Source organism: Poseidonocella sedimentorum, from assembly GCF_900116005.1.
Classification (GTDB): Bacteria; Pseudomonadota; Alphaproteobacteria; order Rhodobacterales; family Rhodobacteraceae; genus Poseidonocella; species Poseidonocella sedimentorum.
The window spans coordinates 1-53548 of record NZ_FOYI01000001.1 but is presented as its reverse complement, the minus strand read 5'-3'; the positions used below and the strand labels follow the sequence as shown (position 1 = coordinate 53548).

The window sequence follows — 53548 nt, the reverse complement described above, 5'->3', positions numbered from 1 at the left end:
ATCGCGCCCATCGGGCAGGAAGCATTTCGCCACCGTCCGGCCATAATCATCAATCTCCGACACTTCCGCCCGGATCGTCTGGCCTTTACAAAGCTTGTGCAGCGCCCATTTCGCCTTTTTCCCGTAGGGATGGTTCAACTCGGGAGCGTCGATCCCGAAGAGCCGAATTTGGGTTTTGTCGATCGTGACCGTATCCCCGTCAGTGATCCAGGCTCGCCCCTTCAACACCTTCACCGGTTCGACGTGGGTTGCGCTTTTCTCGTCGAAAGCTCCCTGCCTTTTCGCAGAGTGTGCTACGATTTGGCGATCTATGTCCTTTGGTGTTTCAGGCTTTGGCGACGCTGTGTAATGCCCGCTGTCTCCCGCCCGGCCGATGCGTATTGCAATGGCAACGATCACGGCGAGACCAAGAATCCCCAATATGGTGTCCATGAACCTCTCCAAAAAAGAATCGATCTATTCGAAGAAGTATATCCGCCTGTCGACCTCTGAAAAGCGGCCAATATCCCAGAGGCTAATTCCGGTTAATTTCCGGGGATTGAAAACCGCGCAGGCTACCGAATTTCCAGTTCAGACCACCACCTCCTGCGCCTCCTGCGCACCCACCTCAAACACCCGTTTGTAGCGCGCGACTTCTTCAGCCGGGCCCATCGCTTTCTTGGGGTTGTCGCTGAGCTTGACCGTCGGGCGGCCGTTGGCGGCGATGGCCTTGCAGACAAGCGAAAACGGCGCGAGGCGGTTGTCGGGGGTCAGCCCCCGGAAGTCGTTGGTCAGCAGTGTGCCCCAGCCGAAGGAGGTCTTGACCCGGCCGTGGAATTGCTGGTGGAGCGCGGCGATCCTGCCCACGTCGAGCCCGTCTGAAAAAATAACGAGCTTGTCGCGCGGGTCCTCGCCGCGGGCGCGCCACCAGTCGATGGCAATCTCCGCCCCCGTCGCGGGATCGCCGCTGTCGATGCGGATCCCGGTCCAGCCGGCGAGCCAGTCGGGCGCGCGGTCGAGGAAGCCTTTGGTGCCGTAGGTGTCGGGCAGGATGATGCGCAGGTTGCCCGAATGCTCCTCGTGCCAGTCGGCCAGCACATCGTAGGGCGCGCGCGCCAGCGCCGCGTCATCGCCCGCCAGCGCCGAGTAAACCATGGGCAGCTCATGGGCATTGGTCCCCACCGCCTCAAGATCCCGTTTCATCGCGATGAGGCAGTTCGACGTGCCCGCGAACTTGTCGCCCAGACCCTCGATCATCGCCTGCACGCACCAGTCCTGCCAGAGGTAGGAGTGCCGCCGCCGCGTGCCGAAATCGGCGATGCGCAGCCCCTCCAGCGGGCGCATCTGTTCGATCTTTTCCCAAAGTTTGGTCATGGCGCGCGCATAAAGGACCTTCAGCTCGAACCGCCCCATCGAGTTCAGCACCGCGCGCGAGCGCAGTTCCATCAGCACCGAAAGCGCCGGGATTTCCCACAGCATGACCTCGGGCCATTTGCCCTCGAAGGTGAGCTCATACTGATCGCCCCGGCGTTCGAGGTGATAGGCGGGCAGCGACAGGTTCTCGAACCATTCCATGAAATCCGAGCGAAACATCTGGCGCTTGCCGTAGAAGGTGTTGCCGCGCATCCACGTGCTCTCGCCGCGGGTGAGCGAGAGCGAGCGCACATGGTCGAGCTGCTCGCGCAATTCGCCCTCGTCGATCATCTCCGCCAGCGGCACATCTTGCGATCGGTTGATGAGCGAGAAGGTCACCGTGGTGTCAGCTTTGTTGCGAAACACCGACTGGCACATCAGCAACTTGTAAAAATCGGTGTCGATCAGCGAGCGGACGATCGGATCGATCTTCCATTTGTGATTGTAGACGCGGGTTGCGATGTCGACCATGGGGTCCTCCGTCCGGGCCGCGCCTTTGTGCCAAGCGCACCGGTCGGGGGCAAGGGGGGCGTTTTCGCGGCGCCATATGCCCGGCTCGTGCCGGGGATTGACCGTATGCCGCACCATCACCCTGACGGAACATGTTGGTGGGCGCGGCCCGATCCCGGTGGACCGCTTCGCCATCGGCGATACCGTCGAGACCGCAGACATCGGGCCCCAGCCGACCCGCCACATCCTGCGCCGCGCGCTGGTCATCTCGTCGCGACTCCGCCTTCTTATGCAGGCGGAATGCGGGCGCTCGGTGCTTGTGCCCACCTAGGGCCTCACCGGCCGGCGCGGCATCCGCGTGATGGAGGGCAAGCGCCAGTTGGACGACGTCCACCTCATCTTCGACCGCCACGATCGTCTTCCCCAGCGGCATGCAGAGGCCGGAGCCCGCCCCGGCCTGCACGCGCTCTTCCCGACCTGCGCCAGAACAAACGCCCGCCGATCCCGTGGACGCGCCCGCCACGGGCCACCCGGACCGAAGGGCCGCGTCCGGGCGGGAAGGGCTCGATGCCCTGCCCGCCCGGCCCGCGCTGAAGCTGCTGACAGGGTTGCGGCAGGCAGAGATGCTCAGCGCCGCTGAGCGCTAGGCCCCGCCCAGCGCCACGCCCGCGTCGCGCATCTGGGCTGTCGCCGCCGCGAGCGAGCCATCGAGGTCAATCGCTCGGCAGAGGTCCGCGCGCACGTCGACGGCAAAGCCGAGTTTGGCCGCATCGATGGCCGAATAGGCGACGCAGAAATCCGTGGCGAGCCCGACGAGGGTGAGCTTGGCGATATCGCGTCTGCGCAGGTATCCTTCGAGCCCCGTTGGCGTCTTGTGGTCATTCTCGAAAAACGCCGAATAGCTGTCGATCCCGGGGTTGAACCCCTTGCGCACGATGCATTGCGCCGGCGCCAGATCCAGCCCGGGGTGAAACGCCGCGCCCTCGCTGCCCTGAATGCAATGATCGGGCCAGAGCACCTGCGTGCCGTAAGGGGCCTCGTAGGTCTCGAACGGGGCCTTGCCGGAGTGCGCGCTCGCAAAAGACGAATGCCCCGCCGGGTGCCAGTCCTGCGTGAGCACCACGCAGCCAAACTCCCCCATCAGCGCGTTGATCCCCGGCACGATCTCATCGCCCCCCGCCACGGCCAGCGCGCCGCCGGGGCAGAAATCATTCTGCACGTCGATAATCAGAAGGGCGTGGTCGGAAGCTGTCATGGCCGGGTCTCCTTGTCTCGGCCCCAGACCTGCGGCATTGCCCGCCTTGGGTCAACCGTCATGACCCGCCGCGCCCCGGTGGGGATTGCCTGGCCCCCGCCCCTCTCCTATATGCGCGCCATGTTCACCGTCGCCGCCCTCTATCATTTCGCCCCCGTCGCGGATCCGGCCGCCCTGCGGCCCGGCCTGCTGTCGCTCTGCGAGGCTGAGGGCATCACCGGCACGCTCCTGCTCGCGCGCGAGGGCATCAACGGCACGGTCGCGGGGTCTGCTGCCGGCATCGACCGGCTGCTGGCCCATATCCGCGCCCTGCCCGGCTTTGCCGATCTGGAGTGGAAGCTCTCGACGGCGGAGGCCCAGCCCTTCGCCCGGCTCAAGGTCCGGCTCAAGAAAGAGATCGTGACGATGGGCCAGCCCGACGTGGACCCGCGCGCCGCGGTCGGCCACTACGTCGCGCCCAAGGACTGGAACGCGCTCATCCGCAGCCCCGACGTGGCCGTGATCGACACGCGCAACGACTACGAGGTCGCCATCGGCACGTTCGAAGGCGCGATCGACCCGCAAACCGAGAGCTTCCGCGATTTCCCCGCCTGGTGGGAGGCCAACAAGCACCGCTTCCACAACAAGCGCATCGCGATGTTCTGCACCGGGGGCATCCGCTGCGAGAAATCGACGAACTACCTGCTTGGCCAGGGCGTCGAGGATGTGTTTCACCTCAAGGGCGGGATCCTGAAATACCTCGAAGAGGTGCCCGAGGGTGACAGCACTTGGGAGGGGGACTGCTTCGTCTTCGACGGGCGCGTCTCGGTGGGCCACGGGCTGCGCGAGGGGCCGCACGAGCTCTGCCACGCCTGCCGCCGGCCGATCCTGCCCGACGACCGCGCGCGGCCCGAGTTCGAAGACGGCGTCTCCTGCCACCACTGCGTCAACGAGACGAGCGCCGAGGACAAGGCCCGGTTCCGCGAGCGGCAGAGGCAGATCGCGCTGGCCCGCGCCCGCGGCGAGCGCCACCTCGGCGGGGCCTCCTGAGCCGCGCGGCGATCGCGCGCCTAATTCGCAAGCACAGCGCACAATATTTGCGCAGAGCCCGCCCGAGGCAGCGGAGGAACTCTTGCGCAGCCCTGCGGATAATAGTCAGATGCCGCCAACGGGCCCGGTGGCCCCGGGGGACGATGAGGCATGGGGCTCGATGTGACGGGCGATCTGGCGAAACCGGCGGCGGGGTCTCGACCCGCAGCCGCGCCGCGCGTCCCCGCCCAGCCGCGCGCGGTGGGCTCGATCCGGCTTTCGGCCAAGCGGCACGGCGCGCGCAGCGTGCTCGACGGGCTCCGCCCGCAAGGCTGCCTCAAGGCGCTGTTCCCCCGCCATCCCGACCCCGCGCGCGGGCTGGAGGCGGTGCTGATCAATTCCGCGGGCGGCATCACCGGCGGCGACCGCCTCGCCATCACCGCCCATGCCGGTCCCGGCGCGCGGCTCTCGATCACCACCCAGGCCGCCGAGCGGATCTATGCGGCCCAGCCGGGCGAGACCGGCACGCTGCGGACCACGCTCAGCGCCGCGCCGGGCGCCACGCTCAACTGGCTGCCGCAGGAGACGATCCTGTTCAACCGTGCGGGGCTCTCGCGCGCCCTGTCGGCGGACCTCGCGGGCGACGCGCGGTTCCTCATGGTCGAGTCCCTGCTCTTTGGCCGCCGCGCCATGGGCGAGCGGGTAACGGACCTGCGCTTGCATGACCGGGTGGAGATCCTGCGCGATGGGCAGCCGCTCTATCTCGATGCCGCGCGGATCGATGGCGATGCCGAGGCGCTGCTGGATCGGCCCGCCACCGGCGGCGGCGCCCGGGCCATGGCCGCGCTGGTCTATACCGCCCCCGGCGCCGAGGCGCTGCTGCCCGTCTTGCGCGCGGGCCTGCCCCGCACCGCCGGGGCCAGCTGCATCGCCCCGGACACGCTCGCCCTGCGCCTGCTCGCGCCCGATGGCGCGGCCCTGCGCCGGTTGCTCCTGCCGCTCCTTGCGCGGCTGGCGGACGGCCCGATCCCCCGAAGTTGGATGACCTGAGCTGGAACACAGCCCCCGCCCCGCACGTTCGAGACAACACGATACCTGAGCTGGATGACCTGAATGCAACTGACCCCGAGAGAAAAAGACAAGCTGCTGATCGCGATGGCCGCCGAGGTCGCCCGTAAACGGCTGGCGCGCGGCGTGAAACTCAACCACCCCGAAGCCATCGCGCTCATCACCGATGCGGTGGTCGAAGGCGCGCGCGACGGGCGCTCGGTGGCCGACATGATGGAAGCGGGGGCCGAGGTCGTCACCCGCGCGCAATGCATGGACGGCGTCCCCGAGATGATCCACGAGGTGCAGGTCGAGGCGACCTTCCCCGATGGCACCAAGCTCGTGACCGTACACGACCCGATCCGCTGATCCAACCCCGCAGGAGAGCCCCATGACCCGCACCCCCCCGATGACAGGACCAGCCGCATGATCCCCGGAGAGCTGCTGCCCGCCGAAGGCACCCTTGAGCTCAACGCCGGGCGCCCGGCGATCACGCTCACCGTCGCCAACACCGGCGACCGCCCGGTGCAGGTCGGCAGCCACTATCACTTCGCCGAGACCAACCCCGCGCTCGATTTCGACCGCAAAGCCGCCCATGGCCAACGGCTCGACATCGCCGCGGGCACGGCCGTGCGCTTCGAGCCGGGCCAGACCCGCGAGGTGCAACTCATCCCCTACGGCGGCGCACGGCGCGTCTTCGGCTTCAACACGTCCGTAATGGGCGATCTCTGACACGAGGCACACGCTCGATGAACATCTGCAAACCCACCCTGCCCTCCAGCGCCCAGCCGCTGGCCTGGGCCTCCGCCGCCCAGCAATACTGGCTCATGCTCGCCGAGGCCCAGATGGTCATGGGCATGCGCATGGCCGGCATGGCGATGATGTGGTCGATCCCGCGATCGGAGTACCGCCGGATGGTGGTCGAGAAACAGGAAGGCTACTCCGCCGCGGCCCATGCCGCGACCCGCGCGATCCTCTCCGGCCAGCCGCCCGAGAAGGTCGCCAAAGCCGCCGTCCGCCCGATCCGCGCCCGCACCCGCTCCAACTACCGCCGACTGGCGAAACGGGGGCCAGCGTGAGAAGTCATTCGGTGGACATGAAGACTGGGGGCGATCCGTCGCTTGCCGGTCGTCAGACCACAAAACTGATTGGTCACGACAACACCGGCTTTCCACCCGTCCGACTTCAGATCAAAGGGCAGCGCCCGACCCGTCGGGGTGGGCGAGAAGCGCCCGCCCCGGTGGGGGCGGGTCGGGCGCTACCCGGCGTGCCGCCGGGTGGTTCAAATTCAATTGGAGCGAGATAGCGATGGCATTGATCAAAAAACTTGAAGAACGTAGTTTCGAACGTCCAAACCTTCATTCCGAAGTCGTATGTACCTATGCGATCTTCGAGAAAGACGGGCAAAAGCTCCTTCAAATTGATACCTACGGTCGAGCCGACCGAGAGTTTCCAGGCAAAGTAAGTCAGTCCATCCAGTTTGATGCGGAAAGTGCCGCACAACTTCTTGACATACTTCACAAAGAATTCGGCGAATAAGGAGACCCTCCATGCCCAAGCCCATCGCCCGCTCCGACTACGCCGCCATGTTCGGCCCCACCACTGGAGACCGGCTGCGCCTTGCCGATACGGATCTCATCATCGAGGTGGAGCGCGATCTTGCCGCTGAGGCGGTCGGGCGCGCGGGCGGGGCCAAGGGCGCGATCTATGGGGAAGAGGTCAAGTTCGGCGGCGGCAAGGTGATCCGCGACGGGATGGGCCAGAGCCAGGCGACGCGGGCCGAAGGGGCCGTTGACACGGTCATCACCAACGCGCTCATCGTCGACTATACCGGCATCTACAAAGCCGACGTGGGCCTCAAAGGCGGGCGCATCCACAAGATCGGCAAGGCGGGCAACCCCGACACCCAGCCGGGCGTGGACATCATCGTCGGCCCCGGCACGGAGGTCATCGCGGGCGAGGGGCGCATCCTCACGGCGGGCGGGTTTGACAGCCACATCCACTACATCTGCCCCCAGCAGATCGAGGACGCGCTGCACTCCGGCCTCACCACCATGCTCGGCGGCGGCACCGGCCCCGCGCACGGCACGCTCGCCACCACCTGCACCCCCGGGCCATGGCACATCGGGCGGATGCTGCAAGCGGCCGACGCCTTCCCGATGAACCTCGCGTTTGCGGGCAAGGGCAACGCCTCGCTCCCCGCCGCGCTGGAGGAACAGGTGCTCGCGGGCGCGTGCGCGCTCAAACTGCACGAGGACTGGGGCACGACCCCGGCCACCATCGATTGCTGCCTCGGGGTGGCCGATGCGATGGACGTGCAGGTCATGATCCACACCGACACGCTCAACGAGAGCGGCTTCGTCGAGCACACGGTCAAGGCCATGAAGGGCCGCACGATCCACGCCTTCCACACCGAGGGCGCGGGCGGCGGGCACGCGCCGGACATCATCAAGATCTGCGGCGAGGAGTTCGTCCTGCCCTCCTCGACCAACCCGACCCGGCCCTTCACGGTCAACACGCTCGAAGAGCATCTCGACATGCTCATGGTCTGCCACCACCTCGACAAGTCGATCCCCGAGGATATCGCCTTCGCCGAGAGCCGCATCCGGCGCGAGACCATCGCCGCCGAGGATATCCTGCATGACATGGGCGCGTTCTCGATCATCGCGTCCGACAGTCAGGCCATGGGGCGCGTCGGCGAGGTCATCATCCGCACGTGGCAGACCGCCGACAAGATGAAGAAACAGCGCGGGCGGCTCTCCGAGGAAACGGGCGAGAACGACAATTGCCGCGTGCGCCGCTACGTGGCGAAATACACCATCAACCCCGCGATCGCGCACGGGATTTCCCATGAGATCGGCAGCATCGAAGAGGGCAAGCGGGCGGATCTCGTGCTCTGGAGCCCGGCGTTTTTCGGGGTAAAACCCGAGATGGTGCTCATGGGCGGCTCCATCGTCTGCGCCCAGATGGGCGATCCCAACGCCTCGATCCCGACGCCGCAGCCGGTCTATACCCGGCCGATGTTCGGCGCCTATGGCCGCGCGCTGGAGCATTCCGCCGTAACCTTCGTCTCCGAGGCCGCGCAGGCGGCGGGCATCCGCGAGAGCCTTGGCCTTGCCAAGCAGACCGTTCCCGTCAAAGGCACGCGCGGCATCGGCAAATCCGACCTCAAGCTCAACACCGCGACGCCGCATATGGAGGTCAACCCCGAGACCTATGAGGTCCGGGCCGATGGCGAGCTGCTGACCTGCGAGCCGGCCACCGAGCTTCCCATGGCGCAGCGCTATTTCCTCTACTGAGCTGCCCCCGACAGGAGGGATCGTTTCCGTGACCACGACCGCGTTTTCACCACCGCGCGCGCCGCATATCCCTTCCAGAGGCGCCAGCCGCCACGCCGCAGCCTTGCGGCCCGCGCATGGCGGGGTTGCCGCGCTGGCAGTGGTAGACGGGGCCCCGCGCCCCTATCTCACTCCCGCAGGCGCCTGTTGCGCCACCAAAACCACAGTGAAACGTAACCTCAAGTTCGAGAAAACTCATGAAACCGTTCCTCACCACCTCCCTGCTCAGCAGCCTCACCCGTGCGTTCGACGGCGTGATGCGCGGCCTGGCGCGCCAAAGCGTCGCCGGAGAGCAGTTCCGGCAGGTGGAAGACCTTCGCAAACTGTCCGACACCCAGCTCGCCGCGCGCGGCCTCAAGCGCAACGGCATTGCCCAGCGGGTCTTCGTCGAGCACCGTCTGGCCTTCTGAGTCCCTGCCCGTCGCGCACGCGCCTGTTGGCGCTGCGCCCGGGCAGGCCATACCCCTTCACCGCGCCAAATCGCATCGCTCCCGGTGCCGCCTTGCGTCTGGCGAAACCCGGGGTTGCGCGAACGCGCATGGTCCCGCCCGCAATCCCGGCCTACACTGGGCGACAGGGAGGGGACCCTGACCATTACCCAGAGGTTTCCAATGGCGACTATCGCACAAAAATCCACGTCTCCGGTCACGTCGCTCGTGATGGGCGTCCAACGCTGCGCCGCCGCGGTGGGCAATTTTCTCGTCCTGATCGGCGAAGCCAACCGCAACGTCCGCGAAGTTCAGGCGCTCGAAGCGATGACCGACAGCGAGTTGGCCAAGCTCGGCATGACCCGCGAGGAGATCCCGCATCGCGTGCTCGGCACCTCCTACTACATCTGACCCCGCCATCCCCGCGCCCGGCCTGTCCGGGCCCGGCTGAGGCGAAGGTCCGCCCTATGAGCGCGTGCGGCGAGATCGCCGCGCCGCTCGGGCGCCGCAGGGGTTCCCCCTTGTCCCCGACGCATCAAAGCGAGGGGCAGAGATGACCCAAGACCTGATTGCCCGCGGCTATCACGGCCACCCCCACGACACGGCCCCGCAAGGAACGGTGGCGCTCGACTACGAAGGGCGCTTTTTGCGCCGCCGCGTGCTGCCGCTCGACGACGGGCGGCGCCTGCTCGTGGATCTTCCCAAGACCACCTCCCTCGACCACGGCGGCGTTCTCCTGCTCGAAGGCGGCGGCGAGATCGCCATCCTCGCCCGGCCCGAGCCGCTTCTTGCGGTGACCGGCGCCGACCTGCCGCGCATCGCCTGGCACATCGGCAACCGCCACACCCCGTGCCAGATCGAGCCCGCCCGCCTTCTGATCCGCCGCGACCACGTGATCCGCGACATGCTTGAGCGCATCGGCGCCGAGGTGACCGAGATCACCGCCCCCTTCACGCCCGAGGGCGGCGCCTATGGCCACGGCCGCACCCACGGACATGATCACGGCCACACGCATGATCACGGCCACGCCCACGGCCACGACACCGAGGCGGCCCCCGAATGAGCCCGGCCCCGATGCCCCCAGAGCGCGCGGCGCTGCTCCTCGCGCAATGGCTCTCCCCCGCTTTCCCGGTCGGGGCCTTCGCCTATTCGCATGGGCTGGAACGCGCCATCGCCGACGGGGCCATCGCCTCCGCCGATGATCTCCAAGCCTGGCTCGAAGACCTCCTCACCCACGGCAGCGCATGGTCCGACGCGATCTTCCTCGCGGGCGCCTACCGCGCAGAAAACGACGCCGCGCGGCACGACATCTCCGAGCGCGCCCGCGCCTTCGCCGCCTCCGCCGAACGCCGTTTCGAAGCCGATCAGCAGGGTGAGGCCTTCGCCCGGACGACCGCCGCCGTCTGGGACCACCCGAAGGCGGCGCAGCCCTACCCCGTCGCCCTCGGCACCGCCGCCGCACGCGAAGGCTTGCCGCTGCGGCTGACCCTGCGCATGGCGCTCCAGGCCTTCGCCGCCAACCTCACCTCCGCCGCACTTCGTCTGGTGCCGCTCGGCCAGACTGACGGGCAACGCGTGCTCACCGCCCTAGTGCCGCTGATCGAAACCCAGGCCGACGCCGCCGAATGCGCACAGGACGACGCCCTCTCCAGCACCACGTGGCTGGCCGATATCGCCGCCATGCGCCACGAAACCCAAGCCACGAGGCTCTTTCGCACATGACACAAATGAACGGCCCCCTGCGGATCGGTATCGGCGGCCCCGTCGGCGCCGGCAAGACCACACTGACCGCCGAGCTCGCCCGCGCGCTGCACCCAGTCCTCTCGATCGGGGTCATCACCAACGACATCTACACCCAGGAAGACGCCGAGGCCCTGATGCGGATGCAGATCCTGCCCAAGAGCCGGGTGATCGGCGTGGAAACCGGCGGCTGCCCACACACGGCGATCCGCGAAGACGCCTCGATCAACCTCGCGGCGGTGGCCGAAATGGAACGGCGCCACCCGGACCTCGACGCAGTGCTGATCGAGAGCGGCGGCGACAATCTCTCGGCCACCTTCAGCCCTGAACTCGCGGACCTGACGATCTACGTCATCGACGTGGCCGCAGGCGAGGAGATCCCCCGCAAGGGCGGACCTGCCATCACCCGCTCCGACATCCTCGTGATCAACAAGACCGACCTCGCCCCCCACGTGGGCGCTTCGCTCGAAGTGATGGACCGGGACGCCACCCGCATGCGCGACGGCCGCCCCTTCGTCTTCGCCGCCCTGCGTCACGGAACCGGCACCCCTACGATCCTCTCCCTCCTGCATCAGATCGGAGGACTAGAACTGCCCGCACCCACGGCCGCCGTTTTCTGATCGATCAGAAAACGAGACGGAAAATGATCGATCATTTTCCGCGCCACCGCCCCGCGGGCTGTGCCCTTGTCAAAGGGCGCAGGAACCCCAATCTTCTAAGAAGGAGGATTGAACATGGCTGGTGGCTGGACCCGCGATGAGGCGGTGAACGATCAAATTGATGCGTCCCTGCAAGATGAACTGCGGCGGCTGCAATCGCGGCGTGGTCCCTCGGGCGAGAGCTTGACGCACTGCGCCGAGTGCGAAGAGCCGATCCCAGAACCGCGCCGAGCCGCGATCCCCGGCGTCAAGCTCTGCATTGATTGCCAGTCCGAGCGCGATGCGCGCCCCGACCGCCGCGGCGGGATCAACCGGCGCGGCTCCAAGGACAGCCAGTTGAAGTAGCCTCCGCGGCGCTGTCTGCCGGGGTCACACGCTCAGCCGCGGTCGTGGAAAAAGTCGTAGACCTTCTGCGCGAGCCCTTCCGAGACCCCTTCGACCGCCTTGAGATCGGCAAGCCCCGCCCGGCTCACCGCTTTGGCCGAGCCGAAATGCGACAGGAGCGCGCGTTTGCGCGCCGCGCCCACGCCGGGGATATCGTCCAGCGGTGTCGCACTGACCGCCTTGGCCCGTTTGGCGCGGTGCGTGCCGATGGCAAAGCGGTGCGCCTCGTCGCGCAATCGCTGGATGAAGTAGAGCACCGGATCGTTGTGGCGCAGCGCGAAAGGCCGCGCGCCGGGGCGGTGAAACTCCTCTTTCCCCGCGTCCCGGTCCACCCCCTTGGCCACGCCGACCATCGGTATTTCCTCGACCCCGTGCTCGGCCATGATCTCCGCCACCGCCGAGACCTGTCCCGCGCCGCCATCGATCAGCAGAAGGTCGGGCCAGAGCCCCTTCTCCCGGTCCGGATCCTCCTTCAGGAGCCGTTTGAATCGCCGCCCGAGCACCTCCTTCATCATCCCGAAATCGTCCCCCGGGGTGAGCTCCTCGCCCTTGATGTTGAACTTGCGATACTGGCTCTTGAGGAAGCCCTCCGGCCCCGCCACGATCATCGCGCCGACCGCATGCGCGCCCTGAATATGCGAGTTGTCATAGACCTCCACACGCTCCGGCGCTGACTCGAGCCCGAAGGCCTCGGCGAGCCCGGTCAGCAGCTTCGCCTGGGTGGCGCTTTCGGACATCTTCCGCGCGAGGCTCTCGCGGGCATTGCGCGCAGCTCCCGCCATGATCTCGGCCTTCTCGCCCCGCTGGGGGATCAGGATCTCGACCTTGCGGCCCCGTTTCTGGGCCAGCGCGTCTTCCATAAGGTCCATGTTATCAATGGGATGCGACAGGAGTATCTGGCGTGGCGGCTCCTTGCTGTCATAGAACTGACCCAGGAAGGCCTCGAGCACCTCTGCCGCCTCGCCGCCCTCGCCCGTGCGCGGATAGAAATCGCGGTTGCCCCAGTTCTGGTTCGCGCGGATAAAGAACACCTGAACGCAGGCCTGCCCGTTCTCAAGATGCAGCGCGATCACGTCAGCCTCCGAGATGCCGCGCGGATTGATGCCTTGCGTCGTCTGGACCTGGGTCATCGCGCGGATCCGATCGCGCAGGGCGGCCGCGCGCTCAAACTCCATCGCCTCGGAGGCCGCCGTCATCTCTTCGGCGAGCTTTTCCTGAATCGCCGTCGATTTGCCTGCGAGGAACCGCTCCGCATCCCGTACCGCATCGGCATAGTCCGCCTCGCTGATCTTGCCGACACAGGGCGCGCTGCAGCGTTTGATCTGATGGAGCAGACAGGGGCGCGTGCGGCTTTCGAACATCGAATCGGAACAGTTTCGCAGCAGGAACGCCTTTTGCAGCTGGTTGAGCGAACGATTGACCGCGCCGGCGCTGGCGAAGGGCCCGTAGTATGCGCCTTTCTCGCGCTTGGCCCCGCGATGTTTCTTGATCATCGGATAGGGGTGCGAGGTGGTCACGAGGATGTTCGGAAAGCTTTTGTCATCGCGCAGGAGCACGTTGAAGCGCGGCTTCAGCTGCTTGATCAGGTTCTGTTCGAGCAGCAGCGCCTCGGTCTCTGTGCGCGTCGTGAGGAACATCATCGAGGCGGTCTGGCCGATCATCCGCGCGATGCGCGCGCTGTGGCCGGTGGGGCGCGCATAACTGGAGACCCGCGCGCGCAGGTTGCGCGCCTTGCCGACATAGAGCACGCGCGCCTGGGCATCGAGCATCCGGTAGACGCCCGGAGAGCCGTCGAGAGACTTCAGATACCCCGCGATCACCTCGTGGCCCGTGGCCGGCGCGGCCCGCTGTTCCGATCCTTGCTCAGGCACCGAGCCCATTCCCTCTTCACTCGCCATTCCGACAGCCTCGCGATTCCCCACGGCGCTGCAACCTTAACGCGCCGGAGACAAGAGAAAACATGTCCACGGTTTCTGTGGATAACCCTGAGGGCAAGTTTCCGGCGAAGGTGATTTCCCTAGCTATTCGGCACATTTCCGTTAACTGCACAGTTTTTAAGCACATCCATAGTGGCTTGTTTTCGATGTAAAATCTTCGGACACATGCTGCAAAACCCTGATTTTATTAAGGTTTTGTAACGTTCTGGTAAGGAGTGTTTATCGGGTGGACAACATTCCCCGGGCCGGCCTATTCGACCCCCCGGATGTCTGGCGTCTGCCAGCCCAGATGCTGGCCGCCATCGGTGCAGATCAGCTGCCCCGTCACCCCGGGCGCGCCGAGAAAATACAGCAAAGCAGCGGTGATATCCTCGGGGTTGGAGCCGCGGTTGAGCACGGTGTTCTCGCGCTGTTTGGCGAAATGCTCTTCCGATTGTCGCGCCCCGCGCAGGGTCGGGCCCGGACCGATCGCGTTGACGCGCACACGCGGCGCCAGTGCCTGCGCCGCGGTCTGGGTGAACGCCCAGAGCCCCATCTTGGCGATGGTGTAGCTCATGAACTCCGGCGTGAGCTTGCGGACGCGCTGGTCGAGCATGTTGACCACGAGCCCCCTTGCCAGCGGCTCGCCGTGCGCATCCGCCAGCGGATCGGGCACCTGGCCCGCGAAAGCCTGTGTCAGCACGAATGGCGCGCGCAGGTTGGATTCCAGATGCCGGTCCCAGCTCTCGCGCGTCGCGGTCTCGATGTTGTCATATTCGAAGACCGAGGCATTGTTCACAAGGCAGGTCAGCGGCCCGCCGAGCGCGTCCGCCGCCTTGCCCACCAGCGGGCTGACCTGCGCTTCGTCCAGCAGATCGGCCTGAAGCGTGACGGCTTTGCGCCCCTTGGCGCGGATCTCGCCGGCGGTCTCCTCGGCGGCATCGCCGGAGGACGCGAAATGCACCGCCACGTCATGGCCCGCATCGGCCAGAGCCAGCGCCATCGCCCGGCCAAGCCGCCGCCCCGCGCCCGTTACCAATGCTGCGCTCATCGCCCTCTCCTCACATCAGCAGACGCGCGATGTAGGCGCCGTAGAGCAGCACGAAGATGCAGCCCCAGAGCCGGCCGATATTGCGCCCCATGAACACGAACGGGATCAGCAGAAGCGACGAGGCGAGCATTACCCAGATGTCGAAATCGAAGAACTCGTGATGCACCGGGATCGGGCCCACGAACGTAGCGACGCCGATGATCGCCAGCAGATTGAACATGTTCGAACCGATGACGTTGCCGATTGCAACATCCGCCTGTTTGCGCAGCGCGGCCATCACGGTCGTGGCGAGTTCGGGCAAGGATGTGCCCACGGCGACGAGCGTCAGCCCGATGATCTCATCGGGGACATGAAAGCGGCGGGCGATGACGATCGAGCTATCGACCAGCAGGCTGGCGCCGAGCGGCAAGCCGATGAGGCCGATCACCAGAAAGAAGATCACCGCCGCCATGGACATGTCCGGGTCGAGCCCTTCGAGATCCTCGTCCACCTCTTCGGGGGCGTGGTTGCGCGCGCTCAGCGCAGCGCGCCACAGCACGAACCCAAGGGCCGCGAGCATGACAAGACCATGCCACCAGAGCAGCGTCCCGGTCGCGGCGAAGCCCATGAAGAGCAGGGTGCCGACGATCATGTAGATGAAATTGCTGCGGGTGTTGCACTCGCTGGTGTGCATCACCGTGAGCAGCGCGGGGATCCCGAGAACCAGCAGAACATTGGCGATGTTGGAGCCGACCACGTTGCCGAGCGCGATCCCCGGCGCATCATCGAGGATGGCCTGAATTGCGATCAAAAGCTCCGGCGCGGAGGTCCCGAAGGCCACCACCGTGAGGCTCACGATCAACGCCGGCACCCCAAGTCGCAGCGAGAGGTTGACCGCGCCGCGCACCAACGCATCGCCCGCCAGCAGCAGGATCACCAGCCCAAGCCCGGCGTAAACCCATTCCATTCGGTTATCCCTTGTCTTTCGCGCCGCAGGAGCAGGGCCCCTTGCCGATACGCAATTTTCCGCAGGCGCCGCAGCGCCTGGCCTTGAGCATCCGCTGTCCGGGGAAGCGCAGTCGGCCGAACATGGCGAGCACCGCCATGCCGATGAGAAAGAGTGAGACGATCTTGATGATCAAGGGACTAGAGCCCCAACCGCGCGAAGGCCGCGCGTTCCTCGATCTGTGCCAACCCGTCTTCGACCACGTTTGCCCCGAGCCGCGCGAGCAGCGGACGGCGGATGCCGTAGCGGGCAAAGCGGGTCTTGTCGCCGAAAAGCTCCTTCATCTTGGGCACCAGGTGCCCCATCCCGTCGGCGAGCCCCAGATCGACCGCCTTCTGCCCGGCCCAGAATTCGCCGGTGAAGATCGCTTCGTCCTGTTTGAGCACATCCCCGCGCCGGTCGCGCACATGGGCGATGAAGGTCTCGTGGAGCTGGTCGAGCAGCCGGCTCAGCCGGGCCACGTCCTCTTCATTTTCGGGCTTGAAGGGATCGAGGAAACTCTTGGAGCGCCCGGCGGTGTGGACCCGCCGTTCGATCCCCTGCCGGGCGAGGAAAACATGGGCGCCGAAGCCTGAGGAGATGACGCCGATGGAGCCCACGATGGAGCTCGGATCGACCCAGATCTTGTCGGCCGCACTCGCGAGCCAATAGCCGCCCGAGGCCGCTGCATCCTCCACGAAGGCATGCACCGGAACGCCACGCTCCTCGGACAGTCGGCGGATACGCGCGGCGATGAGCGAGGATTGAACCGGGCTGCCGCCGGGCGAATTGATCACCAACGCCACCGCCGCGGGCTTGCCCCGCCGGAACGCCTTTTCGATCATGGGCGCCAGCGCCGCATCACTGAGCGTGGCGCGCGGCCCGCTGGCGATCACCCCTTGCAGCCGGACCACGGCCACAAGCGGGTTGTTTTTCACAAATGGGATCCACCGTTTCATGACCCCGATGTAGATTGCGCCCCGGTGCGAAACAAGGTGTGAGGCCAAACGCCGAGGCCGGCGGGGCAAATAACCGGGCGTCGTGTCCTTCCCGCCGCAACGGCAAGGCGCGCCGGGCTACTGCCGGATGCGCCAGCCGGTGCGGAAAATCCACCAGATCACCAGAAGGCACAGCGCCGTGAACCCCGCGATCGCCAGCAGGCTCACCGCGATGGGCACATCCGCCTGCCCGTAGAAGGACCAGCGGAAGCCGCTGATGAGATAGACCACCGGGTTGAAGAGCGTGACCGTCTGCCAGAAGGGCGGCAGCATCGAGATCGAGTAGAACGAGCCCCCGAGGAAGACCAGCGGCGTGACGACGAGGAGCGGGATCAGCTGGAGCTGTTCGAAATTGTCCGCCCAGATGCCGATGATGAACCCGAAGAGCGCGAAGCTCAGGCAGGTCAGCAGCAGGAAGGCCACCATCGCCAGCGGGTGCGCGATCTGCATCTCCACGAAGAAGGACGCCGTGACCATGATCACCACGCCGATGAAGAGCGCCTTGGTCGCCGCCGCCCCGACATATCCCGCCACGATTTCGAGAAAGGAGATCGGCGCGGAGAGAAGCTCGTACATCGTGCCCATGAACTTGGGGAAATAGATCCCGAAGGAGGCGTTGCTCAGCGCCTGGGTCATGACCGTGAGCATGACCAGACCGGGCACGATGAAGGCGCCATAGCTGACCCCCTCGACCTGGTCGATGCGGCTGCCGATGGCGCCGCCGAAGACGACGAAATACAGCGAGGTGGAGATCACCGGCGATATGAAACTCTGGGCCATGGTCCGGAAGAACCGCCGCATTTCATAGGTATAGATGGCGTTTACGGCGCGCAGGCTCATGCGGCATTCTCCTTCACGAGATCGACGAAAATGTCCTCGAGACTGCTCTGCGCGGTCGAGACATCGGCGAGCGCAACCCCCGCCTGCGTGAGCCCGGTGATCAGCCGCCCGATGCCGGAGCGCGGCGCGGCGGTGTGATAGGTATAAAGCAGGGTGCGGCCCTCGTCCTCGATCTGGAGATCGTAGTCGGCCAGCGCCTCGGGCACCGCGCCGAGCGGGCTGTCGAGCTCGATCCGAAGCACCTTTTGGCCCATGCGCCGCATCAGCGCGTCCTTGTCTTCGACCAGAAGGATCCGCCCCGCGGAGATGACGCCGACGCGATCCGCGATCGCCTCGGCCTCTTCGATGTAATGGGTCGTCAGGATGATCGTCACCCCGTCCGCGCGCAGTTGCCGCACGACGTTCCACATGTCCTGGCGCAGCTCGACATCGACCCCGGCGGTCGGCTCGTCGAGAAACAGCACCCGAGGCTCATGCGAGAGCGCCTTGGCGATCAGCACCCGCCGCTTCATGCCGCCCGAGAGCTCGTTGATCTTGCTGTCGCGCTTGTCCCAGAGCGACAACTGCCGCAAAATCTTCTCGATGACCGCATCGTCCCGACGTTTGCCGAAGAGCCCGCGCGTCAGGCGCACCGCGTTTTCCACCCGCTCGAAGGGCTCCAGCGCGATCTCCTGCGGCACGAGCCCGATCAGCGAGCGGGCGGCGCGAAAGTCCTTGAGCGTGTCGTGCCCACCGACCGTGATCGTGCCTTCGGTCTGCTGCGAGATGCCGCAGATCGTTGAAATCAGGGTGGTTTTTCCTGCGCCATTGGGGCCGAGGAGCGCGAGGATCTCGCCATCCTCGATCTCGAGATCGACGCCCTTGAGCGCTTCGAACCCGGTGTCATAGGACTTGCGCACTCCGCGCACGGAAACGATCGACGGCATCGTGATCTCCTTTTCTGGCGACTAGGTAGACCTTTCGCCGCCATCTGAAAAGGGTCGGGCTATGTGCGTTTGCGCACAGAACCCGCACATCGCCGGTCTGCCCCTCAGCTCGGGGGCGCGGTTTGGACCATGCTGTCGCGCGCGGAGAAGCTCTCGTACCATGCCGCGAGGTTCGGCGCGCCATCGCGCCAGCCGCGGTCCCCGAGGCGCAGATCGAGAAAGCCGAGCGCGCAGCCCATGGCGATCTGGCCCGCGTCGAGCGGCCCCGCCAGATGCGCCATCCAGCGGCTCTCCACCGTGTCGAGCACCTGGCGCACCTTGGCCCAGTGGGCCTCGACGATGGGCGCGTACTGGTGCTGCTCGGGCCGCAGCCGATCCTCATAGACCATGACCACCCCGGCATCGATCATCCCGTCCGCCGAGGCCTCCAGCGTCATCGTCTCCCACAAACGCGGCGGCTCCGGATAGAGCCCCGCCCCCGCGCGATGATCGAAGAACCGGCAGATCACCCGGCTGTCATAGAGGGTCGGGCCATCCTCGCGCTCCAGCGCGGGCACCTTGGTCAGAGGGTTCTTGGCCGAATACCCTTCCGCCGGCGCAAGCGGCGTGCCCCCAGCGGGCACGAGCGTGACATCATCGCGCTGGCCGGTTTCGATCAGGGTGACCATGACCTTGCGGACATAGGGCGACGTCGGGGTGTGGTAGAGCTTCAAGGCCGATCTCCTTCGGGCGAGGTTCGCCGCCGAGCAAACGCCGCCGCCTCCGGCTTGTCCAGTCACAGTTTTGTTCAGGCGCGCAGGCGCGACCCCGTAATCCCGGCGATTCTCGCCTCGATCAGCGCGCCTTCGGTCTGGGGGTCGGTGAATTCGACTTCAGCGAATTGCTCCGTGCGCCCAAGCGTCTGGGATTCCATCAAAATGCTCTTGCGCTTGCCCTGCTCGCCCGCAAGGTGCCGCGCCACGCGGGCCTCGCCTGCGCTGCGCAACCGCGCCGCCCGCGCCTTGATCGCGCGCCCGTCAACCTGCGGCATCCGCGCCGCCGGGGTGCCCTTGCGCGGCGAATAGGGAAAGACATGCAGCCACGTGAGCCCGCAGTCGTCCACCAGCTTGAGCGAGTTCTCGAAATGCGCCTCCGTCTCGGTGGGAAATCCCGCAATGATATCGGCGCCGAAGGTCATCTCCGGGCGCAGCCGCCGCGCCTCCTCGGTGAACCGGATCGCATCATCGCGCAGATGACGCCGTTTCATCCGCTTGAGGATCAGGTCATCCCCGTGCTGCAACGACAGGTGCAGATGCGGCATCAGCCGTGGCTCGGTGGCGATCGCCTGCATCAGCGCCTGGTCCACCTCGATGGAATCGATCGACGAGATCCGCAGGCGCGGCAGATCCGGCACCAGCTTGAGGATGCGCAGCACCAGATCGCCGAGCTTCGGCGCCATCGGCAGGTCCGCGCCCCAGCTCGTCAGGTCCACGCCCGTGAGCACCACCTCATTGTAACCGCGCTGCACCAGCCGCTTGATCTGGTCCACCACCACCCCGGCGGGCACCGAGCGCGAATTGCCCCGGCCATAGGGAATGATGCAGAAAGTGCAGCGGTGATCACAGCCATTCTGGACCTGAACGTAGGCGCGTGCGCGCGTGCCGAACCCGTCGATCAGGTGGCCCGCGGTTTCCTTGACCGCCATTATGTCATCGACCTGAACGCGCTCGGTATCTCCGATGAAATCGGCGGCCAGCCCTTGCCAGGTCTCCGGCGCCATCTTCTCGGAATTGCCGATGATCGCATCGACTTCCTCCATCGCGGCAAAGGTCTCGGGTTCGGTCTGGGCCGCGCAACCGGTCACGATGAGCCGCGCGGTCGGATTCTCCCGCCGCAGCCGGCGGATCTCCTGGCGCGCCTTGCGCACGGCCTCCGCGGTGACCGCGCAGGTGTTGACAACGACCGCATCCCCAAGGCCCGCCTCGGCCGAAAGCGCCTTCATCGCTTCGGTCTCATAGGCGTTGAGCCGGCAGCCGAGCGTGGTGAATTTGGGTGTGGCGGTCATAGCGCGTCCAGAAATTCCGGGGTGAACTCCCCAGTGAAAACATGCCGCGTCGGGCCCGTCATCCAGACCCCGTCCTCGCGCCAGTCGATCTCCAGCCTGCCGCCGTCGAGATCGATCCGCACCTTGCGCCCCGTCAGCCCGCGCCGCGCCGCCGCCACCGCCGTCGCGCAGGACGACGAGCCGGAGGCGAGCGTGATCCCGACACCGCGCTCCCAAACGCGCATCCGCAGATGGTCCGGCCCGATGACGCTGGCGACCTGCACATTCGTGCGCTCGGGGTAGAGCGGGTGATGCTCGTAGCGCGGCCCGAACTGCTCCAGCACGACCGTGTCGGCATCTTCGACGAAAAAGGTGCAATGGGGGTTGCCCATGCCCGTGGCCGTTGGCCCGCCCTCGATCGGAAGATCAAGGGTATCCACCTCTTCGGCAAGGGGAATATCCTGCCACTCAAGCTGCGGCGCACCCATATTGACCGCCGTCAGCCCGCCGCCCGCGTCGCGCGCCGCAAGATCGCCATGCCCCGTCCGCAGGACAAGATCGGAGCGCCCCGTCTCCTCCATCAGATGCCGCGCAATGCAGCGCGTGGCGTTGCCGCAGGCATTCGACAGCGAACCGTCGGAATTGAAGAACACCAGCTCCGCATCCGCCCCCGCACCGCCCTCGAGGATGACCGCAAGCTGGTCGAATCCCACGCCGGTATGACGGTCGGCAATCGCCCGCACCAGCGCCACATCGGGCAGCCCGCCCTGCATGCGCCGATCGAACACGACAAAGTCGTTGCCGAGCCCGTGCATCTTCATGAAGCTGTGGTTTTGTGTGTCTTGAGGTGCCATGTCGGCGGCATATAGAGGGTCATCCAATCTTATTCCAGCACATCGCGAATTTTCCGCGTTTTCTGCTTGACCCCATCGCCAACCGTTTCTAATTAGCGCCTCCAGTGGGCCGTTAGCTCAGTTGGTAGAGCAACTGACTTTTAATCAGTGGGTCGCAGGTTCGAATCCTGCACGGCTCACCACTGCACCAAACCGATTGCGCTCAGAGATTGCGGAGATCCATTCTGCGTCTCTCAGGACCCGTCCGTCTCGGATGGCGCGCGGGCGGGCACTGCGCCAATTCAGCTCCTCCCCCTCACGCTTCGGAAAACCTCGGCCAGATTGATCTCCGGGCGGGCGTTGATCGCATCCCGTCCGGGGCGAGTTGCGCGCCTGTGTCTGGCGCGCCGCCAAGGAGTCTCAATATTTCAATGTGTTGACGCGTTTCAGGGATTGACCGGAGCCTCCGGGCGGGACAGTCTCGATGCAGTTTGGTTACATCGTCCGCACCCTGTTTGCGCCACCCGGATTTTCGATTTAACCAAGGACCAAGCATGACAGTTTCTCTCTTCGCCGCCCGGTCGCGGCGCCGGTGCGCACGGGGTCTGGCCGCGATGTCGCGGCTCGCGGCTGCCTCCGCCCTGCCCGCTGCGCTGCTGACCATCGTCAGCGCCCCCGCGATGGCAGCGACCGTGGAGCGCAGCTTGCGCATTGCACACGCGGCGCAGCCGATCCGCGCGGCGGAGAATCCGTTCACCTACACCTTTACCGGGCTCGCCCCCACGATCTCGGACGGGACGCTCTCGATCAAGGGAGAGGGTGATTTCGATTCCAGCGGGGAGTATCTTTCGGTCTCGGCCGACGGGTACGGTCTGGGACAGATCACCCCGGGGGCGGACCGGTTCATCCGGGATGTCACAATCACGCAGACCGCGCTCGAGGGGATGCTGACCGACGGGGCGCTGGTGGTGCGGCTCGTCCTGTCGCCGTCGGTCAACCAGAGCGCGCCGGGGGATTTCCTGACGGTGCGGTTGCGCTATGAGGCCCCGGAGGTCTCGGTCGTGCCCCTGCCCGGTGCGGGCGCGGCCCTCGGGGCGGGGCTCGGGGCGCTCGTGCTGGCCGGGCGGCGGCGGCGCTGAGGCCGCGATACGCGGCCCGGACAAATCTTTTTGAAATATCGGCGGAGCAGACCCGCGCCGCCGGAGCGGCGCGGCGGAGCTCAGCGGCGGAACCAGACCACGGCGGCGAGCGCAGCGAGGGCCACGGCGGCCACGATCCAGGCGGCGTCGATGCCGTGGGGGTGCAGGTGCGGGCCGCTGTGGGCAAGGGCGGGCGCAGCGGCGAGAGCCGGGATGAGGGTGGCGGCGAGGATGCGTGTCATGTGTCGAGGTCCTTCTTGCGTTGAGAGAGAAAGTCGCGGATGTCGAGCGTCGATTTTTCCTCCATCGACACATAGACAAGCGACATGTTGGTGCGTTCCCGGACCATTTCGCCGGGGAACGGCAGATAACTGAGCTCGCGCGAGCCGAAGGAGGGGGACGCGGTGCCCACCTGCCAGTCGGTCTTGAGCTCCACGTCGACGAGCTTCAGCGCGGTTGCGCCGCCCGCGCCGGGCCGCTCGAAAGGCACGCCGGCGAGCTTGAGGTAGCTCGTCTTGTCCCGCGCCTGCACGAAGCCGTCGATGAACTGGGTGGCGAGCACCTGCAGGTCGGCGGCCTCGTCGGCGTGGTGCATGTGCGAATGCAGATGATCGCCGTCGGCGTGGTTGTGGCCGGGGCCGTGATGCGGGGGATGGTCATGCCCGTGATGATGATGCCCCGAGGGCCCGTGATCATGTGGCATTGGACCACCGCTTTCCTTCGAAGTCGCCGTGCGGGATCGTCACCGGCTTGTCGATATGAGCCTTGTGCTTGCCCAATGTCCCGTTGGACACCATCGCGCCGAGCACGTCAACGATCACCCGCGTGCCCATCAGCGCAGTGATGTCGGAGGTGTCGTAGGGCGGCGACACTTCGACCAGCTCCATCCCGCAGATCCCCTGCGCCGCGACCTTGGAGGCCAGCGCCAGCGCCTCGCGCGGCAGGAACCCGCCCGGCTCGGGCCAGCCTGTGCCGGGGACAAACCCGCAGTCGATGCTGTCGATATCGAAGGACATGTAGACCATGTCGACCCCGTCCCAGGCCATCTCCAGCGCCATCTCGGCGGTCTTGTCGATGCCCATCTTCTCCATGTCGCCCATGGTGATGATGTTGGTCTGGCGCTCGCGCGCGACCTTGACCGCCTCGCGCGGGACCTGCCAGCCGCCGATGCCGACTTGCACGAGGTTCTTGGGCGACACGTTGGGCATGTTGGTGGCGTGGAACCAGGGCGTCGTGTGCATCCGCTCGTCGAGGTCTTTTTCCTGGATGTCGGCGTGGCGGTCGAAATGGACGATGCCGATCTTCTTGGAGGTGCATTCGGCGATGCCGCGCACGCAAGGAAAGCCGATCGAGTGATCGCCGCCGATCATGATCGGGAGCGAGCCCGAGGAGAAGACATGGGAGACGGCGCGGCTGATCTGATCGAAGCTCTTTTCGAGATTGGCGGGGATGGTGAAGACATCGCCCGCGTCGCAGAGCGTCATCTGTTCGCGCAGATCGACGCCGATCTCGTAGTTGTAGGGCGTGTAGAGCGCCGAGATCTTGCGCACGCCTTGCGGCCCGAAGCGCGTGCCGGGGCGGTAGGTGGTGCCGCCGTCGAAGGGGATGCCGAGCACGGTCGCGTCGTAGTTGGCGACCTCCAGCACATCCTCGGCATAGGGCGCCTTGAGGAAGGTGTTGATGCCCGCGTAATGGGGCAGCTCGCCGCGCGCGAAGGTCGGGATCGACTTGTCGTCGATGCTCTCGGCGCCGGTGAGCCCCATGCGCAGCGCCCAGCGGCGCTCCTCGTCCCAGCGGCCTTCGGGCAGCTCGCCCTCCTTCTGGAGCGCCCGCCAGCCCGCGAGCTTTGTCAGGTCCGGATGGTGGGCGCGGCGCGTGCGCGCCTCGTGGGCGGCGCGGGCATCGGCGGGATGGTGGGAGCGTCGTTTTACGGCTTCGGAAAACATGCCTGTCTCCTGATTGATCGTGTCCCCTTGCGGGGCGGGCTTCCGGGCCTTGGTGATGCCGGTGCGCGCGGGGCCCGGGGGCGCGCGCTGGCGGCTCGCTCAGCCGGGGCCGAGCGAGGGGTATCGGTCGAGGATGCGTTGGAACGGCATGCCGCCGTCGGAGGCATCGAAATCATAGGTGATGGTCGCGCCATAAAGGCCCGGATCGTCCGGGTCCCAGCGGGGCTTGTCGAAAACGAGGACCCGATCGCCCAGCTTGAAGGCCTCTTCAAGATCGTGGGAGACCATGAAGACCGTCATCCGCGTCTCGGCGCGCAGCTCGGTGAGAAAGCCGTGCATCTGGAGGCGGGTGCCGGGGTCGAGCGCGCCGAAGGGCTCGTCGAGCAGCAGGACGCGGGGCTTGGCGGCGAGGGCCTGACCGATGGCGAGGCGCTGCTGCATCCCGCCCGAGAGGCTCGCCGGGTACTGATCGGCAACGTGGTTCAGCCCGATCCGCGCAAGCGTCTCCTCGGCCCGCGCGAGCGCCTCGCGACGGGCGCCGCCGCCGAGCCGGCCGAGGGCTGTCCGGAATCCCTCGCCCGCCAGAAGGTTCTCGCGCACGGTGAGATGCGGGAAGACGGAATAGCGCTGGAAGACCACGCCGCGCTCGGGGTTGGGCTCCACCGCCGGGGCGCCGCCGTCGATGCGGATCGCGCCGCGGCTGGGCAGCTCTTCGGCGAGCAGCATCCGCAGGAAGGTCGACTTGCCGCAGCCCGAGGCGCCGACGATGGAGATGAAGGCGCCCTCCTCCACCTCGACGTTGACGCGCTCGAGGATCGGCCGCCCGCCGTAGGATTGCCAGACATCGGTGACGGAAACAAAACTCATAGCCCCGCCTCCATCCAGGGGAAGGCCCGCCGCGAGAGCTGGCGCAAGAGCCAGTCGATCACGAAGGCCAGCAGCGTGATCCAGATGACGTAGGTCAAGATCACATCCATCGCGAGGTAGCGCCGCACGAGGAAGATGCGGTAGCCGAGCCCGACATCGGAGGCGACCGCCTCGGCGGCGATGAGAAAGAGCCAGGCCGAGCCGAGCGAGAGGCGGATGTTGGCGATGAGCCGCGGCAGGATCTGCGGCAGGGCCACGCGGAGCGCGATGACGAGCGAGGAGGCGCCGAGCGTCTGGGCCTTGACGATCTGTTCGCGCGGGATGTCGAGCACGCGTTGGGCAAGATCGCGGGTCATGAAGGGCGTGATCCCGATCACGATCAGCACGATCTTGGAGACCTCGCCGAGCCCGAAAACGATGAAGAGGATCGGCAGAAGCGCCAGCGGCGGCACCATCGAGAGCACCGCGACGAAGCCCGAGAGCGAGCGGCGGGCGTAGGGCAGAAGGCCGATCGCCATGCCGATCACCAGCGACAGGCCCGCCGCGATCCCGACCCCGCCGAGCAGACGGGTGAGCGAGGCGACGGTGTCCTTCCAAAGAAGGATCTCGCCGGTGCGCCGATCGCCTTGGGTAAAGAGTCGCTGGGCGGTCTCGCCGATGGTCGACAGCGCGGGCAGGAGCTTGTCGGCCGGATTGGCGGAAAGGCGGATTTCCGAGCCGATCGAATAGCCGATGAGCACCAGCACGAAGGGCAGCGCGGCCAGCGCGGCCCCGAGCGTGCGCCCCGGTTTGCGGTTGATCAATCGCATCTCTGCCCCCTTCCCTCTGCGCCCCGGGGCGCGCGACGATCCGCCCGCGCCCCGAAAGCTGTCACGCCTCAGAGCGCGCCGTCGGCGGCCATCTGCATGTAGGTGGTGTCGAAGCGGAACCTGACGTTGTTTTCGTCGCCCGTGACCGAGCCGTCGGGATATTCCACGCCGACGAAATCGGCGCTTGGCGCGCCCTCCCCGAGGATGCCCTTGTCATAGAGGAACTCGGCCACCTCGGTCATCGTCGCGGGCAGGTCCTCCGAGGCCGCCTGCGCCACCGCATCGGCGGGATCATAGAACATCTCGGTCGCGGCGAGCTGGGATGTGTAGCCGTCGAGATCGGTGCCCGAGGCCTCGGCCATTGCCGTCAGCGCGACCTCATCGCCCGCCGCCATCAGGCCCATGACCTCGTACCACGCGCCCGCAACGGCCTTGCCGAAATCGGGGTTGGCGGCGAGCGTTTCGGTGTTGACCACCATGAGGTCGAGGATCTCGCCGGGAATCATCGAGCTGTCGAAGACGTTGTTGGCATCCGGGTTGGCGCCGAGGATTTCCGACACCAGCGGGTTCCACGTCACCACGGCCTCGACGTCCGAGGTGGCGTAGGCGGCGATCATGTCGGCGTCGGAGGTGTTGATCACCCCGTCCAGATCGCGCTCGGAGAGCCCCACGCTGTCGAGCCCGCGCGCCAGAAGGTAATGCGAGACCGAAAGCTCCACGAGGTTGACCGGCTTGCCGGCCAGATCGGCGAGCCCGCCCTCGCCCTTGAGGATCACCGCGTCATTGCCGTTGGAATAGTCGCCCACGATCAGCGCGGTGGTGTCCACCCCGCCGCCCGAGGGGATCGAGAGCGTGTCCATGTTGGTGGCCGAGACGCCGTCGAAGGCGCCTGCGGTGTATTGGTTGATCGATTCCACGTAGTCGTTGATCTGGACGATATCGACAGTGATGCCGTATTTCTCGGCCCATTTGTCCATGATGCCGCTTTCGTCGAGATAGCCCCAGGGCATCCAGCCGACGTAGATCGACCAGGCCAGCTTGAACTCGGTCTTTTCCTGCGCGGTGGCCGGGCTCATGGCGGCAGCAGCGATGGTGAATGCGAGCGCGGATGCCTTCAGGGCCCGGGCCGGCGAAGATGTGGTGCGAAACATGTCTGTCCCCCGTGTCGGTCGTTGCGTTCCGCCCAAGGATCCGATGGTCTGCGGCCCGCTGGCGGAACAAGGAGATCTGGGCGCGGACGAAACCTGCGCAGTATAGTCTCCCGGGATTTTGGCCCGCCGTGTGCCCACCCGGAATTTGCCGGGCGGGTGACGCTTCTCGGACCAGTCTCGCCATGCGGCGACGGAACCCTAAGCGCCCTGCACCACCATTTCAGCCCGAGCGAAAGCGCACCTGTCAACGCCGGAGAGCGGCAGCGCGGGGGGCCTCGGGCGCGCAGCGGGCAGCGGCGCCCAAAATTTGAGCGCCCGCCCCGCGCACCGCAGCACCTTGTTCCGCCCCGCGCGCCTTGATATCACACCGCTCTGAAACGCCATCAGCAGGACGGACATGCGCTCAGAGACCCAGAACATCGTGGCCGAGATTGAAAAGTCGTTGGAGCTTCTGGCCCAGCGGATGGATATCGAGACCGCGCCGCACCGGCTTGAGGAATTCAACGCCCGCGTGGAAGACCCGACGCTCTGGGATGACCCGGAGGCCGCGCAGAAGCTCATGCGCGAGCGCCAGTCACTGCTCGATGCGATGCAGACCCACGCGAGCATCCGGCAGGAGATGTCGGACAATATCGAGCTGATCGAGCTGGGCGAGATGGAAGAGGACGCTGAGGTCGTCTCCGAGGCGGAGGCGGCGCTCAAGACGCTGAAGGCGCGCGCGGCGGAGAAGGAGCTCGAGGCGCTTCTCGACGGCGAGGCCGATGCCAACGACACCTTCCTTGAAATCAACTCCGGCGCGGGCGGGACCGAGAGCTGCGACTGGGCGGCGATGCTGGCGCGGATGTATGTGCGCTGGGCGGAGAAGAAGGGCTACAAGGTCGAACTTCAATCCGAGAGCGCGGGCGAAGAGGCCGGGATCAAATCGGCCACCTACAAGATTTCGGGGCACAACGCCTATGGCTGGCTCAAGTCGGAATCCGGCGTGCACCGGCTGGTGCGGATCTCGCCCTATGACAGCGCGGCCAAGCGGCACACGTCCTTTTCCTCGGTCTGGGTATATCCGGTTGTCGACGACAACATCGAGATCGAGGTGAACCCGGCCGATATCCGCATCGATACCTACCGGTCCTCCGGCGCGGGCGGGCAACACGTCAACACCACCGACTCAGCGGTGCGGATCACGCACAACCCGACGGGGATCGTGGTGACCTCCTCCGAGAAATCCCAGCACCAGAACCGCGATATCGCGATGAAGGCGCTGAAGTCGCGGCTCTATCAGCTTGAGCTCGACCGGCGGAATGCCGAGATCAACGCGGCCCACGAGGCCAAGGGCGATGCGGGCTGGGGCAACCAGATCCGCTCCTACGTGTTGCAGCCCTACCAGATGGTGAAGGACTTGCGGACCAACCACGAGACCTCGGACACCAAGGGCGTGCTCGACGGGGATCTCGATCCGTTCATGGCGGCGACACTGGCGCTCGATGTGGCCGGCAAGAGCCGGGCGGACGCGCAGGGCGAGTAGGCCCTTTCCTGTCAAGCGGAGCGCCTTCGGCGCACGACATTCCTCTCGCCCGTTTCGCCTGCGGCGGAACGGCTCGGATTGGTGCGTCGTGATGGCGGGCCTGCCTGCGTCCCGGCCTTGGCGCTTTTGCGGGCGTGTTCGAGCGGCTAGGCTCGGCGCGACCGAGCGGATGAGGGGGGCGAGGAATGAGCCATATGGTGGAGTTGCCGGGGGTGCCGGTCTTTGCGCCGGTGTCGCGGGAAATGATCGCAGAGGCCTTGCGGCGGGGAGTATCCGATCTGCGCCGCGCGCCGCTTTGGGGGCTGTTTTTCGCCGCGGTCTATGTCGGGATCGGGCTGGTGATGGCGGCGGTCACTGTGGTGACGGGCCAGAGCTATTGGCTTGTCTTTGCCGCGGTCGGCTTTCCGCTTCTGGGACCCTTTGCCGCGGTGGGGCTTTATGAAGTGTCGCGGCGGCTCGAACGGGGCCAGCCGCTTGGGATCGGCCCGGTGCTCGGGGTGGTGCTGCGACAGGGGCGGCGGCAGTTGCCCTCGCTCTGCGCTATCATCCTGATCCTGTTTCTCTTCTGGTTTTTCCTTGCCCACATGATCTTCGCGCTGTTCCTCGGCCATTCGAGCATGATCGACGTCTCCACGAGCCTTGAGGTGTATCGCACGCCCGAGGGGCTGATGATGCTCGGGGTGGGTTCGCTCGTCGGGGCGGGGTTTTCGCTTCTGGTCTATGCGATCACGGTGATCGGGTTGCCGTTGCTCCTCGATCGCGAGGTCGATTTCGTGACGGCCATGATCGCCAGCGTGGGCGTGGTGCGCCGCGCGCCCGGGGTGATGCTGGGCTGGGCGCTGCTGATCGCGGTGCTCACCCTGGTGGCGATGATCCCGGCGTTCCTGGGGTTGTTTTTCACCCTGCCGCTGCTCGGCCATGCGAGCTGGCATCTCTACAGTTTGATGGCGGAGCGCGGCGAGGCGCCATAAAAAAACGCCCCGCCCCGTTGTCCGGAGCGGAGCGTTGCAAAATGTCGAAGCCCGGTGGTCGGGGCGTCAGCGTTTGCGGGCGCGCAGGGCGGACCAGCCACCGGTCACGATCAGCGCCGCGAGCACGATCTTGACGCTGTCGCCCAGAAGGAATGGGCCCGCGCCCCATGCCCAGACCTGGCCCCAGTCGGCGCCGGAGAGGACCTTGAGCTGGAGCAGGCCGGGGATATAGAGCACGATGCTGGCCAGCGCGAGGCCGGGGATGAGCGTCAGCAGGCGCTGCGACCAGCCGCGATCGGCGACCCAGCCCGCCACGGCGGCGGCGAGGACGAAGCCGGTGATGTAGCCGCCCGAGGGGCCGAAGAGGTGGGCCAGCCCCGCGCCGCCCTTGGAGAAGACCGGCAGGCCCATGAGCCCCTCGGCGACGTAGGCCAGAAGCGCCAGCGAGCCGAGCCGGAAGCCGAGCGCCGCGCCGACGACGAGGACGGCGAGCATCTGGAGCGTCATCGGGACGGGAAAGAAGGGGACGGTGATCTGGGCCGCGATGGCCACGAGGAGCGAGCCGCCGAGCACGAGCGCGGCCTTCCACATGAGCGCCTCCGAGCCGATTGCCGCTTTGCCGAGTACCTGTTGCCGTGCCATGATGCGCTGTCTCCCTGACCAAATCTGCGCGACTCTTCCGCCGGGTTCGGGAAATTGTCAAGCGCGCGCGTCGCCTCTCGCCTCAGGCGACCCCTTGAAGAATGGCGCGCAATTTGAGAATGGCTAGCCCATGACGGACCACACACAGGATATCGCCCTCATCACCGGGGCATCGCGCGGACTCGGGGCGGCTCTGGCGGAGGCGCTCGCACCGCGGTTTCACATCGTTGCCGTGGGGCGCACGACGGGCGCGCTCGAAGAGCTCGACGACCGGATCAAGGCCAAGGGCGGCAGCGCCACGCTCGCGCCGATGGATATCGCCGATGCGGCGGCCATGGCGACGCTCTGCCGCGGAATCCATGACCGCTGGGGCAAGGTGGATCTCTGGGCCCACGCTGCGATCCATGCCGCTCCCCTCGCCCCGGCGCAGCATCTCGACGAGAAGGACTGGCAACGCTCGCAGGCGGTCAATGCCGATGCGACGCAGCGCCTGATCGTCTATCTCGCGCCGCTCCTGGGGGCCGAGGGGCGGGCGGTGTTCTTTGACGATCCGCGCGCCGGAGAGAGCTTTTTCGGCAATTACGGCGCGACCAAGGCGGCGCAGATGGCGCTCGCGCGCAGCTGGCAGTCGGAGAGCCGGCGCACGGGCCCGCGCGTCGACATCCTCGCGCCCAAGCCGATGCCTACGGCGACGCGGGCGCGGTTTCACCCCGGCGAGAACCGTGACGCGCTGGCCGATCCGCGCGATGAGGCGGCGCGGATACTGGCCGAATTGGGGCTCTGAGGCTCGATTACAGCGCGGCGAAGAGATCGATGAGATAGCCCTCCGGGTCGGCCACGGTGGCGTAGCGCTGGCCCCAGGGCGCATCGAACGGCGCGGCTTCGACCCGGTGCCCGGCCTCCGCGAGCGCGGCCACGCGGGCATCCACCTCGGACGGCGCGGCGCAAAGCAAGGCGAACTGCGCGTGGTTGGCGGGCCGGGGCGCGGCGCCGATGAGCCCTTCGGCCAGATCCGCCGCATCGATCATCAGCCGCGGGCCCGCGCCGCCGAGCTGGGCCTCAACGTGCTTGTCCTGCGCCGTCCAGGGCGCAAAGGAAAAGCCCAAACGCTCATAGAACGCCACGCTCGCGCCCATATCGCGCGCGGTCACACCGACCGCATCCAGTACCATCCCGCTCATCGTCGCCCCTTTCGCGCTGTGGTCGCGCCCGTTAGAGCCCGGATCAGTGCCATTGGGCAACAGATACCGGCCAAGCGGCCCGATATTGCCCGCGCGCGCCGGGCCCGGCTTGCCCGCCACCGGCCGCTCGCCTATGGAACAGAGCAATCGAGATGAGCCAAACCCCAAGCCCCGGAGCTTCGAGCGACGCCATGCGCATCCTCATCACCAACGACGACGGCATCAACGCGCCGGGCCTACAGGTCCTCGACGCGATTGCACACGAGATCGCGGGGCCCGGGGGCGAGGTCTGGACCGTGGCGCCGGCCTTCGAGCAATCGGGCGTGGCCCATTGCATCAGCTACACCAAGCCCACGATGATCACCGAGATCGCGCCGCGCGTTTTTGCCGCCGAGGGCAGCCCGGCCGATTGCGTGCTCGCGGGGATCCACGATGTCTTTGACGACGTGGCGCCGGATCTGGTGCTCTCGGGGGTCAACCGGGGCAACAACTCGGCGGAAAACGCGCTCTATTCCGGCACGCTTGGGGGCGCGATGGAGGGGGCGCTTCAGGGCTGCCGCGCAATCGCGCTGAGCCAGTATTACGGCCCGGACCTGCAAGGTCTCGAAGACCCGTTCGAGACCGCGCGCAAGCACGGGGCCGAAACGGTCCGGCGGCTTCTGGCGCAGGATCTGTGGACGGGCGGGAGCGATTACCGGCTGTTTTACAACGTGAATTTTCCGCCCGTCGCGGCGGCCGATGTCAAGGGGCTGCGCGTCGTGGCACAGGGGTATCGCGGCCATGGGCGCTTTGGCGTGACGGCGACGCTGTCTCCCGCCACCCGGCGTTTCCTGTGGATCGTGGGCGGCTCGCAGCAGGAGTGCTCGGGGCCGGACACCGACGCCTCGGTCAATCTTGAGGGCTACATTTCCGTCACGCCAATGCGCGCGGACCTCACCGCGCATGACATGCTCGATGCGCTCCGGGGACTCGAATGAGGGGCCGGTCACGATGAGCGCCGAGGCGGAACAGAAGATGCAGTTCCTCTTTGCCCTGCGCTCGCGCGGGGTGACGGATGAGGCGGTGCTCAAGGCGATGGAGCGGATCGACCGCGGCGCCTTTGTGCGCGGGGTTTTTGCCGAAAGGGCCTATGAGGACATGCCCCTGCCCATCGCTTGCGGGCAGACCATCAGCCAGCCGTCGGTCGTGGGGCTCATGACCCAGGCGCTCAAGATCTCGCCCCGCGACAAGGTTCTGGAGGTGGGAACCGGGTCGGGCTACCAGGCGGCGATCCTGAGCCAGCTGGCGCGGCGGGTCTATACCGTTGACCGGCACCGGCGGCTGGCGCAATCGGCGCAGGCGATTTTCACCGAGCTGGGCCTGTCGACCATCATCACCATGACCGCCGACGGCTCGCACGGTTTGCCCGAACAGGCGCCATTTGATCGCATCCTCGTGACCGCGGCGGCCGAAGACCCGCCGGGCCCGCTCTTGGCCCAGCTCAAGATTGGCGGTATCATGATCCTGCCGGTGGGCCAGTCCGACACGGTGCAGACGCTGATCCGGGTCACGCGGACCGGCGAGACAAGCTATGACTACGACGAGCTCCGGCAGGTGCGTTTCGTGCCCCTGCTGGAAGGGCTGGGACAAGACTGACCGGCCGAAATGCGGCAACCCCCGGGCAACAGGGGCGGATTTGAGGGAAGCAGGATGGTCGAGGCGGTAGTGACCAAGGCGGTCGATGTGCGGAAGATGGCGTCGCCCTTTGCAGGGCGTTCAGGCGCGCGGTGGGCCGTGCCGGTGCTGGCGCTGCTGGCGGGGTGTTCGGAGCCGGTCGATCTGGACATCCGCGACACGTTCGGCACGACCCTGGACACCAGCGCCGCCGTGCAGACGGCCGTTGGCACGCGGCCCGAGCCGGATGCGCGCGGCGTGATTTCCTATCCCAACTATCAGGTCGCGGTGGCGCGGGGAGGCGATACCCTGGCCACGCTGGCCGCGCGGGTCGGCGTCGATGCGCAGGAGCTGGCGCAGCACAACGGCATCCAGACCGGAGACACGTTGCGCGACGGCGAGGTGATCGTGCTCAAGGGGCGCGTGCCCGAGGCGTCGGAGGATGTCACGGTGATCGCGGGGCGCGCGATCGATGAGGCCGAGGTCCAGACCACGCCCCTGCCCGCCGCCCCGGCCGCCGAAGCCCCAGAGCCGCTGCGCCACAAGGTGGTGCGCGGGGAGACGGCCTTCACCGTTTCGCGGCTTTACGGCGTGTCGGTGCGGGCGCTGGCAGAGTGGAACGGGCTGGATGCGAATTACACGATCAAGGAAGGGCAGTACCTGCTCATTCCGGTGGCGGGCCAGACCCCGCCGGAGCGCACGGCCGCCGCCGGCGCAGTGACCGGCCCCGGAGCGGGGTCGCCCACCCCGACCCCGCCGAGCGCCTCGACCCCCCTGCCCGCGGACGACACAACACCGGTTGCGGCCGCGCCGGCCACCCCGGCGCCGACCCCCGCGCCCGTGGCAAGCGACGGGCGCCTCGGCTACCCGGTCAACGGCAGCATCATTCGCGAATACGCCAAGGGCCGCAACGACGGCATCGACATCGCGGCCCCCGCCGGGACCGCGGTAAAGGCCGCCGAAGCGGGCAGCGTGGCGGCGATCACGCGCAACACCGAGAACGTGCCGATCGTGGTGCTGCGCCACGACGACGGGTTGCTGACGGTCTATGCCAATGTGGGCGACCTCAGCGTGGAGAAGGGCGATACGGTCCGGCGCGGCGAGCAGATTGCCACGGTGCGGTCGGGCGAGCCGTCCTTTGTGCATTTCGAAGTCCGACAGGGGTTCGAGAGTGTTGACCCGGTGCCGTATCTGAACTGACCGGAGGGGGCGCTGCCCCCGTCCGCCTTTGGCGGCCTCCCCCGGAGTATTTCCCGAAGAGAAGAAGCTAGAGGGCGCGGCGCCAGAATTGGAGCGCGTGGGCGGTCTCTTCGGTTTGGCCGAGGTCTTTCCAGTGGAAAGTTGCGATGGCGCCGGGGAGCGGGGCGTAGCCGCGTTTGCGCCAGAAGGGATCGAGCGTCCGGTGGGGCGCGGGGCGCGCGGGGTGGGAATCCGGGCGGATCACAGCGCAGAAGGCGGCATGGGTGAAGCCGTGTGCGCGGGCGTGGGCTTCGCGGGCGTCGAAGAAGGCGTGGCCGATGCCTTGGCCGCGATAGGCGGGCAGGAGCACGCTTTCGGCGCAGTAAAAGGTTTGATCGAGCGGGACGTGGTGATCGGCGAGGGCCGTGGCAAACTCCTCGGCGTGGTCCTGCATCGGGGTGCCGGTGGCGGCGCCGACGAGCGCGGGCCCGTCAAAGGCGCCGACGACTATGGCGCGGGGGCTGTCCCGGTAGGCGGCGAGGTAGGCGCGCTCGTAGTCCGGATCGCCATCGTAGAGGTAGGGCCAGTCGCGGAAGACCGCGAGGCGCAGGCGGGCGACGTCGTCCAGCGCAGCGTCGAGGGCCGGGCCGGTGAGGGCGCGGATCTCCATCAGGAGACCTGCCGGATCCAGTCGGCCAGGTTGTAGTAGGTCACGACGCGGGTGATCTTGCCGCCTTCGAGCGAAAAGAAGGACCCGGCGGGGAGGCGGTAGCTCTGGCCGCGCGCTTCGGGCAGGCCGGCGTCGGTGGCGAGGTAGGTTCCGTTGACGATGAATTCGGCGGCGCCGCGGGTTGCATCCTCGTTGAGGAACAGCGTGAGGTCGGTGAGCTCTTCGCGGTAGCATCGGGACATGTGGGCGCAGAAGTCGCGGAAAGCGGCTTTGCCGTGGCGGATCTGGCCCTCGTTGACGTGGTGGGCGACGTCCTCGGCGAGGCAGTCGAGCATCGCGTCGGTGTCGCCCCGGTTGAAGGCGTCGAAATAGGTCTGGAGGATCATGCGGAGGTCCTTTTGGCGCCGAAGCGGTCTTGTTGCCGGTCGGCGAACTGGTTGCGGGCCTGACGGCTGGCGGAGGGCTTGTCGTGGCGGCTTTGGCCGATGGGGGTCGGATCGAGGGTCGACCGGTATTCCACCGGAAGCGGGCAGCCCCGGGTGAGGGCGAGTGCGCGGCGCTGGCGTGCCGGGGAGAGGGGGACGGCGAGATCGAAGCTGTCCAGCTCTTCGCCCCCTTTGGCGCGCTCATCAAAGCAGCGCGTGCCGTCGCGGATCAACTCGACACTGTTCTCGGCGCAGACCGCAAAGGCGAGCCCGTCGATTTGGAGGTCGTTCTCGACGCCAACTGAGAGCGCGGAGATTGTGCGGCCGGCGCGCTTTTTCAGGATACCTTCGGCCATGGACGAGCGTAGCACGTTGTGATCGCAGCAGAAAAGCACCGATTTCAAATCATGCTGCCCCATGCGGCTAGCCCCCGAAATGCAGCACGCAGATGAGGGTGAAGAGGCGGCGGGCGGTGGCGTCATCCACCTCGGCCTTGCCGTCGAGCCGTTCCTTGAGGATGCGTGCGCCCTCGTCGTGGATGCCGCGGCGGGCCATGTCGATGGTCTCGATCTGGGATGGGGGCAGGCGTTTGACCGCGTCGAAATAGCTCTCGCAGATCTGGATGTAATCCTTCACCACCTGGCGGAAAGGGGTGAGCGAGAGGTGGAACTCGGCCTGCGGCTCGGCCGCCGTGCTGCGGACCGCGAAGACAAGGCGCTTGTCGCGGATTGCCAGATCGAGGTGAAACGGCCCGGGTGCGACATCGCCTCCCTCGCGCGGGGGCAGGGAAAAGCTGTTCTCTTCGAGCAGATCGAAAATCGCAACGCGGCGCTCCTGCTCGATCTCCGGCGTGGGCGGCGGGAGATTTGCGTCATCGAGCGTGATGTCTGTCAGGCGGGTCATGCGGCACCGGAGGGGAATGATTTGCATTCTGAGTAGCGGATGGGCCGGTCCGGGGCAATTGCACCTAACGGTTTAGCTTGCGCAGCCGGGCGGTCACGGACAGGCCGTGCGCCTGAAGCCCCTCGGCGGCGGCGAGGGTCTCGGCGGCGGGGCCTATGGCGCGGAGCGCGTCCGGGGTCATCCGGGCCAGCGTCGTTCGCTTGAGAAAATCCATGACCGACAGGCCCGAGGAGAAACGCGCGGAGCGGGCCGTGGGCAGCACGTGGTTGGGCCCGCCGACGTAATCGCCGATGGCTTCGGGCGTGTACTGGCCAAGGAAGATCGCGCCTGCGTGGGTGATCTGATCGGCCAGCGCGTCGGGATCAGCGACGCAAAGCTCGAGGTGTTCGGGCGCGATCCGGTTGGAGAGCGCGGCGGCGGTCTCGAGGTCGGGGACGGTGATGACCGCGCCGAAATCCGCCCAGCTCTTGCCCGCGATGGCGCGGCGATCGAGCACCTTCAGCTGGGCCTCCACCTCGGCCACGACGGCTGCGCCGAAGGCGGCATCGGTGGTGATCAGGATCGACTGGGCGCTCTCATCGTGTTCGGCCTGCGACAGCAGGTCCAGCGCGATGAATTCCGGATCGTTTGCCGCGTCCGCGATCACGAGGATCTCTGAAGGCCCCGCGATCATGTCGATGCCCACCTTGCCGAACACCCGGCGCTTGGCGGCCGCGACGAAAGCGTTGCCCGGCCCGGTGATCTTGTCAACGGGCGCGATGGTTTTGGTGCCGTAGGCGAGCGCGGCGATGGCTTGCGCGCCGCCGATGCGGTAGATCTCGTCCACCCCGGCAAGCCGGGCCGCGAGCAGGACGAGCGGGTTGGCCAACCCGTCCGGCGTCGGCACGGCGATGGCGAGACGGCCGACGCCCGCGACCTTGGCCGGGAGCGCGTTCATCAGCACCGAGGACGGGTAGGACGCAAGGCCGCCGGGCACGTAGAGCCCCGCCGCATCCACCGGCCCCCACCGCCAGCCGAGCGTCGCGCCGGCCGCATCGGTCCAGCTTTCATCGCTCGGCATCTGGCGCAAGTGGTAGGCGCGGATGCGTTCGGCCGCGATCTCCAGAGCATCGCGCTCTTCGGGGGGCACCTCGGCGCAAAGCGCGTCAATCTCGCCCGGCGTGAAGGCCAGCGTCTCGGGCGTCAGGCTCAGCCGGTCAAACCGCGCGGTGAGCTCGATGAGCGCCGCATCGCCCCGCGCGCGCACATCGGCGATGATCTCCGCCACCGCGGCATCCACATCCGGGCTGTCCTCGCGCTTGGCGCTCAGGAGGGCCGAAAAGGCGGTTTCGAAGTCCGGGGCGGTACTGTCGAGGATCTGGGGCATGGGGCTTCCGGCGGGTTGTGTACACCGGCGACATATCGCGGCTTGCGGTCAGGGCTCAAGCCCCCCTATTGAACGCGGCTTGAGGCCCCCTGCCCTTCGCCCCGGTCCCGCCTATTTCTGAACCCGGATTTTGCTCGTCTTGGAAATGATCGCATAGTTGCTCGACCCGTTGGGGGCGGCGCTCGTCACTTTGCATGTCGCGGGCACGCCGGCGAGATCGTTGATCAGATTTTTGGACGACACCAGGTTGATGAAGCGCAAATCGCGCAGGATCGCCTTGCCGTCCCGCTGAACCTCGCTGACCCGCAAGAGTTCGCGGTTGAACTTCATGCCGTAGCGCCCCGTCCCCGTCCCGGTCGCGGCGCCGCAGACCTTGAGCTTGCCGCCTTGTTCCATGACCGTCCACCGGACAAAGAACCGCCCGCCGCCCGTCCAGCTCACGCCCACGCCCTCCCAAGTCTTCCCGACCGGGATTTCGGCATCCTGAGCGGTGGCAGGGGAAGCGGCCAGCGCGAGCGCCAGCCCGAGGGCGTAAAGGAATTTCATGAGGCCAAGTCCTTTGAGGTCAATAACTGAAGTGACCCTATTCAGCGTCACTTCAGCCGTCAACCGGGCTCACACCTCGTGGTGCGGCGCCTTCCCCGAAGGCGCGCTGTAGGGCCGAGTCACGTCGCGCAGCCGCACGTCAAGCGCCTCGACCTCCGCCCGGATCGCTCCATCGCCCGCCAGCGTCAGCAGCACCGCGCCGGTCCCGTCCTCACCCGCTTCGAAGCTCAGGGAGAGCAGCGACAGGATCGTGTCGTGATCGTTGCGGTCGACCCCCTGGCTCGACACCCGCTCGACTTCGGAAATCACCAGCACCGATCGCACCCGCTCCGGCGCGGCCCGCGCGCCGCGCGGATCCTCCCAGCGGAACCGGTTGATCAGAAAGGCCAGCTGCCGCTCGCGGACGAGCCAGCGCATTTCGGTAATCGGGAAGACGGCGTCCTGCACGAGACTGGACAGGATCTCGAGATCCGACACGTCGAGCGCGCCGAGGTTGATCGGCGTCTCACCGCCGTCTTCGAAACGGGCATCGTTGCTCATGCGTCGTGTATCCGTTCGATCTTGGCGCCCACGCCGGAGAATTTGCGCACGACCTGCTCATAGCCGCGGTCGAGGTGATAGACCCGGCTGACCAAGGTTTCCCCCTCGGCCGCGAGACCGGCCAGAATAAGCGAGACAGAGGCGCGCAGATCGGTGGCCATCACCGGCGCACCCTTGAGCCGGTCCACCCCGGTGACCTTGGCCACGCCGCCGTGCACGTCGATTTTCGCACCCATCCGAATGAGCTCGGGCGCATGCATGAACCGGTTCTCGAAGATGGTTTCTTCGAGCACGGCCGTGCCCTCGGCGGTGCACATCATCGCCATCATCTGCGCCTGCAGGTCAGTGGGAAAGCCCGGGAACGGCGCGGTGGTCACATCGACCGCCCGGACCGGCCCATTACCGCGCGTGACGCTGAGGCCGGTCGCCGTTTCGGCGATCTCGATCCCGGCCTCTTCCATCTTGTCGGCCAGCGCCGCCACCAGATACCGCTCGCCGCCCAGAAGCTCGACAGACCCGCCCGCGATCGCTGGCGCGATCATGTAGGTCCCGAGTTCGATCCGGTCGGCGATGACGCGGTGGGTCGTGCCGTGCAGCCGATCAACGCCGCGGATCACCATCTGGGACGTGCCCGCGCCTTCGATATCGGCGCCCATCGCCATCAGACAATGCGCCAGAGCCACCGCATCGGGCTCCTGCGCCACGTTCTTCAGAACCGTCGTCCCCTTGGCGAGCACCGCCGCGCAGAGCGCGTTCTCCGTGGCCCCGACCGAGACGAAGGGAAACTCGATCTCCGTCCCCTTCAGCCCATTGCGGGCGTGGGCGTGAACATAGCCTTCCTTAAGCTCGATCTCGGCTCCGAGCGCCTCGAGCGCGCTGAGGTGAAGATCCACCTTGCGCGCCCCGATCGCGCAGCCCCCAGGAAGCGAAACAACAGCCTCACCAAACCGCCCGATCATCGGCCCGAGCACGTTGAAGGAGGCGCGCAGCTTGCGCACGATATCGTAATGCGCCGTGAGGTTGTCGATCTTGGCGGCGCTCAGCATCATCGCCTGCCCACCCTGAACCAGTGCCACCTCGCAGCCAAGGCTTTCGAGCAGCTCCGAGAGCGTCTTCACATCCGACAGACGCGGCACATTGGTCAGCGTCAACGGCTCCTCGGTGAGAAGCGCCGCGCACATAAGCTTGAGACAGGTATTCTTGGCCCCCGCAATCGGGATTTGCCCCGAAAGCGCGCCATTGCCTGTCACCAGAATCGAATCCATACCCTGCTACCCTCTATCCTCGCGCGGATCTTTCTCCGCCGGGTCCTGATCCGCCACGGCGCGCCCGCGCGCCTGCGCCTTGCGCCGCGCCAGATTCGCCTTGAGCGCCGCCTTGAGCCTGTCCTCGCGGCTCGCACCCGGCCCGGTCCCCTGTTTGTTGTCGGATTTTTCACTCATCTTCTTCTCTCTAACCCAGCCGCCAGACCCCGTCCAGATTGCCCTTGCACCCTGCTGCGTTTGCTCTTAAAGACCCGCCCACGGCGCTGCTGTAGCTCAGAGGTAGAGCACTCCCTTGGTAAGGGAGAGGTCGAGAGTTCAATTCTCTCCAGCAGCACCATGATTTCCCAAAAAAGCACAGATACTTGCGCGAAATCAGCGAATTCCATGTATCGACTCCTACACAGGAGTCCTACACAGTGACCTTAATCATGCCCCGTCCCGTGAAAGACCCGAAGAGCGGAATTTACTACATCCGCGTGCGAGTTCCCGCAGACCTTGTGGGGATATTCGGTCGTGCTGAGGTGTCAAAATCGCTTAGGACGCGCGAACCTGCCGAAGCGAAAGAGCGGTTTGCCGTCGAGTATGCGGCGATACAAAAGCGCTGGGCCGCGCTACGAGCGATGCCTGAGCCGCTCCCCTTGAAGCAGATCGTTGGCTTGGCAGGTCAAGTCTATCAGCGCCTCATGGCGAGCTTGGACATTGAACCCGGTGAACCTACAGTCTGGGAGCAGGTCAGCCGCTTGAATGCGCAGGCGGCCGACAACGACGAGGCGCTCGAGCAATGGTATGGCCCGACGGTCGACGAACTTCTTATCGAAGAAGGTATTGCAACGGACCCGTCGAGCCGAACACGCCTGCTGAAAGCAGTCCAGCGCGCATGGGAACAAGCGACGGAACAACAGCACAAGCGGTCTCAGGGCGACTTCTCACGTGACCCCTACGCCAATCGGTTCCCAGAATGGTCCCCCGAGAAGAATCCCTCAGAACTATCTTCCGGGCCAACACTTTCAGACCTGTTCGACAGGTGGAAGAAAGATCACCTTGCCAACGGAAAATCCGAAAACACGGTCAAGGACTTCCGACAGAAGCTGGAAGCCCTGAAAGACTACCTGGGGCATGAAGATGTAGATCGCATCGCCCCGCGAGAAATCTCCGAATGGACAGATCATCTGCGGCACGAACAGGGCCTCACCCCCAAGACGGTCAGCGGAAAATACCTGGCTGCGGTCAAAACCGTGTTCCGGCTGGCCCGTTCTAAATTCCTGATAGAGAGTGACCCTGCGCAAAGCGTCAGCGTAAAAATTCCCCCGAAGGTCAAATCACGGTCGTCTGGCTTCACCGAAGCAGAGGCAAAGCGCGTCTTGTCCGCCGCAAACAAAGTGTTCGAGCAGCCATCGAACATGGCGCATCATAACAAGCTGGCATGCCGTTGGGTGCCTTGGATATGCGCCTACACAGGAGCGAGAGCGGGCGAAATAACGCAACTGCGTAAGGAAGACCTGACCGTTGTAGACGGCATTCCGCAATTTACAATCACGCCGGAAGCCGGAAGCGTAAAGGCGGGTATGTATAGGAACGTTCCGGTCCATCCTCACTTACAAAAGATTGGCCTTCTGGACTTCATCAGTGACGCGAAGAGCGGATATCTGTTCCACTCTGGGCCATCATCAACCCCGGCAGAGGCAGCAAAACGCTCAGGCAACGCGAGAGACAAGATCGCCGTCTGGGTGAGGGATAGCGCCGGAATCACCGATGAGCGCATCCAGCCAAACCATGCGTGGCGACACAGGTTTAAGACAGTAGGCCGTAATTCGGATATCGCCCCAGAATACCTCGGAGCCATCCAAGGCCATGCCGGTCGCACCGCTGGGGAAGACTACGGTGAATATCCGGTCGAAACGTTATACCGCGAAATTTGCAAGCTTCCGCGCATTCAAGTGCCTTGAGATGTTCGGAAGGCAACCAAGCGACAGAGCACAAAAGGCTCGCCCTGTTTTTCCCTGCGCAACTGAACGAAACTCACAAAGGAGCTAAGGACTTTCAGTCCATGGACTCCGACATCGTGTTAACGACAAGCTGCGGGAGGCGGGGCACCTCCAGAGGTCCGTCAAGGCTTCCTTAGGCACGCTAGTCAGGTCATCGCCGAAAGTGTATATGGCGGGCGCGAAGCTAGTCTGATCGAGTTCCAGAAATGGGCCATCAATACGGGTCTCTGACACGGCAGCGGACGCAGAGCCCAAGAACCTTGCAAGCTAGTCTCCAGATTTGGAGTAAATCAATTCGGCAACATCTGGCACGGCGCCATCCGCATACTTTTGCTTCAGGAGATTAAGTCCTTCGTTGATCAAGTATTCGACCTGTCGATACGGGTTTTGCTCATCTGGATACATGGCTTCAACGAAGGCGCGAATCGTGCGATCTGAGTCATCAAAAGTCCCAACATTCCACTTGGTGTTTGAACCTTCGGCCACGCCGCGACCGACTTCACAGTCAACTGCATATGCCATTGCAAACTTGGCAGCGTCTGCGTCCGTTTGAAAATGCCCTGATTCTGCCAATGCGTTCAGAATGGTCTCATTGGAAGGGGCTACTCCGATAGTCTTCTTGTCTGCTTTTGGCTCTTGCATGACGACTTACCTATTGGCTCTCAAGAACAGTATGGCGGGCTGACTTTCGCACGAGTTTCCACTCCGCAATCAATCTTTGCTTTAGTGTCTCACGTGCATTTTCGGGAGGCATCTCGCCTTCGTAAACCAATAACACAACTTGGTCCGCCATTTCTGGAAGTGTTTTCAGCACATTTTGCCGGTGACCAGCGTCCAAGCGTCCAAATGGCGAGTCGATGAAAATTGGACCTCTTAGAGGTGCGTTGTTTTGAAGTGCTGCGACCAAGGACATAGCAACTACATGCTCAGCCCCGGCTGAACGAACCGGGATAGGACTTCCATCTTTGTGCATGATGGTTAAGCCGTAGGTGTCGTTGATACGCAGGCCAGCATAGTCTGGCTCCGTGGTCATTTGTCTAAAGAACTCGCTGGCATCGTCTTCTACGCACTGTCGCAATTCATTTCTGTAAGTATCAACAGACTCACAGAAAAGATCATATAAATCGCGCGAAATATCCCGTCGGCGTTGTTCATCGGTTATACCGCCACCAGAGATCTTCTCGAGTTTTAATTGAAGTTTTTGTCTATAGCTTTCGTTCTCAGCCAGCTTGTCCTGAGTTGCCTCTATTCCGCCCTTGAGTGCGGTAATCTCTCCAACTGTAGATTCATACTTTCTTATCAAATCTCGAATTTCGGACTCCGCATCGCTTGTAATCTTAGATACGACATCATCAAGTTCTATAGACTGTTCATAGAGTTGATCTTCCAAGCCGTCATACTTTTGCCAAAGCAATTCCAAGATCTGCGGGCTCGACACTTTCAATTGTTTGTTGATTGCATGAAGACGTTGACGCACGTTGGAAAGCTCCTCGGATATGTCACCAGTTTCGGCGTCATGTCCAACCAGTTGTTTCTTAAGCGCTTCCAACGCCTTGGGGCCAATTTCCTGCATGCATGTTGGGCAGTTATCAGAAGCTCCACTAGCAAGATCGTTAAGGACTTTTGAACGGGTAACAACTGCCTGGAAATCAGTTTCACGAGATCGAAGCTGGTCGGCGAGTGTGGCCAACCGTTCATGGATAAGAGAAGACCACCCCGTAGCCATAGCCTTCTGCAAATCTTCAATCGCTTCCCTTTTTTGATCCTCCAATCGGGCAATTTCCCCTTTGATCCTATCACGATCTTTCATCAGAGAGTCCATTCGCGCATTACGGCGCATCCCCTCTTCAACTTCCAGTTGTTGCGCTTTAAGTTCCTCGAGATCCTCCTTTTGACGAAGTATATCCGAGTTGTATTCTGCTTTTTCCTCATTCAAACGCACTAATTCCGAACCAAATTCAGCTGTCTGTTTGTCGTTCTGGGCAGCCTTCGCCACGGCACGTTCAGCTCGCTCAAGAGCCTCTTTGGCGCTCTGACGAGAACCTGTAAGTATTGGCAAGCCGAGAATTCGCTCAATCGCTTGGCTGATTTTTTCCCCGGTATCAGTATCTTGATGAAGTAGGTCTTCGTATTCTTGCAGCAGTTCGCCATCAAACAGGAAGAACCGCGAAATCTGCTCGGGCAAGATCTTCCCTAGTTCCCGCCTGGCTTCTTCGGGAGGCAATATGTGGCCTCCCCTTTCTAAGTAGTATTGCGCTGTGTATTCAACCTCGTCCTGCTCGTCTAAAGCCATGGCCTTAGGCACGCCAGTTCGAGTAAGTCGATAATGTGTCCCTGCGTATCTAAGCTCAAGTTGCACTTCAAACTCATTTTCGCCTGCGGCTCGCGCTTCTAGATTGACCAAAGCATGAAATGGAACGGGGCGTCGCCCTCGTCCTACAACTTTTCCAAACAATGCAAAGCGGATTGCGTTGAGTAGAGTAGTTTTTCCTCGCATATTTTCGCCGTAAAAGACGAGAATTCCGGGTGCCTTCGGAAAATTGATCCGCTGCTCGCCCTTGAAGGCACCGAAGTTCTTGAGAGTAAGGGACTCAATAGCAAGCATCAATTGACCCCTTTAGCGTAAGCAGCAACAAGCTCATCGATTTTCGCAGGAAGGCTGTCTGGTAGGTCATGGGCATGTAAACTGAGGAATTCCAAAACCAGCGTCCGGTCTAGATTAGGATACTTCTCGGACCTGATGCGTTCGACCGTGTCTGTCAGGGTTGCTTCATTTCGATGGCTAGAAGACTGGGTCACGTTTCGCCTCTTTATCTATCTCGTTCATTCGGAGGCCTCTGCCTCCTCCTCATCATCTTCAAACCCAACCGTTGTTAGGTCCTCCCAAGCAACACCTGCTTGAGCAGCAATACGCTTCAAGTCGAACACTGCGGCAGGATTTTGAGCATTCGAGCCAAATTCGATTGCTCGTGCAAGCTCTCCCTTGAGAAAAGAGACCTCTGGTTGGTCCTCGTCGTCCGTTTCGGGCAAGACTAAGACATCATGAAGATGTGCGAAGTTTTTCTGCGCGTGCCGACGGAGAACGCGTCCCCGCCGCTGGACGAACTCGCGCGGGTTCTTAGAGGAAGCAAGAATGAGTGCATGCGTCACAGAAGGTATATCCACGCCCTCATCTAAGCAGCGAATGGAAACCACTATCCCGCCCCTCTCGGAGAAGAACTTCAGCGTCTCTTGTTTGTCTCCTTCCATCTCCGAGTGATATTCAAAAACACTCTTTAGTCCGCCGGATTTCGCAGAAGATGTCACTTCATGCATTTGAGACTGGTCGTCGCAATAAACAATCCAACGCTGTCCATCTGAGAAATTCTCTTTCAGGACTTGCGCTGCAAGTTCCGTCTTACCTTCTGCGGATTTTACGATTCGCGCTCGCTGAATGAGGAGATTTTGCAGTTGTCGAGAAAGGTTGACCCCCTCCTCATCACCGCCCGATAGAATCCGCGCATAAACACGTTGAATTCTCTTTGAATAGCTTCTCCATTGATCCCCTTCATCGGATGTAAGGCGGACCGTATGAACGTTGTAGAAGTAGGGGGTTAAGGCTTTAGCGGCTATTGCCTCCTTTAGACCAAAGACTGGGGGCACAATTGGTCCAAAGTAGTCAAAAATTGCTTTCGTCCCAGTCGGGTCCCCAGCCCGTTCTGGTGTTGCGCTGAGCCCTAATCTCGGCCCAACGACGGTTGTGAGAATGTTCTGAGCCTTTGTTGCGCCTAGCCTGTGGACTTCATCGGCTACTAGGAAAATGTGCTCTCCCTGAGAAATCTGGGAAAGAAATTCGCTACCAGAAGCGGTCTGAATGGTGGAAAGGACTGCCCTCGGCGTAGTGTGGTTGGACCTAGTCCATCTTCTTAAGTTATTGTTCTTTCTCCACTTATTGTGCCCTCCACCGCAAACCATTATCGCCAGATTGGAGCCTTCGAAAGTTCCTTTGATCTCCTCGAGCCATTGATCCAACAATAGCTCTCCGGGAACTAGAATTAATGGCACCTCGTTGCGACTAAGCGCGTCACCAATGGCACAAAGGGCGGTGAAGGTTTTGCCTGAGCCTGTCGCATGCTTGAACACACCGCGCCTACCTTGTCGCTCCCATTCATCTAGGGCTTGAATTTGATGCGGGCGCGGCTTCCTGCCACCCATCCGAGATGCGTCTGGTGACCAACGAGCAGCCTCTTCTAGTTCAAGGCAAATTTCATCCACAAGCTCGGGCCAGTGTCCTGCCTCTGCAGACGAGATGATCTTGTTTCTAGCTGTTTCTGGAAAAGGATGCACTTCTACTCCGGGATAGGCATTGTCCCAGAGTTGATCAAAGTAGTTTGCTTCATCCGACACTCTCGCTTGCTCTCCCTCGTCGCGCCAAGAAGCAAAGACGTCTACAGATTCGAGGTTGCCGTCTTGAGAAAGAGCAGGCCAGGTTTCATTCATTGACCCCTTGAAAGCAATTTTGTTCCCCACTTTATCGGTCAGTATCCCGAGCTTGTCGTGAAAAAGCCGCCTAGGTCGGCCTGACAGATCTTTTCCTATCCAAGCGATCTTACAGTCAATTATTCCTTCGGCGACCAGCGACGCCAAAACGACGGCGGGTTTATGAAAGGTGTCGTTATCCAGTAGATCTTGAAAAGACTGGCACAAAGATTGGCTGGTGCTTTCTTCAAGTTTCCTTGAATAACCCTCTCGCAGTGCCTCATGGTCACCTTCGGATAGAATAGGGGAGCAAATAAGCCGCATCTTGCCGCCGTTCTTCGCGAAAGCCTTAAGGCTGCTCCAAGCGATTATGAAGATTGTGCTCGAAAAGAACCCAACGGCACGATCATACGAAACCGACGCTTCTAGGGCAGGCAGGTAGAAATCCTGAGCAAGATCGTCGGCTGGCTTGTGGTATGATCTGCCGAAGTTATAGCTGCTCAAATTCACGCTACTCTTCTCCAATGAGCCTACGTCGGCGAATTTGAACCCTCTTTTCAATGGCCTCCAAGAGACGCGGAGTTGGGCAAGCTATAAGTGTCTCTCGCACTGTTCTGCCGGTGCTGGGCCGCAAGACCCGCTCCTGCTCTACTATTCTACCTGCAGCCGCACGAAACACAGTTTCAGCATTTGCCTGCACGTTCCGTGACCAAGAGAAATCATAATAAAGGTCAGCGTCCCACAGAACAAAGACCTTCTCTTCTGGGCAGAAGCCGCCAAGAAGGACTAGACGGTTCTCGCTACGGTCAAAGTTGCCTCGTTGCCCCCGGCTTTGCCCTGGGACAATTAGCTGAACCTTATGTTCACCGACCGTTCGACCACCCGGTGGGCTTGTTACATTGAAAAGGTAGACTCTGAGACGCTTCGGAAGCGGTAACATGCCGTCGATAAGCAACGGTTTTTTGTTGCAGTCAGAGTGCGTGACCACAAGATCTACAAGCGGCTCGAGAAAGGCGCTGTGTAGTTCAAAGGGAGTCAGTTTTTGGGCAGATCTATTCATTTTTGAAACGGCCTATCCCCGACAGGAACTCGCCAAAATCTAAGCAATCACGCATCATTTTCTTGCGACGCGGAGTCTATCTTTTCCTTTGAGCGTTTTGTGGGCCGCTTCCTGCCTCCGTCTTCAAACAGCTTTATTTCGTTCTCATCCACAGTTTGCGAGCAGGGTGCCGGAATCTGATAAGACATTTTACTGTCCCTTAGAAGCGGTTGAAGTTGTGGCACAAAGCGACCCTTTGCACCCAAAAGATACTCTTCAGACATCTCTACACAAACCCAGCGCCTTTTAAGGTTTTCTGCAACTACTCCAGTTACGCATGAGCCGCCAAACGGGTCCACCACCAGATCACCAGGATTTGTGAGAAAGCGGATAAAATACTCAGGGAGTTGGCTTGGGAATCTTGCGGGGTGAATTGGAATATTTTCGTTTCTACAATGAGCTTGATAACTCCCGTTGGATTCCGTGTTCGCAACCGCAAGTAAGTTTGGCGGAACTGACCCACCGTTGTCACGGTTGAACTTCGTCGAGATATCATGTCCTGATGGTCGGAGCTTCGCCTTGTATCCATTTTTTAGCAGGCTTTCCATGGACTTGCTGTAAGGTTGAAGGATGCGCTTATTGTTTGCTTTGGGAAATGGCGTTTTCGAGAGCCACCAAATGCTGTTGACAGCGTCTTTGACGCGAACTCGACGAATATTAACCCATTCTGCAGGCGTGGGTAGTTTGGAAGGATTCCACCAGTAATGTTCCTGACAAAGGTGAAAACCAAATTCCTCGACTAACATGACGAGAAGCTTGAAGTGATATAGGCTTCGAGTTGGCTGGCCCGGGACCCATGCTCCACCGATGTCTACTACAAGACTGCCACTATCCTTGAGTATCCGGTGAAAACCTTCGGCAAAGGGCCGAAACCAATCGCAATACTTATCGGCGTCCTCATTTCCGTAGCTTTTTTTTCTAACAAGTCCAAATGGTGGACTGGTTACTATTAAGTCTACGCTGGCAGGTTCGGCAATGTTCAATGCGTAAGCTCGTGAGTCACCCCAAAGAATTTTCCCATACTCAGCTTCATAGAACTTTCTTACAGTTTTGGCTGGGAATTTTTTCTTAAAGTCATTGTTTGTCCCTGGAGGCGGTGAGCTTTGATTGCGAAAATGCAGGTGGCGGACATACTCACTTATGCTATCGAAGCCGCAAGCAGATGCCGCCTTCATGAACTCTGAACGCTCTTCTTCAGTAAGTCTGATGTTTGTGACGCGCGTTCGTGGGTTGCTGGACTTTGGACGAGGCACCTTATTGCTCCTACTGGATCGATGGTGAGCCTACTTGCGATTCTTCTGACACACAAGAAACAGCACTGGTAGTTGTATGTCATTAATGCCAGCAGATCTTCTTGCCAATCCCAGAGTCAAACGTTTGCGCGCCTCCTCTGACAAATCAAGTTACGGAGGCACTTCAGCATCCGGTAGCTGGTCTGCTGCTGACCAAAGCCTCTTCTCCACGTCTCCATCGACCATGCTCGTTCCTCACGCCCGAATTGATTTGGGTCTCGCCCTTGGGTGCAGCCGTAGCGCGAGCATCTCATCTTCGCCAACAAGCTCTTGAGATCATTGCCAATACGCCCTTGGCTATTTTATGGAGGCCGTTTTGTTTCACCGAAAAAATCTGAGCGCCCAAGATAGATAAGACGGTTTGCGCATTCCCCCCCGGCGGGGCAAATCCTGCTTTTTCAACGAAACGGTTTGTTGCCCCCCGATGCGGAACTATGGGTCCCAATTGAAGTCTTCGATCTCTTGCCATGGAACTAGGTTGACTTGGTTCTGCTTGCGGCCTTTGTTTGGTGGCCCTTCCATCCGCACCGACTTCAGTTTGCCCGCCTTGTGCAGCTTGCGGAGATCATCCAAGTCTGCAACGGCGATCTCTGCACGAATTGGCCCCATCTTTTCAAAGTTCTTTAAAACGAACTCTACCTCGGTTCCGTCCTTCCTCATTTTCTTCCGCTTCAATGCTCTTCTCCCTCGATGTGAATGAGTTGAACTTGGTGTGGAGACGAAGGCGGTTCAAGTTCGATTAGGGGCAGGAGAACGTGAACAGAAAGCCGTTGCTCGCAAGGGTATACCTCAAAATACACCTCAAGGGACCGCCCGCTTGGTGTACGCAAGGGTTGCTTTATGCTTTCGGACATCTAAATATACGGTCACCACCCATAGGTACGCCCCAAGAGGAATTCTATGACCACGATTTTCTATGCCCGCGTTTCCACCGCTGATCAGACACTCGACCACCAGGTCGATCAAGCTCGCAAAGCAGGCATTCCGATTGACGAAGTTGTGTCGGACCGTGGGCAGTCTGGCCTCTCGACCGTGCTGGCAGAACGGCCAGAAGGCCGTCGCCTTTACGACAAGCTCCGCCAAGGGGACACTCTCGTAGTTCGCTGGGTAGACCGGTTGGGGCGTAACTATCAGGACGTGACAGACACTATCCGGCACTTCATCCGAACAGGGGTCACCATTAAAACAGTGATCAACTCGATGACCTTTGACGGAACAACGACCGACCCCACCCAACAGGCCGTCCGGGATGCGCTCATTGCCTTCATGGCTGCCACAGCGCAGGCCCAAGCCGAAGCGACTAAGGAGGCTCAACGGGCAGGCATCGAGCACGCTAAAGCCAAAAAACCCGAGGCTTACCGGGGCCGCAAGCCGTCCTACGACCGACAACAGTTGAACCTAGTGCGGGATATGACTGGTACTGGCGCGGGAACGTCCGAAGTCGCGCGCGCGTCAGGACTTAGCCGTCAGACGGTCCTTCGCATCCGCCATGACCTAAACGAAGCCGAAGCGAAGCTCTTCCGCTGGGGAATGTAAACAGGTCATAGGCCCATTTTCGCACATACTAGAAGAATAGAGCTCGAACCGGCAAGGGGAACGACCCACGTACACGGCGAACCTCCCGGCACCTCGATGATTTTCTTCACTCGACGAAGGCGAAGACTGCCGCCGCCAACCAACAAATGACTTCAACCAATGAAAGGCCCTCGCCCTGCCCGCCGGGGGCTTTGCGATTTTTAATACAGAAGAGAAACGACATGCAGAACTCAACCACGCCCAGCGGTGCCCAGCCCGATATGAGCCAGACCCGCACCACTTTACGGATGCTCCAGCCCAGAGAGATCACCAGCGACCCGGAGTTCCTATTTCGGCAAATCGCCACCGATAAGGGTCACGTTCGCGGACTGACCCAAACGCTCCGCAATCTGGGAGAACTCGACCCCGTTCTTGTCTGGCAGGAGGTTGATGTTACCGGCCAGACGACAGATCGCATCGTCCTTCTCGACGGCCATCACCGACTTGCTGCCTACGCCACCGCGAAGCCCCGAGAGAGCGTGCCCGCAGCCATACTACAAGGGGACAGGTCGGTGGCCATGTTGGCTGCCGTTAAGGCGAATTCACGTGAACGATTACCGCTGTCCAAAAGCGAGAGAATGGACGCCGCTTGGAGATTGGTTAGACTTCCCGGCGAACGTCTCAAGGTTAGGGAGATTGCCGGAGCCTCCGGCGTCGGACCCCGTTCCGTAGACAACATGCGACAGAGATGGAAAATGATGGTCGCAGCGGAAAATGAAGCGACCGGGCAATGGTGGCGAGATCGTCAGGATGACTTGCTAGAACGCGAAGACCGTCCCGATATCTCCGATGCAGTGCGACGAGCACAGATAGAGAAGATCGCAACGAGAATTCGCGAGGCCCTCGGGAAGATGCCTTGGCAGAACGAGGAAATTGCCGCCGAGGCGATCCAGTTTGCAGTCGGGGCAATCAAACTGCGGTCGATGGCTGAGTGGCTCTATTTCGCCGATGAGTTGGACGACAACAAAAACGGCTCACTCGGGAGCAACCTTAAAGAACCCGATACTGCCACAGACGACAGCGACTTCTGACTCAGTAAACACGCATTTCATAGGAACGCGCATTCTGCGTGTTTCAAGGGTCCGATACTCCGGCAGGACCACGCACCCAAGTCGCCAGGCGGGCTACCCGAACCCGACTACCCGAACAGAAACCAACCACAACCAATCTGACGAGGAACCGTCGACGACACGTCGCACGGGCCAATACGCATCGTCAGTGACTATCAAGAAAGTTAACCATGAGTACAAAGACGAACGCTGTGCAGAATCCAGATCGTGCACGCCATCCCCAAGTCGAAGTGGGCAAGACCCACATTGAAATTTTCACTGACGGCTCCTGCATTGGAAACCCCGGCCATGGCGGCTGGGGTTCTGTGACTCTCCGCAAAGCATCAACGGGTAAGGTCATCAAGTCCCGAGAAGGAAGCGGCTACGCCTTAAGAACGACGAACAACCGAATGGAACTCATCGCCGTGTGTGTGGCCTTGGAAAATCTCGGCCGGGTCACTGATGAGCCGATCACGGTTTTCACTGACGCAAATCTAATTCCCAACTCCATGAACGGCTGGCTGGCAACATGGAAAGCCAACGACTGGAAGCGAAGCGGCGGCAAGGCCGTCGAAAACCGCGACCTCTGGCAGCGGCTGGAACAAGCTGCATCAGGGCGTCATATTACGTGGAAGTGGGTTAGAGGGCACAACGGCTCTGAGAACAACGAACGAGCTGACCGTCTGGCATACGCCGCTGCGCGTCGGGCCGAAAAGAAACTCTAAATCCTATAGAACAACAATGACAGGACCCCCGGTGGAAACTCTGCCGGGGTCCGCTGAGTCGCTTGTTTCCCTTAACTAGCAACAGTCAAGTGCGCAGGGGCGTAGATCGATTTTTGCTTATTCGAGTGTACAAGGGGATCGCTCAAACTACCAACCGCTGGTCCACTTCCCGGATTAAACCAAAGCTGAGGCCTACACATCACTCCTACACAGCGGTTGCCCTGCTCTAATTTTTATGCTTTAAAATCAACGATAAAGACAGATGTAACTAGAGTTCAATTCTCTCCAGCAGCACCATCTCACACTTTTTTCCGGATAACCCTCCTAACACCTTGAAAGGTAAGGTCGTTTTTGGAGTTCCATACACACCTTCTGGCGTGTAGGTCAGCGGATCAGAGAATGCCAGTCTGAGCACCGTCTGACGGACCGCATAGCTCCCATTTTTGTATATATCCCAAGGCCTTGAGAGAAATCGCAAGGAGAGTTCAATACACTCTTCAAATTTGCCCGCATTTGGCAGCGGTTCAGAGGCCTTCTCAACGAGCAACATCTTCTCCCGTTCGAGCTTTTCGATCTTGGATTCTATGGCCTTGATGACTGTGGCGTTCTTGGTCTCGACCATGCGGTCGATGAGTTCCAACAAGCTCTTGTCAGCAGCCTCGGCCTGACGCTGCCACTCGTCGCGTTCAGCCTGGGCCAGCTCCAAACGGCTGTTCCAGGCATCTTTGAACATCGCGATAGCCAGATCGAGCAGCCGATTGCTTGGCTGTAGGCGCTTGAGGATATCCTCGAAGCCGCCTTCCAGCTTAGCGCGTGCAACCGACTTGCTCTTCTGAGAGCAGCCGCGCGTCATGCAGCGGTAATAGGCGTAATGCTTGTATTTGCCCTTCGACCAAGCGCCGGTCATGTGATTGCCGCACTCGCTACAGGTGACAAACCCGCGCAAGGGGAAGTCTTCGCTGAAGTCAGCGCGCGCAGGTCCGCGCGCACCTTCCTCTAGGGTCAGGACCCATTGATTTCATTGAGGCGTCATGATTCACCGTCCGAAAACAGAGCGGTGACATGTCTGATCTTTTCTGGTTGAGCGACGCGCAGATGGCGCGCCTGGAGCCTTACTTCCCGAAGTCCCACGGCAAGCCACGCGTCGATGATCGTCGTGTTCTGAGCGGGATTATCTTCATCAACCGCAATGGGTTGCGTTGGCGGGATGCTCCGAAGGAATATGGCCCTCACAAGACGCTCTACAATCGTTGGAAGCGCTGGAGCGACAAGGGCATCTTCGCGCAAATGATGGTTGGTTTGGCCGCAGAACAGGTCGAAGAGAAGACCGTTTTGATC

Annotated in this window: 63 protein-coding genes, 2 tRNA genes and 1 riboswitch (1 of these 66 cut by a window edge); of the genes, 28 read left to right on the top strand and 37 right to left on the bottom strand. The window is 63.1% G+C overall.

Annotated features, from left to right (window positions below):
- Together BM353_RS00300 and pncB are read right to left on the bottom strand one after the other, a co-directional pair.
- On the bottom strand, positions 1-432 hold the 5' portion of the coding sequence (locus tag BM353_RS00300) for a thermonuclease family protein (protein WP_092076418.1). 177 nt of this gene lie to the left of the window's left edge; only the first 432 of its 609 coding nucleotides appear in the window; it begins with the start codon at positions 430-432; its stop codon lies off the left edge, out of view.
- Between the two features lie 138 nt (positions 433-570).
- Positions 571-1863, bottom strand: coding sequence for a nicotinate phosphoribosyltransferase (pncB, locus tag BM353_RS00295; RefSeq protein WP_092075461.1), 1293 nt, complete (start codon positions 1861-1863; stop codon positions 571-573).
- Between the two features lie 97 nt (positions 1864-1960).
- Between pncB and BM353_RS00290 the strand changes: the two genes are divergently transcribed.
- Positions 1961-2173 (top strand): Hint domain-containing protein, encoded by a 213-nt coding sequence (locus BM353_RS00290; RefSeq protein WP_092075458.1) that lies wholly within the window; start codon positions 1961-1963, stop codon positions 2171-2173.
- A gap of 312 nt (positions 2174-2485) precedes the next feature.
- Here BM353_RS00290 and pncA read toward each other — a convergent pair whose 3' ends face one another.
- Positions 2486-3097, bottom strand: coding sequence for a bifunctional nicotinamidase/pyrazinamidase (gene pncA / locus BM353_RS00285; RefSeq protein WP_092075456.1), 612 nt, complete (start codon positions 3095-3097; stop codon positions 2486-2488).
- 120 nt (positions 3098-3217) lie between these two features.
- On the opposite strand from pncA, the gene trhO reads away from it, so the two are divergent.
- The 13 genes from trhO to BM353_RS00220 all read left to right on the top strand — a co-directional run bounded on the left by trhO (position 3218) and on the right by BM353_RS00220 (position 11662).
- The gene (gene trhO / locus BM353_RS00280; protein WP_092076416.1) at positions 3218-4126 is read left to right on the top strand and encodes an oxygen-dependent tRNA uridine(34) hydroxylase TrhO; all 909 of its coding nucleotides are present in this window, start codon (positions 3218-3220) and stop codon (positions 4124-4126) included.
- Between the two features lie 150 nt (positions 4127-4276).
- Positions 4277-5155, top strand: a complete 879-nt coding sequence (locus BM353_RS00275; protein ID WP_092075454.1) for an urease accessory protein UreD — start codon at positions 4277-4279, stop codon at positions 5153-5155.
- Positions 5156-5218: 63 nt separating this feature from the next.
- Positions 5219-5521, top strand: a complete 303-nt coding sequence (locus tag BM353_RS00270) for an urease subunit gamma (protein ID WP_092075452.1) — start codon at positions 5219-5221, stop codon at positions 5519-5521.
- A gap of 57 nt (positions 5522-5578) precedes the next feature.
- A complete protein-coding gene (locus BM353_RS00265) occupies positions 5579-5884 on the top strand; it encodes an urease subunit beta (RefSeq protein WP_092075450.1) in 306 nt (101 codons plus the stop codon).
- 17 nt (positions 5885-5901) lie between these two features.
- Positions 5902-6231 (top strand): hypothetical protein, encoded by a 330-nt coding sequence (locus BM353_RS00260; RefSeq protein ID WP_092075448.1) that lies wholly within the window; start codon positions 5902-5904, stop codon positions 6229-6231.
- Positions 6232-6460: 229 nt separating this feature from the next.
- Positions 6461-6691 (top strand): methionyl-tRNA formyltransferase, encoded by a 231-nt coding sequence (locus tag BM353_RS00255; RefSeq protein WP_092075446.1) that lies wholly within the window; start codon positions 6461-6463, stop codon positions 6689-6691.
- 11 nt (positions 6692-6702) lie between these two features.
- On the top strand, positions 6703-8451 hold the full coding sequence (gene ureC / locus BM353_RS00250; protein ID WP_092075444.1) for an urease subunit alpha: 1749 nt from the start codon (positions 6703-6705) through the stop codon (positions 8449-8451).
- A gap of 236 nt (positions 8452-8687) precedes the next feature.
- A complete protein-coding gene (locus BM353_RS00245; protein WP_092075442.1) occupies positions 8688-8900 on the top strand; it encodes a hypothetical protein in 213 nt (70 codons plus the stop codon).
- Positions 8901-9101: 201 nt separating this feature from the next.
- Positions 9102-9329 (top strand): DUF1127 domain-containing protein, encoded by a 228-nt coding sequence (locus BM353_RS00240; RefSeq protein ID WP_143104065.1) that lies wholly within the window; start codon positions 9102-9104, stop codon positions 9327-9329.
- Positions 9330-9471: 142 nt separating this feature from the next.
- Positions 9472-9981, top strand: a complete 510-nt coding sequence (gene ureE / locus BM353_RS00235) for an urease accessory protein UreE (RefSeq protein ID WP_092075439.1) — start codon at positions 9472-9474, stop codon at positions 9979-9981.
- On the top strand, positions 9978-10640 hold the full coding sequence (locus BM353_RS00230; RefSeq protein ID WP_245759518.1) for an urease accessory protein UreF: 663 nt from the start codon (positions 9978-9980) through the stop codon (positions 10638-10640). The genes ureE and BM353_RS00230 overlap by 4 nt, the downstream gene beginning before the upstream one ends.
- Complete coding sequence (ureG, locus tag BM353_RS00225) at positions 10637-11278, top strand: urease accessory protein UreG (protein ID WP_092075435.1); 642 nt, start codon at positions 10637-10639, stop codon at positions 11276-11278. Before BM353_RS00230 ends, ureG begins: the two co-directional genes overlap by 4 nt.
- A 114-nt stretch (positions 11279-11392) precedes the next feature.
- Entirely contained in the window at positions 11393-11662 is a 270-nt protein-coding gene (locus tag BM353_RS00220; protein ID WP_092075433.1) for a DksA/TraR family C4-type zinc finger protein, read from the top strand.
- Between the two features lie 32 nt (positions 11663-11694).
- Here the strand turns inward: BM353_RS00220 and uvrC are convergent, their stop codons facing one another.
- The 10 genes from uvrC to dapF form a co-directional block, all read right to left on the bottom strand.
- Positions 11695-13599 carry an excinuclease ABC subunit UvrC gene (gene uvrC, locus BM353_RS00215; RefSeq protein ID WP_425439373.1) on the bottom strand — a complete coding sequence of 635 codons (1905 nt, stop codon included), beginning with the start codon at positions 13597-13599 and terminating at the stop codon, positions 11695-11697.
- 289 nt (positions 13600-13888) lie between these two features.
- Positions 13889-14668, bottom strand: a complete 780-nt coding sequence (locus BM353_RS00210; RefSeq protein WP_092075429.1) for an SDR family oxidoreductase — start codon at positions 14666-14668, stop codon at positions 13889-13891.
- A gap of 10 nt (positions 14669-14678) precedes the next feature.
- The gene (locus BM353_RS00205) at positions 14679-15614 is read right to left on the bottom strand and encodes a calcium/sodium antiporter (protein WP_092075427.1); all 936 of its coding nucleotides are present in this window, start codon (positions 15612-15614) and stop codon (positions 14679-14681) included.
- Between the two features lie 4 nt (positions 15615-15618).
- Complete coding sequence (locus BM353_RS16805) at positions 15619-15789, bottom strand: hypothetical protein (RefSeq protein ID WP_177220407.1); 171 nt, start codon at positions 15787-15789, stop codon at positions 15619-15621.
- Positions 15790-15793: 4 nt separating this feature from the next.
- Positions 15794-16591, bottom strand: a complete 798-nt coding sequence (locus BM353_RS00200) for a S49 family peptidase (RefSeq protein WP_092076414.1) — start codon at positions 16589-16591, stop codon at positions 15794-15796.
- A gap of 117 nt (positions 16592-16708) precedes the next feature.
- On the bottom strand, positions 16709-17470 hold the full coding sequence (locus BM353_RS00195) for an ABC transporter permease (RefSeq protein ID WP_092075425.1): 762 nt from the start codon (positions 17468-17470) through the stop codon (positions 16709-16711).
- A complete protein-coding gene (locus BM353_RS00190; protein ID WP_092075423.1) occupies positions 17467-18396 on the bottom strand; it encodes an ABC transporter ATP-binding protein in 930 nt (309 codons plus the stop codon). Before BM353_RS00190 ends, BM353_RS00195 begins: the two co-directional genes overlap by 4 nt.
- A 104-nt stretch (positions 18397-18500) precedes the next feature.
- Positions 18501-19109 carry a glutathione S-transferase gene (locus BM353_RS00185; RefSeq protein ID WP_092075421.1) on the bottom strand — a complete coding sequence of 203 codons (609 nt, stop codon included), beginning with the start codon at positions 19107-19109 and terminating at the stop codon, positions 18501-18503.
- 74 nt (positions 19110-19183) lie between these two features.
- Complete coding sequence (gene mtaB, locus BM353_RS00180; protein WP_092075419.1) at positions 19184-20440, bottom strand: tRNA (N(6)-L-threonylcarbamoyladenosine(37)-C(2))-methylthiotransferase MtaB; 1257 nt, start codon at positions 20438-20440, stop codon at positions 19184-19186.
- Positions 20437-21273: a diaminopimelate epimerase gene (gene dapF, locus BM353_RS00175; RefSeq protein WP_245759517.1), complete on the bottom strand. Its 837-nt coding sequence runs from the start codon at positions 21271-21273 to the stop codon at positions 20437-20439. The genes mtaB and dapF overlap by 4 nt, the downstream gene beginning before the upstream one ends.
- A gap of 106 nt (positions 21274-21379) precedes the next feature.
- Here dapF and BM353_RS00170 point away from each other — a divergent pair.
- Both BM353_RS00170 and BM353_RS00165 read left to right on the top strand, forming a co-directional pair.
- A tRNA-Lys gene (locus tag BM353_RS00170) sits at positions 21380-21455 on the top strand.
- Positions 21456-21806: 351 nt separating this feature from the next.
- Positions 21807-22391 carry a hypothetical protein gene (locus BM353_RS00165; protein WP_092075415.1) on the top strand — a complete coding sequence of 195 codons (585 nt, stop codon included), beginning with the start codon at positions 21807-21809 and terminating at the stop codon, positions 22389-22391.
- A gap of 80 nt (positions 22392-22471) precedes the next feature.
- Here BM353_RS00165 and BM353_RS16505 read toward each other — a convergent pair whose 3' ends face one another.
- The 6 genes from BM353_RS16505 to BM353_RS00140 form a co-directional block, all read right to left on the bottom strand.
- Complete coding sequence (locus tag BM353_RS16505) at positions 22472-22633, bottom strand: peptidase M23 (protein WP_143104064.1); 162 nt, start codon at positions 22631-22633, stop codon at positions 22472-22474.
- On the bottom strand, positions 22630-23094 hold the full coding sequence (locus tag BM353_RS00160) for a hypothetical protein (protein WP_092075413.1): 465 nt from the start codon (positions 23092-23094) through the stop codon (positions 22630-22632). Before BM353_RS00160 ends, BM353_RS16505 begins: the two co-directional genes overlap by 4 nt.
- Positions 23084-24337: an agmatinase family protein gene (locus tag BM353_RS00155; protein ID WP_092075411.1), complete on the bottom strand. Its 1254-nt coding sequence runs from the start codon at positions 24335-24337 to the stop codon at positions 23084-23086. The genes BM353_RS00160 and BM353_RS00155 overlap by 11 nt, the downstream gene beginning before the upstream one ends.
- A 99-nt stretch (positions 24338-24436) precedes the next feature.
- On the bottom strand, positions 24437-25204 hold the full coding sequence (locus tag BM353_RS00150) for an ATP-binding cassette domain-containing protein (RefSeq protein WP_092075409.1): 768 nt from the start codon (positions 25202-25204) through the stop codon (positions 24437-24439).
- Positions 25201-26013, bottom strand: a complete 813-nt coding sequence (locus tag BM353_RS00145; protein ID WP_092075407.1) for an ABC transporter permease — start codon at positions 26011-26013, stop codon at positions 25201-25203. Before BM353_RS00145 ends, BM353_RS00150 begins: the two co-directional genes overlap by 4 nt.
- A 68-nt stretch (positions 26014-26081) precedes the next feature.
- On the bottom strand, positions 26082-27164 hold the full coding sequence (locus BM353_RS00140; RefSeq protein ID WP_092075405.1) for a putative urea ABC transporter substrate-binding protein: 1083 nt from the start codon (positions 27162-27164) through the stop codon (positions 26082-26084).
- Between the two features lie 105 nt (positions 27165-27269).
- Positions 27270-27377: riboswitch (guanidine-I (ykkC/yxkD leader) on the bottom strand.
- Between the two features lie 184 nt (positions 27378-27561).
- Here BM353_RS00140 and prfB point away from each other — a divergent pair.
- Positions 27562-28686 (top strand): peptide chain release factor 2, encoded by a 1125-nt coding sequence (prfB, locus tag BM353_RS00130; protein WP_092075401.1) that lies wholly within the window; start codon positions 27562-27564, stop codon positions 28684-28686.
- 194 nt (positions 28687-28880) lie between these two features.
- Positions 28881-29657 carry a DUF2189 domain-containing protein gene (locus BM353_RS00125; RefSeq protein ID WP_092075399.1) on the top strand — a complete coding sequence of 259 codons (777 nt, stop codon included), beginning with the start codon at positions 28881-28883 and terminating at the stop codon, positions 29655-29657.
- Positions 29658-29723: 66 nt separating this feature from the next.
- Here BM353_RS00125 and BM353_RS00120 read toward each other — a convergent pair whose 3' ends face one another.
- Positions 29724-30299 (bottom strand): biotin transporter BioY, encoded by a 576-nt coding sequence (locus tag BM353_RS00120; protein WP_092075397.1) that lies wholly within the window; start codon positions 30297-30299, stop codon positions 29724-29726.
- Between the two features lie 130 nt (positions 30300-30429).
- On the opposite strand from BM353_RS00120, the gene BM353_RS00115 reads away from it, so the two are divergent.
- On the top strand, positions 30430-31083 hold the full coding sequence (locus tag BM353_RS00115) for an SDR family NAD(P)-dependent oxidoreductase (RefSeq protein ID WP_092075395.1): 654 nt from the start codon (positions 30430-30432) through the stop codon (positions 31081-31083).
- Positions 31084-31090: 7 nt separating this feature from the next.
- Here the strand turns inward: BM353_RS00115 and BM353_RS00110 are convergent, their stop codons facing one another.
- On the bottom strand, positions 31091-31480 hold the full coding sequence (locus tag BM353_RS00110) for a VOC family protein (RefSeq protein WP_245759516.1): 390 nt from the start codon (positions 31478-31480) through the stop codon (positions 31091-31093).
- A 191-nt stretch (positions 31481-31671) separates the two neighbouring features.
- Between BM353_RS00110 and surE the strand changes: the two genes are divergently transcribed.
- Genes surE through BM353_RS00095 form a run of 3 tightly spaced genes read left to right on the top strand, consistent with a single transcriptional unit; the run spans position 31672 to position 34333 of the window.
- Positions 31672-32457 carry a 5'/3'-nucleotidase SurE gene (gene surE / locus BM353_RS00105; RefSeq protein WP_092075393.1) on the top strand — a complete coding sequence of 262 codons (786 nt, stop codon included), beginning with the start codon at positions 31672-31674 and terminating at the stop codon, positions 32455-32457.
- A 13-nt stretch (positions 32458-32470) separates the two neighbouring features.
- On the top strand, positions 32471-33115 hold the full coding sequence (locus BM353_RS00100; RefSeq protein ID WP_092076410.1) for a protein-L-isoaspartate(D-aspartate) O-methyltransferase: 645 nt from the start codon (positions 32471-32473) through the stop codon (positions 33113-33115).
- A 54-nt stretch (positions 33116-33169) separates the two neighbouring features.
- Positions 33170-34333, top strand: a complete 1164-nt coding sequence (locus BM353_RS00095; RefSeq protein ID WP_342742199.1) for a peptidoglycan DD-metalloendopeptidase family protein — start codon at positions 33170-33172, stop codon at positions 34331-34333.
- Between the two features lie 67 nt (positions 34334-34400).
- On the opposite strand, the gene BM353_RS00090 is transcribed toward BM353_RS00095, so the two are convergent.
- The 9 genes from BM353_RS00090 to BM353_RS16800 all read right to left on the bottom strand — a co-directional run bounded on the left by BM353_RS00090 (position 34401) and on the right by BM353_RS16800 (position 40204).
- On the bottom strand, positions 34401-34982 hold the full coding sequence (locus BM353_RS00090) for a GNAT family N-acetyltransferase (RefSeq protein ID WP_092075391.1): 582 nt from the start codon (positions 34980-34982) through the stop codon (positions 34401-34403).
- Positions 34982-35368 (bottom strand): ketosteroid isomerase-related protein, encoded by a 387-nt coding sequence (locus BM353_RS00085; RefSeq protein ID WP_092075389.1) that lies wholly within the window; start codon positions 35366-35368, stop codon positions 34982-34984. The genes BM353_RS00090 and BM353_RS00085 overlap by 1 nt, the downstream gene beginning before the upstream one ends.
- Positions 35365-35763, bottom strand: a complete 399-nt coding sequence (locus BM353_RS00080; RefSeq protein WP_245759515.1) for a low molecular weight phosphatase family protein — start codon at positions 35761-35763, stop codon at positions 35365-35367. Before BM353_RS00080 ends, BM353_RS00085 begins: the two co-directional genes overlap by 4 nt.
- 67 nt (positions 35764-35830) lie before the next feature.
- On the bottom strand, positions 35831-36310 hold the full coding sequence (locus tag BM353_RS00075; protein WP_092075385.1) for a UPF0262 family protein: 480 nt from the start codon (positions 36308-36310) through the stop codon (positions 35831-35833).
- 64 nt (positions 36311-36374) lie between these two features.
- Positions 36375-37676, bottom strand: coding sequence for a histidinol dehydrogenase (gene hisD / locus BM353_RS00070; RefSeq protein WP_092075382.1), 1302 nt, complete (start codon positions 37674-37676; stop codon positions 36375-36377).
- Between the two features lie 111 nt (positions 37677-37787).
- Positions 37788-38222 carry a hypothetical protein gene (locus BM353_RS00065; protein WP_092075380.1) on the bottom strand — a complete coding sequence of 145 codons (435 nt, stop codon included), beginning with the start codon at positions 38220-38222 and terminating at the stop codon, positions 37788-37790.
- A 69-nt stretch (positions 38223-38291) separates the two neighbouring features.
- Positions 38292-38762: a DUF2948 family protein gene (locus BM353_RS00060; RefSeq protein WP_092075378.1), complete on the bottom strand. Its 471-nt coding sequence runs from the start codon at positions 38760-38762 to the stop codon at positions 38292-38294.
- Positions 38759-40027, bottom strand: coding sequence for a UDP-N-acetylglucosamine 1-carboxyvinyltransferase (gene murA / locus BM353_RS00055; protein ID WP_092075376.1), 1269 nt, complete (start codon positions 40025-40027; stop codon positions 38759-38761). Before murA ends, BM353_RS00060 begins: the two co-directional genes overlap by 4 nt.
- A gap of 6 nt (positions 40028-40033) precedes the next feature.
- Positions 40034-40204: a hypothetical protein gene (locus BM353_RS16800; protein WP_177220406.1), complete on the bottom strand. Its 171-nt coding sequence runs from the start codon at positions 40202-40204 to the stop codon at positions 40034-40036.
- A gap of 85 nt (positions 40205-40289) precedes the next feature.
- On the opposite strand from BM353_RS16800, the gene BM353_RS00050 reads away from it, so the two are divergent.
- Together BM353_RS00050 and BM353_RS00045 are read left to right on the top strand one after the other, a co-directional pair.
- Positions 40290-40364 (top strand) — tRNA-Thr (locus tag BM353_RS00050).
- 79 nt (positions 40365-40443) lie between these two features.
- Positions 40444-41973, top strand: coding sequence for a DUF6538 domain-containing protein (locus tag BM353_RS00045; protein WP_092075374.1), 1530 nt, complete (start codon positions 40444-40446; stop codon positions 41971-41973).
- Between the two features lie 306 nt (positions 41974-42279).
- On the opposite strand, the gene BM353_RS16500 is transcribed toward BM353_RS00045, so the two are convergent.
- The 6 genes from BM353_RS16500 to BM353_RS16495 all read right to left on the bottom strand — a co-directional run bounded on the left by BM353_RS16500 (position 42280) and on the right by BM353_RS16495 (position 49536).
- Entirely contained in the window at positions 42280-42654 is a 375-nt protein-coding gene (locus tag BM353_RS16500) for a hypothetical protein (protein WP_143104063.1), read from the bottom strand.
- 10 nt (positions 42655-42664) lie between these two features.
- Positions 42665-44617 (bottom strand): AAA family ATPase, encoded by a 1953-nt coding sequence (locus BM353_RS00040; RefSeq protein ID WP_092075373.1) that lies wholly within the window; start codon positions 44615-44617, stop codon positions 42665-42667.
- Between the two features lie 218 nt (positions 44618-44835).
- Positions 44836-46995, bottom strand: a complete 2160-nt coding sequence (locus BM353_RS00035; protein ID WP_092075371.1) for a DEAD/DEAH box helicase family protein — start codon at positions 46993-46995, stop codon at positions 44836-44838.
- On the bottom strand, positions 46982-47410 hold the full coding sequence (locus BM353_RS17205) for a hypothetical protein (RefSeq protein WP_425439379.1): 429 nt from the start codon (positions 47408-47410) through the stop codon (positions 46982-46984). Before BM353_RS17205 ends, BM353_RS00035 begins: the two co-directional genes overlap by 14 nt.
- 167 nt (positions 47411-47577) lie before the next feature.
- Positions 47578-48744 (bottom strand): DNA-methyltransferase, encoded by a 1167-nt coding sequence (locus BM353_RS00030; RefSeq protein ID WP_092075369.1) that lies wholly within the window; start codon positions 48742-48744, stop codon positions 47578-47580.
- A 549-nt stretch (positions 48745-49293) separates the two neighbouring features.
- Positions 49294-49536, bottom strand: coding sequence for a hypothetical protein (locus tag BM353_RS16495; protein WP_143104061.1), 243 nt, complete (start codon positions 49534-49536; stop codon positions 49294-49296).
- 225 nt (positions 49537-49761) lie between these two features.
- On the opposite strand from BM353_RS16495, the gene BM353_RS00025 reads away from it, so the two are divergent.
- The 3 genes from BM353_RS00025 (at position 49762) to rnhA (ending at position 52210) form a co-directional block, all read left to right on the top strand.
- Positions 49762-50397 (top strand): recombinase family protein, encoded by a 636-nt coding sequence (locus BM353_RS00025; RefSeq protein WP_092075367.1) that lies wholly within the window; start codon positions 49762-49764, stop codon positions 50395-50397.
- 221 nt (positions 50398-50618) lie between these two features.
- Entirely contained in the window at positions 50619-51467 is an 849-nt protein-coding gene (locus BM353_RS00020) for a ParB/RepB/Spo0J family partition protein (protein WP_177220405.1), read from the top strand.
- 209 nt (positions 51468-51676) lie between these two features.
- A complete protein-coding gene (gene rnhA / locus BM353_RS00015) occupies positions 51677-52210 on the top strand; it encodes a ribonuclease HI (RefSeq protein WP_092075363.1) in 534 nt (177 codons plus the stop codon).
- 268 nt (positions 52211-52478) lie between these two features.
- Here the strand turns inward: rnhA and BM353_RS00010 are convergent, their stop codons facing one another.
- Entirely contained in the window at positions 52479-53156 is a 678-nt protein-coding gene (locus tag BM353_RS00010; protein ID WP_281248092.1) for a recombinase zinc ribbon domain-containing protein, read from the bottom strand.
- A gap of 116 nt (positions 53157-53272) precedes the next feature.
- Here BM353_RS00010 and BM353_RS00005 point away from each other — a divergent pair.
- Positions 53273-53548 (top strand): transposase (locus BM353_RS00005; RefSeq protein ID WP_143104060.1); only part of this gene is annotated, 276 nt, incomplete at its 3' end.

What these genes read in the sequence shown, in the direction of transcription:
- pncB (WP_092075461.1), bottom strand. Translation starts at nt 1,863, where the DNA reads ATGGTCGACATCGCAACCCGCGTCTACAATCACAAATGGAAGATCGAT.
- BM353_RS00060 (WP_092075378.1), bottom strand. Translation starts at nt 38,762, where the DNA reads ATGAGCAACGATGCCCGTTTCGAAGACGGCGGTGAGACGCCGATCAAC.
- ureE (WP_092075439.1), top strand. Translation starts at nt 9,472, where the DNA reads ATGACCCAAGACCTGATTGCCCGCGGCTATCACGGCCACCCCCACGAC.
- BM353_RS00205 (WP_092075427.1), bottom strand. Translation starts at nt 15,614, where the DNA reads ATGGAATGGGTTTACGCCGGGCTTGGGCTGGTGATCCTGCTGCTGGCG.
- BM353_RS00200 (WP_092076414.1), bottom strand. Translation starts at nt 16,591, where the DNA reads ATGAAACGGTGGATCCCATTTGTGAAAAACAACCCGCTTGTGGCCGTG.
- rnhA (WP_092075363.1), top strand. Translation starts at nt 51,677, where the DNA reads ATGAGTACAAAGACGAACGCTGTGCAGAATCCAGATCGTGCACGCCAT.
- surE (WP_092075393.1), top strand. Translation starts at nt 31,672, where the DNA reads ATGCGCATCCTCATCACCAACGACGACGGCATCAACGCGCCGGGCCTA.
- BM353_RS00150 (WP_092075409.1), bottom strand. Translation starts at nt 25,204, where the DNA reads ATGAGTTTTGTTTCCGTCACCGATGTCTGGCAATCCTACGGCGGGCGG.
- BM353_RS00095 (WP_342742199.1), top strand. Translation starts at nt 33,170, where the DNA reads ATGGTCGAGGCGGTAGTGACCAAGGCGGTCGATGTGCGGAAGATGGCG.
- BM353_RS00100 (WP_092076410.1), top strand. Translation starts at nt 32,471, where the DNA reads ATGAGCGCCGAGGCGGAACAGAAGATGCAGTTCCTCTTTGCCCTGCGC.
- trhO (WP_092076416.1), top strand. Translation starts at nt 3,218, where the DNA reads ATGTTCACCGTCGCCGCCCTCTATCATTTCGCCCCCGTCGCGGATCCG.
- BM353_RS00110 (WP_245759516.1), bottom strand. Translation starts at nt 31,480, where the DNA reads ATGAGCGGGATGGTACTGGATGCGGTCGGTGTGACCGCGCGCGATATG.
- dapF (WP_245759517.1), bottom strand. Translation starts at nt 21,273, where the DNA reads ATGGCACCTCAAGACACACAAAACCACAGCTTCATGAAGATGCACGGG.
- BM353_RS00165 (WP_092075415.1), top strand. Translation starts at nt 21,807, where the DNA reads ATGACAGTTTCTCTCTTCGCCGCCCGGTCGCGGCGCCGGTGCGCACGG.
- BM353_RS00025 (WP_092075367.1), top strand. Translation starts at nt 49,762, where the DNA reads ATGACCACGATTTTCTATGCCCGCGTTTCCACCGCTGATCAGACACTC.
- BM353_RS00265 (WP_092075450.1), top strand. Translation starts at nt 5,579, where the DNA reads ATGATCCCCGGAGAGCTGCTGCCCGCCGAAGGCACCCTTGAGCTCAAC.
- BM353_RS00255 (WP_092075446.1), top strand. Translation starts at nt 6,461, where the DNA reads ATGGCATTGATCAAAAAACTTGAAGAACGTAGTTTCGAACGTCCAAAC.
- pncA (WP_092075456.1), bottom strand. Translation starts at nt 3,097, where the DNA reads ATGACAGCTTCCGACCACGCCCTTCTGATTATCGACGTGCAGAATGAT.
- murA (WP_092075376.1), bottom strand. Translation starts at nt 40,027, where the DNA reads ATGGATTCGATTCTGGTGACAGGCAATGGCGCGCTTTCGGGGCAAATC.
- BM353_RS16800 (WP_177220406.1), bottom strand. Translation starts at nt 40,204, where the DNA reads ATGAGTGAAAAATCCGACAACAAACAGGGGACCGGGCCGGGTGCGAGC.
- BM353_RS00210 (WP_092075429.1), bottom strand. Translation starts at nt 14,668, where the DNA reads ATGAGCGCAGCATTGGTAACGGGCGCGGGGCGGCGGCTTGGCCGGGCG.
- BM353_RS00020 (WP_177220405.1), top strand. Translation starts at nt 50,619, where the DNA reads ATGCAGAACTCAACCACGCCCAGCGGTGCCCAGCCCGATATGAGCCAG.
- BM353_RS00140 (WP_092075405.1), bottom strand. Translation starts at nt 27,164, where the DNA reads ATGTTTCGCACCACATCTTCGCCGGCCCGGGCCCTGAAGGCATCCGCG.
- BM353_RS00275 (WP_092075454.1), top strand. Translation starts at nt 4,277, where the DNA reads ATGGGGCTCGATGTGACGGGCGATCTGGCGAAACCGGCGGCGGGGTCT.
- BM353_RS00160 (WP_092075413.1), bottom strand. Translation starts at nt 23,094, where the DNA reads ATGCCACATGATCACGGGCCCTCGGGGCATCATCATCACGGGCATGAC.
- BM353_RS00125 (WP_092075399.1), top strand. Translation starts at nt 28,881, where the DNA reads ATGGTGGAGTTGCCGGGGGTGCCGGTCTTTGCGCCGGTGTCGCGGGAA.
- BM353_RS16500 (WP_143104063.1), bottom strand. Translation starts at nt 42,654, where the DNA reads ATGCAAGAGCCAAAAGCAGACAAGAAGACTATCGGAGTAGCCCCTTCC.
- ureG (WP_092075435.1), top strand. Translation starts at nt 10,637, where the DNA reads ATGACACAAATGAACGGCCCCCTGCGGATCGGTATCGGCGGCCCCGTC.
- BM353_RS00145 (WP_092075407.1), bottom strand. Translation starts at nt 26,013, where the DNA reads ATGCGATTGATCAACCGCAAACCGGGGCGCACGCTCGGGGCCGCGCTG.
- BM353_RS00120 (WP_092075397.1), bottom strand. Translation starts at nt 30,299, where the DNA reads ATGGCACGGCAACAGGTACTCGGCAAAGCGGCAATCGGCTCGGAGGCG.
- BM353_RS00260 (WP_092075448.1), top strand. Translation starts at nt 5,902, where the DNA reads ATGAACATCTGCAAACCCACCCTGCCCTCCAGCGCCCAGCCGCTGGCC.
- prfB (WP_092075401.1), top strand. Translation starts at nt 27,562, where the DNA reads ATGCGCTCAGAGACCCAGAACATCGTGGCCGAGATTGAAAAGTCGTTG.
- BM353_RS00075 (WP_092075385.1), bottom strand. Translation starts at nt 36,310, where the DNA reads ATGACCCGCCTGACAGACATCACGCTCGATGACGCAAATCTCCCGCCG.
- BM353_RS00240 (WP_143104065.1), top strand. Translation starts at nt 9,102, where the DNA reads ATGGCGACTATCGCACAAAAATCCACGTCTCCGGTCACGTCGCTCGTG.
- BM353_RS00080 (WP_245759515.1), bottom strand. Translation starts at nt 35,763, where the DNA reads ATGGCCGAAGGTATCCTGAAAAAGCGCGCCGGCCGCACAATCTCCGCG.
- BM353_RS00085 (WP_092075389.1), bottom strand. Translation starts at nt 35,368, where the DNA reads ATGATCCTCCAGACCTATTTCGACGCCTTCAACCGGGGCGACACCGAC.
- BM353_RS00270 (WP_092075452.1), top strand. Translation starts at nt 5,219, where the DNA reads ATGCAACTGACCCCGAGAGAAAAAGACAAGCTGCTGATCGCGATGGCC.
- BM353_RS00195 (WP_092075425.1), bottom strand. Translation starts at nt 17,470, where the DNA reads ATGAGCCTGCGCGCCGTAAACGCCATCTATACCTATGAAATGCGGCGG.
- BM353_RS00090 (WP_092075391.1), bottom strand. Translation starts at nt 34,982, where the DNA reads ATGGAGATCCGCGCCCTCACCGGCCCGGCCCTCGACGCTGCGCTGGAC.
- BM353_RS00115 (WP_092075395.1), top strand. Translation starts at nt 30,430, where the DNA reads ATGACGGACCACACACAGGATATCGCCCTCATCACCGGGGCATCGCGC.
- BM353_RS00190 (WP_092075423.1), bottom strand. Translation starts at nt 18,396, where the DNA reads ATGCCGTCGATCGTTTCCGTGCGCGGAGTGCGCAAGTCCTATGACACC.
- uvrC (WP_425439373.1), bottom strand. Translation starts at nt 13,599, where the DNA reads ATGGCGAGTGAAGAGGGAATGGGCTCGGTGCCTGAGCAAGGATCGGAA.
- BM353_RS00245 (WP_092075442.1), top strand. Translation starts at nt 8,688, where the DNA reads ATGAAACCGTTCCTCACCACCTCCCTGCTCAGCAGCCTCACCCGTGCG.
- BM353_RS00040 (WP_092075373.1), bottom strand. Translation starts at nt 44,617, where the DNA reads ATGCTTGCTATTGAGTCCCTTACTCTCAAGAACTTCGGTGCCTTCAAG.
- mtaB (WP_092075419.1), bottom strand. Translation starts at nt 20,440, where the DNA reads ATGACCGCCACACCCAAATTCACCACGCTCGGCTGCCGGCTCAACGCC.
- BM353_RS16505 (WP_143104064.1), bottom strand. Translation starts at nt 22,633, where the DNA reads ATGACACGCATCCTCGCCGCCACCCTCATCCCGGCTCTCGCCGCTGCG.
- hisD (WP_092075382.1), bottom strand. Translation starts at nt 37,676, where the DNA reads ATGCCCCAGATCCTCGACAGTACCGCCCCGGACTTCGAAACCGCCTTT.
- BM353_RS00065 (WP_092075380.1), bottom strand. Translation starts at nt 38,222, where the DNA reads ATGAAATTCCTTTACGCCCTCGGGCTGGCGCTCGCGCTGGCCGCTTCC.
- BM353_RS00230 (WP_245759518.1), top strand. Translation starts at nt 9,978, where the DNA reads ATGAGCCCGGCCCCGATGCCCCCAGAGCGCGCGGCGCTGCTCCTCGCG.
- BM353_RS00155 (WP_092075411.1), bottom strand. Translation starts at nt 24,337, where the DNA reads ATGTTTTCCGAAGCCGTAAAACGACGCTCCCACCATCCCGCCGATGCC.
- BM353_RS17205 (WP_425439379.1), bottom strand. Translation starts at nt 47,410, where the DNA reads ATGTTACCGCTTCCGAAGCGTCTCAGAGTCTACCTTTTCAATGTAACA.
- ureC (WP_092075444.1), top strand. Translation starts at nt 6,703, where the DNA reads ATGCCCAAGCCCATCGCCCGCTCCGACTACGCCGCCATGTTCGGCCCC.
- BM353_RS00220 (WP_092075433.1), top strand. Translation starts at nt 11,393, where the DNA reads ATGGCTGGTGGCTGGACCCGCGATGAGGCGGTGAACGATCAAATTGAT.
- BM353_RS00030 (WP_092075369.1), bottom strand. Translation starts at nt 48,744, where the DNA reads ATGAAGGCGGCATCTGCTTGCGGCTTCGATAGCATAAGTGAGTATGTC.